39 protein-coding genes are annotated in these 54,497 nt (G+C 72.8%); 11 read left to right on the top strand and 28 right to left on the bottom strand.

The annotated features are described in order from the left end of the window. The first annotated feature begins 546 nt into the window (after positions 1-546). Complete coding sequence (locus ACFFIA_RS37450) at positions 547-1,272, top strand: hypothetical protein (protein ID WP_377260751.1); 726 nt, start codon at positions 547-549, stop codon at positions 1,270-1,272. A gap of 430 nt (positions 1,273-1,702) precedes the next feature. Continuing rightward, a complete protein-coding gene (locus tag ACFFIA_RS37445; RefSeq protein ID WP_377260748.1) occupies positions 1,703-3,343 on the top strand; it encodes a metallophosphoesterase in 1,641 nt (546 codons plus the stop codon). A gap of 54 nt (positions 3,344-3,397) precedes the next feature. Here ACFFIA_RS37445 and ACFFIA_RS37440 read toward each other — a convergent pair whose 3' ends face one another. The 6 genes from ACFFIA_RS37440 to ACFFIA_RS37415 all read right to left on the bottom strand — a co-directional run bounded on the left by ACFFIA_RS37440 (position 3,398) and on the right by ACFFIA_RS37415 (position 13,396). Then, positions 3,398-3,838, bottom strand: a complete 441-nt coding sequence (locus tag ACFFIA_RS37440; protein ID WP_377260745.1) for an argonaute/piwi family protein — start codon at positions 3,836-3,838, stop codon at positions 3,398-3,400. A 6-nt stretch (positions 3,839-3,844) separates the two neighbouring features. After that, complete coding sequence (locus tag ACFFIA_RS37435; protein ID WP_377260743.1) at positions 3,845-4,126, bottom strand: hypothetical protein; 282 nt, start codon at positions 4,124-4,126, stop codon at positions 3,845-3,847. Positions 4,127-4,854: 728 nt separating this feature from the next. Further along, entirely contained in the window at positions 4,855-7,248 is a 2,394-nt protein-coding gene (locus ACFFIA_RS37430; RefSeq protein ID WP_377260741.1) for an ATP-binding cassette domain-containing protein, read from the bottom strand. Between the two features lie 333 nt (positions 7,249-7,581). Further along, on the bottom strand, positions 7,582-10,866 hold the full coding sequence (locus ACFFIA_RS37425; RefSeq protein WP_377260738.1) for a TIR-like protein FxsC: 3,285 nt from the start codon (positions 10,864-10,866) through the stop codon (positions 7,582-7,584). After that, positions 10,863-11,936 carry an AAA family ATPase gene (locus ACFFIA_RS37420; protein ID WP_377260736.1) on the bottom strand — a complete coding sequence of 358 codons (1,074 nt, stop codon included), beginning with the start codon at positions 11,934-11,936 and terminating at the stop codon, positions 10,863-10,865. Before ACFFIA_RS37420 ends, ACFFIA_RS37425 begins: the two co-directional genes overlap by 4 nt. Then, positions 11,933-13,396, bottom strand: a complete 1,464-nt coding sequence (locus ACFFIA_RS37415) for a VMAP-C domain-containing protein (RefSeq protein ID WP_377260756.1) — start codon at positions 13,394-13,396, stop codon at positions 11,933-11,935. Before ACFFIA_RS37415 ends, ACFFIA_RS37420 begins: the two co-directional genes overlap by 4 nt. 246 nt (positions 13,397-13,642) lie before the next feature. Between ACFFIA_RS37415 and ACFFIA_RS37410 the strand changes: the two genes are divergently transcribed. The 3 genes from ACFFIA_RS37410 (at position 13,643) to katG (ending at position 17,322) form a co-directional block, all read left to right on the top strand. Beyond that, positions 13,643-14,527 (top strand): effector-associated domain 2-containing protein, encoded by an 885-nt coding sequence (locus ACFFIA_RS37410; protein WP_377260734.1) that lies wholly within the window; start codon positions 13,643-13,645, stop codon positions 14,525-14,527. A 125-nt stretch (positions 14,528-14,652) separates the two neighbouring features. Next, positions 14,653-15,057 carry a Fur family transcriptional regulator gene (locus tag ACFFIA_RS37405; protein WP_377260753.1) on the top strand — a complete coding sequence of 135 codons (405 nt, stop codon included), beginning with the start codon at positions 14,653-14,655 and terminating at the stop codon, positions 15,055-15,057. A gap of 69 nt (positions 15,058-15,126) precedes the next feature. Then, positions 15,127-17,322, top strand: a complete 2,196-nt coding sequence (katG, locus tag ACFFIA_RS37400; protein ID WP_377260732.1) for a catalase/peroxidase HPI — start codon at positions 15,127-15,129, stop codon at positions 17,320-17,322. A gap of 95 nt (positions 17,323-17,417) precedes the next feature. Here the strand turns inward: katG and ACFFIA_RS37395 are convergent, their stop codons facing one another. The 19 genes from ACFFIA_RS37395 to ACFFIA_RS37305 form a co-directional block, all read right to left on the bottom strand. Then, entirely contained in the window at positions 17,418-18,506 is a 1,089-nt protein-coding gene (locus tag ACFFIA_RS37395) for a cellulose binding domain-containing protein (protein ID WP_377260730.1), read from the bottom strand. A 143-nt stretch (positions 18,507-18,649) separates the two neighbouring features. Next, positions 18,650-25,552: a hypothetical protein gene (locus ACFFIA_RS37390; protein ID WP_377260728.1), complete on the bottom strand. Its 6,903-nt coding sequence runs from the start codon at positions 25,550-25,552 to the stop codon at positions 18,650-18,652. Continuing rightward, positions 25,549-28,833 (bottom strand): hypothetical protein, encoded by a 3,285-nt coding sequence (locus ACFFIA_RS37385; RefSeq protein ID WP_377260725.1) that lies wholly within the window; start codon positions 28,831-28,833, stop codon positions 25,549-25,551. Before ACFFIA_RS37385 ends, ACFFIA_RS37390 begins: the two co-directional genes overlap by 4 nt. A gap of 11 nt (positions 28,834-28,844) precedes the next feature. Next, entirely contained in the window at positions 28,845-30,638 is a 1,794-nt protein-coding gene (locus ACFFIA_RS37380) for a hypothetical protein (RefSeq protein WP_377260722.1), read from the bottom strand. Then, on the bottom strand, positions 30,635-31,174 hold the full coding sequence (locus ACFFIA_RS37375; RefSeq protein ID WP_377260719.1) for a hypothetical protein: 540 nt from the start codon (positions 31,172-31,174) through the stop codon (positions 30,635-30,637). The genes ACFFIA_RS37380 and ACFFIA_RS37375 overlap by 4 nt, the downstream gene beginning before the upstream one ends. Then, complete coding sequence (locus tag ACFFIA_RS37370) at positions 31,171-32,826, bottom strand: coiled-coil domain-containing protein (protein ID WP_377260717.1); 1,656 nt, start codon at positions 32,824-32,826, stop codon at positions 31,171-31,173. Before ACFFIA_RS37370 ends, ACFFIA_RS37375 begins: the two co-directional genes overlap by 4 nt. A gap of 9 nt (positions 32,827-32,835) precedes the next feature. Beyond that, positions 32,836-33,792, bottom strand: a complete 957-nt coding sequence (locus ACFFIA_RS37365; protein WP_377260716.1) for a hypothetical protein — start codon at positions 33,790-33,792, stop codon at positions 32,836-32,838. Positions 33,793-33,818: 26 nt separating this feature from the next. Continuing rightward, a complete protein-coding gene (locus ACFFIA_RS37360; RefSeq protein WP_377260714.1) occupies positions 33,819-34,349 on the bottom strand; it encodes a hypothetical protein in 531 nt (176 codons plus the stop codon). 3 nt (positions 34,350-34,352) lie between these two features. After that, positions 34,353-35,600, bottom strand: coding sequence for a hypothetical protein (locus ACFFIA_RS37355; RefSeq protein WP_377260711.1), 1,248 nt, complete (start codon positions 35,598-35,600; stop codon positions 34,353-34,355). Further along, positions 35,597-37,309: a baseplate J/gp47 family protein gene (locus tag ACFFIA_RS37350; protein WP_377260708.1), complete on the bottom strand. Its 1,713-nt coding sequence runs from the start codon at positions 37,307-37,309 to the stop codon at positions 35,597-35,599. The genes ACFFIA_RS37355 and ACFFIA_RS37350 overlap by 4 nt, the downstream gene beginning before the upstream one ends. After that, entirely contained in the window at positions 37,309-37,791 is a 483-nt protein-coding gene (locus tag ACFFIA_RS37345; protein ID WP_377260706.1) for a hypothetical protein, read from the bottom strand. The genes ACFFIA_RS37350 and ACFFIA_RS37345 overlap by 1 nt, the downstream gene beginning before the upstream one ends. After that, on the bottom strand, positions 37,788-38,189 hold the full coding sequence (locus ACFFIA_RS37340) for a PAAR domain-containing protein (protein WP_377260703.1): 402 nt from the start codon (positions 38,187-38,189) through the stop codon (positions 37,788-37,790). Before ACFFIA_RS37340 ends, ACFFIA_RS37345 begins: the two co-directional genes overlap by 4 nt. Position 38,190: 1 nt before the next feature. Beyond that, positions 38,191-38,868 carry a phage baseplate assembly protein V gene (locus tag ACFFIA_RS37335; RefSeq protein ID WP_377260700.1) on the bottom strand — a complete coding sequence of 226 codons (678 nt, stop codon included), beginning with the start codon at positions 38,866-38,868 and terminating at the stop codon, positions 38,191-38,193. Further along, positions 38,865-39,887, bottom strand: a complete 1,023-nt coding sequence (locus ACFFIA_RS37330) for a hypothetical protein (protein ID WP_377260697.1) — start codon at positions 39,885-39,887, stop codon at positions 38,865-38,867. The genes ACFFIA_RS37335 and ACFFIA_RS37330 overlap by 4 nt, the downstream gene beginning before the upstream one ends. Positions 39,888-39,926: 39 nt before the next feature. Further along, positions 39,927-40,616 (bottom strand): hypothetical protein, encoded by a 690-nt coding sequence (locus tag ACFFIA_RS37325; RefSeq protein WP_377260694.1) that lies wholly within the window; start codon positions 40,614-40,616, stop codon positions 39,927-39,929. Beyond that, a complete protein-coding gene (locus ACFFIA_RS37320) occupies positions 40,613-41,386 on the bottom strand; it encodes a hypothetical protein (RefSeq protein WP_377260692.1) in 774 nt (257 codons plus the stop codon). The genes ACFFIA_RS37325 and ACFFIA_RS37320 overlap by 4 nt, the downstream gene beginning before the upstream one ends. A gap of 3 nt (positions 41,387-41,389) precedes the next feature. Then, positions 41,390-41,926, bottom strand: a complete 537-nt coding sequence (locus tag ACFFIA_RS37315) for a hypothetical protein (protein WP_377260690.1) — start codon at positions 41,924-41,926, stop codon at positions 41,390-41,392. Further along, on the bottom strand, positions 41,923-42,315 hold the full coding sequence (locus ACFFIA_RS37310; RefSeq protein WP_377260688.1) for a hypothetical protein: 393 nt from the start codon (positions 42,313-42,315) through the stop codon (positions 41,923-41,925). Before ACFFIA_RS37310 ends, ACFFIA_RS37315 begins: the two co-directional genes overlap by 4 nt. 20 nt (positions 42,316-42,335) lie before the next feature. Next, positions 42,336-44,624 carry a phage tail sheath C-terminal domain-containing protein gene (locus tag ACFFIA_RS37305; RefSeq protein WP_377260686.1) on the bottom strand — a complete coding sequence of 763 codons (2,289 nt, stop codon included), beginning with the start codon at positions 44,622-44,624 and terminating at the stop codon, positions 42,336-42,338. Positions 44,625-44,953: 329 nt separating this feature from the next. On the opposite strand from ACFFIA_RS37305, the gene ACFFIA_RS37300 reads away from it, so the two are divergent. The 5 genes from ACFFIA_RS37300 to ACFFIA_RS37280 are packed head-to-tail and all read left to right on the top strand — an operon-like array spanning position 44,954 to position 47,918. Then, entirely contained in the window at positions 44,954-45,142 is a 189-nt protein-coding gene (locus ACFFIA_RS37300) for a hypothetical protein (protein WP_377260684.1), read from the top strand. Next, on the top strand, positions 45,139-45,600 hold the full coding sequence (locus ACFFIA_RS37295) for a type II CBASS E2 protein (protein ID WP_377260682.1): 462 nt from the start codon (positions 45,139-45,141) through the stop codon (positions 45,598-45,600). Before ACFFIA_RS37300 ends, ACFFIA_RS37295 begins: the two co-directional genes overlap by 4 nt. Further along, on the top strand, positions 45,590-46,438 hold the full coding sequence (locus ACFFIA_RS37290) for a ThiF family adenylyltransferase (protein ID WP_377260679.1): 849 nt from the start codon (positions 45,590-45,592) through the stop codon (positions 46,436-46,438). The genes ACFFIA_RS37295 and ACFFIA_RS37290 overlap by 11 nt, the downstream gene beginning before the upstream one ends. Further along, the gene (locus tag ACFFIA_RS37285; protein WP_377260677.1) at positions 46,435-47,445 is read left to right on the top strand and encodes a hypothetical protein; all 1,011 of its coding nucleotides are present in this window, start codon (positions 46,435-46,437) and stop codon (positions 47,443-47,445) included. The genes ACFFIA_RS37290 and ACFFIA_RS37285 overlap by 4 nt, the downstream gene beginning before the upstream one ends. Next, positions 47,442-47,918 (top strand): hypothetical protein, encoded by a 477-nt coding sequence (locus ACFFIA_RS37280; RefSeq protein ID WP_377260675.1) that lies wholly within the window; start codon positions 47,442-47,444, stop codon positions 47,916-47,918. Before ACFFIA_RS37285 ends, ACFFIA_RS37280 begins: the two co-directional genes overlap by 4 nt. A 10-nt stretch (positions 47,919-47,928) precedes the next feature. Here the strand turns inward: ACFFIA_RS37280 and ACFFIA_RS37275 are convergent, their stop codons facing one another. The 3 genes from ACFFIA_RS37275 to ACFFIA_RS37265 are packed head-to-tail and all read right to left on the bottom strand — an operon-like array spanning position 47,929 to position 51,678. Continuing rightward, positions 47,929-50,169, bottom strand: a complete 2,241-nt coding sequence (locus ACFFIA_RS37275; RefSeq protein WP_377260672.1) for a xanthine dehydrogenase family protein molybdopterin-binding subunit — start codon at positions 50,167-50,169, stop codon at positions 47,929-47,931. Further along, positions 50,166-51,143: an FAD binding domain-containing protein gene (locus ACFFIA_RS37270; protein ID WP_377260670.1), complete on the bottom strand. Its 978-nt coding sequence runs from the start codon at positions 51,141-51,143 to the stop codon at positions 50,166-50,168. Before ACFFIA_RS37270 ends, ACFFIA_RS37275 begins: the two co-directional genes overlap by 4 nt. After that, positions 51,130-51,678: a (2Fe-2S)-binding protein gene (locus tag ACFFIA_RS37265; RefSeq protein WP_377260668.1), complete on the bottom strand. Its 549-nt coding sequence runs from the start codon at positions 51,676-51,678 to the stop codon at positions 51,130-51,132. The genes ACFFIA_RS37270 and ACFFIA_RS37265 overlap by 14 nt, the downstream gene beginning before the upstream one ends. Before the next feature lie 93 nt (positions 51,679-51,771). On the opposite strand from ACFFIA_RS37265, the gene ACFFIA_RS37260 reads away from it, so the two are divergent. Continuing rightward, positions 51,772-54,447 carry an AAA family ATPase gene (locus ACFFIA_RS37260; protein WP_377260666.1) on the top strand — a complete coding sequence of 892 codons (2,676 nt, stop codon included), beginning with the start codon at positions 51,772-51,774 and terminating at the stop codon, positions 54,445-54,447. The last annotated feature ends 50 nt before the right edge of the window (positions 54,448-54,497 follow it).

Genomic DNA, 54,497 nt, shown 5'->3' with positions numbered 1-54,497 from the left:
GAGCGTGCCCGTGAGGTCCTTTCCGACATAGATCTTCCCGTTCGGATACGTGATCTTGTACACGACCTTCACGCGGACGACTATAGGCGCTCTCATACCGCATGAGCTACGGGATGAGACTTGCTACTACCTGACCAATTACGGGTCAGATAGTCTGATTCGCCACGTAAAGGTTGAATATCCGTTACGACCTGTGTCGCAGTAGGCGAATGTCGTCATGAAAGTTTTCATGAGCGCGCTGCGCTTGACTGCTACGATCCGTCGCGGTCCTTTGGCGGTATACGGGGCTAATGTGAGCGCAATTTTTCTTTCATAATGAAAGAAAGACAAGATCACAACTTCAAACACCCGCATCGGGCATACCGCTGGCTATGCCTTGACGGCGTTGGGCTCGCCTCTGCATCGCAGCTGCGGCGCAGTAGTTGCCTCTTCGCTCTTCGGTGTCTCGATCGTGGGCGACCGGTCCGAGAAGCGGCGCGGCTTGCGTGGTTTGAGGACCGGATAGAACGCCGTCATGACCTCAACCCCCACCTTTGAGGAGCCGATGTGACCATCCCTCCTGGTTCGAAGGCCACGCCATCGGTGTCTGCCGCTTTGGTTACGCAGACCGTCTATGGATGCAAGCTCGACGGAGCAGCGATCGGCAAGCTGGTGGCCGTCGCCGCGGAAGGCATAACGAATGCACGGATCGAGTACGCCACCAGTAGCGGTGGCACGCGAGTGCGCTCGGACTCCCTCGACGGTCTATGCCAGGTCGCAGACGTGTGCCTGCATCCGGCAGAACCGCGGCGTTTGGACACCCTTGACCTTCGGATCCACGCCGGCAGTCGATGCGTTGAGATCAGCATCGATGAACGGGCCGCATCCGTCGCTGTAGAAGACGACGAAGCTGCGTGGGCTATCGGAAGGGCTGAGCAACTTCGCAAGCTTCTCATCCGTGCTGATGGACACTCACGGTTCAGACGCTTGGACGTCGGTTGGGCGGCTCTGGCGGCCAGCGTGTTCACCACAGCAAGCATCATCATCTTCGTCGGAACGGGCAGGCTCGAAGCCACGAACAAGCTCCTTATGCTCGCTGGCCTGCTGGCCGCTCTCTCTGTCGCGGTGGTGGTCCTGGTTGGCCGTTGGCAGGCCCGACGCAACCAAACGCTGATCTGGGTCGCCGGTCCTCGACCTAGACGTGGTTGGGCTTCCTGGAACGTCAGCGAGCGCATGGCCGTCCTGACGCTCTTACTCGGACTTGGCAGTCTCTGCGTAACCGTTCTTCGCTGACCTCAGCCGGGTCGCGGCGATGACGTCGTCCACGTTCGCCGAAATGGTGACGGTCAGGGTGCTGGATGCCAGTTGGGTCTGCTGCACCGGTGGGTGACATTTGAGATGGCTTGTCCGGTGGGCGGGCTGGGAGGATGTCGCTGTGCCCAAGCCCTATCCCCGTGAGTTTCGCGACGACGTGGTCCGGGTCGCTCGTGAGGCACCCAGACCCGCACGTCCGGCCTCCCGTCTGGCGATCGGCCTGAACGGATGGGAAGCCGCGGGCCGCGAGGCCGTGGGAGCGGCGGCTTGGGGATTGACGGGCCGGGGAGGCGTTGGAGGGCGGCGTGTCCGACCGAGGATGATCATCCGGCCAGGGTCCGGCGTTCACCGGTCATTTGATCAAACTCGCCAGGGTGTGGCTACTCGTACCCTCAGTAAGGGAGCTGGCATGGCCAACCCCAGACCCAAGACCCGACACCTGCTGGCCCTAGCCGCCGCAGCGCTCGTCCTCCTGCCCACCGCGGCCGCGGAGGCCGGTGGCTCCGGGAACGCGCAGCCGGGCAACAAGACGCTCTGGCGCGGCGACTTCGACGGCGCCAGCGGTGCCTGGTCGGTGCAGACCGACGGCACGCCGGCTGGCTGGCGTGGCTGGACGTTCACTCAGCGGAACGACTGGTTCGCCGCCGCCGCACCCGCCGGCGTAGGCTGCAACCCGGAGACCGACCGGCCGCTGGACCAGCGCTGCTTCCTCGACGGGCGGCAGCAGTTCTCCCGCTCGCGTGGCGTGCTCGCGGTCGCCGACAACGGCATCGCGGCGGCCAAGGGCGCCACGGTCGACGGCAGCAACCCGGTCAACAGCACGCTGGTCAGCCCGGCCGTTCCGCTCAACAGCCGCAAGGCGATCGAGCTCGTCTTCTCCTCGCACTACCGGCAGGCGCACAAGGCTGTCGGCCGGGTGACGGTGGCGTTCGACGGCGGGGCGGAGCAGGAGATCCTGCGCTACTCGGCGGCTCGGGTCAGCGCGAACGGCGGCGGCGACGTCATCTCCGGCCAGGAGGTGATCCGGGTCAAGGTGCCGTCGGGCGCGCGCAACGCGGTGTTCCGCTTCGCGTACAGCGGCAATCGGCCGCAGATGTTCTGGGCGGTCGACGACGTGGTGGTCCGCACCCCGCTGCCGGCGCTGTCCAGCAACGCGAAGCCGGTGATGTTCCAGGTGCTCAGCGACATCCAGGTGGAGGGGCTGCCGTACACCGACAAGGCGCTCGACCTGCTGCGCCGCGAGGCGCCCGGCGCGAAGGGGTTCCTCTTCGCCGGTGACATCATCTCCGGGCCGCGCGAGGCGACCCAGGACCAGCAGGTCGCGGAGTACGCCCAGGTGAGCGCGGCGTTCGAAGGGCACAAGCTGCCGCCCGTGTACCCGGCGATCGGCAACCACGACGTGCGCAGCCGTGTGCTGACCATGGATCAGCAGATCAGCAACTACGTCACCTGGGCGAACCAGTGGGGCGCGAACATCACCAGGACGTACTACGAGAAGGTCGTCGGCGGTGTGCCGCTGATCGTGCTCGGCCCAGAGGCCGGCGTCGCCGAGGATGAGAAGAACGACATCAGCGACGCGCAGATGACGTTCCTGACCGAGCGCCTCGCCTACTGGTCCGGCAAGGGCAAGCAGGTGCTGGTGATGCGCCACTACCCGTTCGAGTGGACGGTCTCCGGCACGTACGGCAACTTCTACGGGAACGGCCCGCGCGAGTTCGACATCGAGAAGATCATCGGCAAGTACCCGAACGTGATCTACCTGAGCGGCCACACGCACTGGTCGCCGTACCGTCGCGACTGGGCCGCGCGGGTGGTCGTGGACGGCGGCAACAAGGACGGCTACACGGCGATCAACACGGGCGCGCTGGCGATGGAGTTCATGCCCAGCCCGGACGACCCGTGGGACGAGGACTCGGCCACCGACCGGCCCGAGTCGCCGGCCGTGCTGACCGTGGCCGTGTACGAGGACCGCACGGTGGTACGCGCCTTCGACGTGCTCACCGGCGAGCAGATCAACGAGTTCGAGGTAGCCAACCCAGCGACCCGCTGACCGTGGCAAGTCCGGCCCCGCCCGCCAGTACGTTCGGGCGGGGCCGGACCGTACTCACCACAGCCGCCGGCCACTGCCCCGGTCCCAGATGACATCCCGCCCTGCGAGGCGGCCGATCGCGAGCCGCCCTCGAGGCCCGGCTCGAGGGAGCCCGTCCCACGTGCTGCGCCGCATGATCTGCAGCGGTTGACGCAGGTGCAGCATGCGGGCCTTGAGCAGGTCGTCAAAATTCTCGATGCTCGGACCACGGTTACCGCCCTTCCCGGGACCGGGGCGTCTGCTGCCCGCGCGACCGGACCGCCGGGCTCGGGTATCCCGGAGCTGGTCGGGACGGGCGACGAGGATCAAGTCGACGCGGTTCTCCTCGGCAAGTGCGGCAATCTCGTCGGCGTACAGGTCGACAGCCTCGGTGACCGCGTCGGCACCGCTGCGGTTGGTCAGAGCCTGGAGCGGCCGGGCCGGCACCTGGCAGGTATTGCGGTCGGAGAAAACCAAGGGTCGTTAATAGGCCGCGCGGTCGATGTCGCAGCCGGGAAACGACGGGAACAGGTGCGGGTAGCGTTCATCCTTGACTGGAATCGGTTCCCGGCACCGTTCCAGCCAGCGGCGCAACCCATCGAGGTGGCCGGCTGGGCCCACCAGGCCGATGCGGATCGCGGACGGTGCGCTGGGGGCGTTGAGATCGGCCGGGCCGTACGCACTCAGTCCGAACAGTGGATCGATGTGGCGGCTTCCCCCACCGAACTCCAGCTGCGGCTCGTCGAGAACCTCCGCGTACATCATGATCCGCACCTCCGTCGGCCGGCCGCTCGTACCGTCGTCGTGCCCCGCCGATTCCGTCATGGCGGCTTCGCCGCTACCGTCGAGCTGTCTGTGGTGGGCGACTCGTCAACATCCGATCCGTCATCGTCGAGGGCGAACATCAGGATCCGCCAAACGTGTGCGCCGCGATGTCGCCGGCCGCTTCGTCACCTGGACGCATCGCCGCTCATTCGGGCCAACCCGGGCCGGGCAGACCCAGTGCCCAATGTCGCATCCCGAACAGACGAGGCGCCTACGAGCCGCCCGAGTCCATATAGGACGCTACGTCTCGCCCGGAAGAGAAAGAACCGCAGGTCAAGCCCTAGAGTGCGGAAATGGCCATCGATATTATCGACGCACACCTATGGATTAAAAGTCCTCAGCTCTGCCAATTGAGCTAGCGGCCCGCGATCAACAAGGTTACCGGAGTCCTCGATGCCATGGCCTGCGGCTTCCAGCCTGCGGATTGTGTCGCGGAGACGATTTGTGCTTCAGGTGACCGGGCACGGCGGGCGGAAGTGGATCGCTGGGGGCCGCCGCCCATCTGGTGGTGGGCGCCGTTGGGCCTGGAACCTTCCTCCTCGGCCGCGGCGAGCGGCCGCTGTAGCTCCCGTCTCAGACGGTCGGATTGATCAGATGAGGGCCTGCAACGGGCCTCGACGCCAACGAACCCCGTCCGGAGCGGTCGGGGTTCGTTGGTGTGCCGTTGGTCAGGAGCCGACGTACTCGGCGAGGTGTTTGCCGGTGAGCGTGGAGCGGACGGCGATGAGGTCGGCTGGCGTGCCCTCGTAGACGATCTGGCCGCCGTCGTGGCCGGCGCCGGGGCCGAGGTCGATGATCCAGTCGGCGTGTGCCATGACGGCCTGGTGGTGTTCGATGACGATGACGGATTTGCCGGCGTCGACGAGTCGGTCGAGGAGGCCGAGGAGTTGTTCGACGTCGGCGAGGTGGAGGCCGGTGGTGGGCTCGTCGAGGATGTAGGTGCCGCCCTTGTCGGCCATGTGCGTGGCCAGCTTGAGGCGTTGGCGTTCGCCGCCGGAGAGAGTGGTCAACGGTTGGCCGAGCGTGAGGTAGCCGAGTCCGACGTCGGCGAGTCGCTGGAGGATGGCGTGTGCGGCGGGGGTGCGGGCGTCGCCGGTGTCGAAGAATTCCTCGGCCTCGGCGACCGACATGGCGAGCACTTCGCTGATGTCGCGACCGCCGAGGCGGTATTCCAGCACTGACGCCTGGAATCGCTTGCCGTCGCATTCCTCGCAGGTGGTGGCGACGCCGGCCATCATGGCCAGGTCGGTGTAGATGACGCCGGCGCCGTTGCAGGTGGGGCAGGCGCCTTCGGAGTTGGCGCTGAAGAGGGCCGGCTTGACACCGTTGACCTTGGCAAATGCCTTGCGGATCGGGTCGAGCAGTCCGGTGTACGTGGCGGGGTTGCTCCGCCGCGAGCCGCGGATCGGGGTCTGGTCGACCGACACCACGCCCGCGCTCGCGGGGACCGACCCGTGCAGGAGTGAACTCTTGCCCGAGCCGGCTACGCCCGTCACCACGACCAGTACGCCGAGCGGGATGTCGACGTCGACGTCGCGGAGGTTGTTGGCCTTCGCGCCACGGATCTCCAGCGTGCCGGTGGGGGTACGCACCTTCTCCTTGAGGGCAGCCCGGTCATCGAGGTGGCGGCCGGTGACGGTGTCGCTGGCCCGCAGCCCCTCGATGGTGCCCTCGAAGCAGACCGCGCCGCCCGCCGTACCGGCGCCGGGGCCGAGGTCGACGACGTGGTCGGCGATCGCGATGACCTCCGGCTTGTGCTCCACGACCAGCACGGTGTTGCCCTTGTCGCGCAGGCGCAGCAGCAGGCCGTTCATCCGCTCGATGTCGTGGGGATGCAGGCCGGCGGTGGGCTCGTCGAAGACGTAGGTGACGTCGGTGAGCGACGACCCCAGGTGGCGGATCATCTTGGTGCGCTGCGCCTCGCCGCCCGACAGCGTGCCCGAGGGCCGGTCGAGCGAGAGGTAGCCCAGCCCGATCTCGACGAACGAGTCGAGGGTCTGCTGGAGCGAGGCGAGCAGCGGCGCCACCGAGGGCTCGTCGAGGCCGCGGACCCATTCGGCCAGGTCGCTGATCTGCATCGCGCAGGCGTCGGCGATGTTGACCTTCTTGATCTTCGACGACCGGGCGCCCTCGCTGAGTCGCGTGCCATCGCAGTCGGGGCAGGTGGTGAAGGTGACCGCCCGCTCCACGAACGCCCGGATGTGCGGCTGCATCGCCTCCTTGTCCTTGGACAGGAACGACTTCTGGATCTTGGGGATCAGCCCCTCGTAGGTGAGGTTTATGCCCTCGACCTTCACCTTGGTGGGCTCCTTGTAAAGGAAGTCCTGCATCTCCTTCTTGGTGAACTTGCGGATTGGCTTGTCCGGGTCGAGGAAGCCCGACTCGGCGTAGAGCCGCACGGTCCACCAGCTGTCCGACTTCCAGCCGGGGATGGTGAACGCGCCCTCGGCGATCGACTTGGAGTCGTCGTAGAGCTGTGTGAGGTCGATGTCGGAGACCTTGCCCCGGCCTTCGCACCGGGGACACATGCCGCCGGTACGGGAGAAGGTCTGCTTCACGGCCTTCTGGTTGGTGCCGCGCTCGACGGTGATCGCGCCGCTCGCCCGCACCGACGCGACGTTGAAGGCGAACGCGCTGGGCGGACCGATGTACGGCTTGCCGAGCCGGCTGAAGAGGATGCGCAGCATCGCGTTGGCGTCGGTGGCGGTGCCGACCGTCGAGCGGGGGTCGGCGCCCATCCGCTGCTGGTCGACGATGATCGCGGTCGTCAGCCCGTCGAGCACGTCGACCTCGGGCCGGGCCAGCGTCGGCATGAAGCCCTGCACGAAGGCGCTGTAGGTCTCGTTGATCAGCCGCTGCGACTCCGCCGCGATGGTGTCGAACACCAGCGAACTCTTGCCCGAGCCGGAGACACCGGTGAACACCGTCAGCCGGCGCTTCGGGATCTCGATGCTGACGTCCTTGAGGTTGTTGACCCGCGCGCCGTGCACGCGGATCATCTCGTGGCTGTCGGCAGCGTGCAGCGCAGGCGACTGCGTGTCCTTCTTCGTGGCCTTGCTCATCGTGTCTCCATCTGTCGGGCGGGGCCGCGGATCGGCGGTCTCCGTCGGGCGTCGCCTGGGTCGATCTAACCAGCCTCGTCCTGCGCCGCCGGGTCCCGCATCGTCGCGCAATCCCTGTCTACCTGACCGGCGGCGTCAGAGGGGGGCGCGGGAGCGGGTCGGCGCTCACCGGTCGGTCATTCTCGCTCCCGGGGTAGCAGTCGCGGACAATCCCGACAATGGTGATCTCCATGACAGTCACGCTACGTGAGGCTCGGTGACCGCGCTTCTCGATTCCTGACCAGTCTCGTCACACTTGGCGGGGAGGTCGCCGAGCGGGACGCCGGCCGCCTGCTACTCCGCGAAGACGTTGCGGAGGGTCTTCGTCTCGGCCACACCGGGCGCCACCCAGTACTCCCGGTGGAAGCTCACGATCCGCTGCGCCAGGCGCCACACGACCGCCTTGAAGTCGTCCTCCCGACCCAGGGCATAGAGGCCGTACAGGCCCTCCTCCATGTACAGCGATGTGACCTCATCGGGCAGGCCGGTCGGCCAGAATGACTGGATTTCCCGGACCACTCGCGGGAGGCGATCCTCCCGCGTCGGTGACCAGAGGACCGGCAGGATCCCTGTCTGCGCCACCGCATCGCCGCCGTCACGCGACAGGACAGAGCGGCGGGAGAAGGCGTGCCACTCCCGCCCGCACCACCTACTGGAGAGGTAGGGCCCCGAGATCAACGGCACGAAGACCTGGCAGGTGCCGACGGCGCGCAGGAGCTCTTGGCTCCACTGCTCACCGTCACTCGGCCACCGATCCATGAACCCGGGCTCCCAGCCCGGCCGCCGGCCCACGAGTTCGCCGAGGTACCGCGACAGCTCGTCGAAAAAGCGCATCACCAAGTCGTCGCGCGGGGCATCGGAGGGCCGGCGGGTCTGCACGTAGCTGAGAAAGAAGATCGGGGCGTCTGACTCGTCGCCACTGCCACCGGCCACTGCGGACTCGACTTCGGCGGGAGGCGGTTCGGCGACCGTGACGGACCACCCTGCCCGCCGCGGAGCGGCCTCCGCGAGAAGGTCCCGGAGGCGACCGAGAAACGCGGCGCTCGGCATGGCCCCATCGAAGACCTCGTCATGTGGCACGTTCGGAAGGGCGTCGGGCCACTCTGTACCGACCAGAAGTGGCAGCACGCGAGGGCTGTCCGCGGCCAGAGTCACTAGCTGAGGTAACAACCCCTTCTCCTCCGCCGTCGGGCCAACCACAACCACGGCCGCCGCTGTGGACTGATCGGCGATCGCGCGTAAAGAGTCGACGGTCAGCGGCTCGGGACGCGCTCGCCGGACGGGGATGCCCTCTCGCCGCAGGTACACCTCAAGTCGCTCGACGTACGGCAGGTGCCGGCGGCCAGACGTGAGAATGACGAACGGTGTGGACGAATCGGAGGCGGCACGGTTGGGGCCGAGAACGATCGGGCGCCCACTCGGTGCGGAGAGCACAGGGACCCCCTCCCAGCCTTGTTGCCTCGCCCGCCGCACGAGGCATTCGAAGACCCCTTCCACGGTCAGCTCCGCCGGCAGGTGTGGGTCGCCACCGGCCAGCACGCCGGAAAGCTCATCCAGAAAGCCGTCCTGGCCCGATGGTCCGTCACCGACGAGCATGTGCCACCGCGGCGGGACCAGCTCCGAGATCTCTCTTCGACTGTCGAATATCAGGAGCACCGGTGTGTCGCCAACCCGACCCTCGATGTCTCGGATCAGCCGCCGCAGCGGCAGAGCCTCCGGCACCGATCCGGTCGCCAGGAGGAGTTGTGGCTCGCCTGGCACGTCGATGAACGCGGCACCGGAGCAGCACACGATCAGCAGATCCCGGGCCTCGGTCGCAGCCGCCGCGACCGCTTCCCGCACCGCGTTGGCGGTTGTGGGACCGGTCACGACGCGGGGCATGACACGAAGTCCACAGCTCTCGACAAAAGCGTTGGCAAGGGTCCGCACCTGCTGGGACCTATCGCTGTCAGCAGCGAACAAACCACTGATGAGGACGGCTCGGGTCCCGGGACTGTCCAGCCGGATCGGGCCTAAAGGTGCTGGCTTCGCCGGCTCCGGGGCGGCGACCCCGGCCTCGGCGATGCGCCTTCGCACAGCGCGGCCGGCGGCCTCGTCGAGGCGGTCGGCCAGCAGGGCGTAGCGGGAGCCCATTCCGCGCAGGACGGTGGCGGCGATCCGTGCGACCGGCAGCGTGCCCGCGCTCAGCTCCGGCACGCGGCTGCCCTCGGGGTCGACCAGCAGGGCCGGGAAGTCCAGCGGCTGCCCGAGCCGGTCGCTGACGTACCGGGAGACCTCGGTGAGGACCCTCAGCACCTCGTACCGGTCGCCACCTTCGAGCAGGAGGTCGCGTACGCCGGGCAGGAAGTCGAACTCGGTCAGCTCGGCGTCGCCGGGACTCGCGGTGCGCTGGACGAGCATGCCGCTGACGAATACCTCGGCCAGGTGCGCTGTGGTCGACGTGGGGAGCATGACGTGCTGGATCAGCCGCATGATGGGGAGCGTGAGCGGGGCGGCCGCGAAGTAGCCGGCCAGCCGCTGCGCGGTGGGCGACGCGGCGTGGAAGAAGCGTTGGATCACCTCCTCGGCCTCCACCACGGGGGCGGTGGCGCCGGTGGGCGGCTGGAGCACCTCGGCGCTCGCGGCGCCGCCCGAGGCGACCGCCTGGGCCCGGCGGCTCAGTCCGTCCGGCGACAGCTCGACCACCGGCACCGCTACGCGCTGCCCGTATCGGTGCGGCGGCATCGGCCCGAAGGTGGTGCGCAGGCCCGTCCCGCGCCACAACCGCCGCGGCAGCACGTTGACGACCTGGAGGTGGTTGACCGCGGCCCACCGCTGCACCTGCCGGTCCATCCGGCCGTCGTGCCAGCCACGGCCGATCCCGTCGGTCACCACGAGGATCAGCAGACGCTGGGTCGGGTCCACGATGGTCGAGGGATCGAGGGTCGCGCCGGCCATCGGCCCCACCGGTTCGAGCTGGAGCGGCCGCCCGGGCTCCAGCCGCTCGCTGTCGAAGGCGTAGGTCGAGATGGTGCGGAAGGCGCCGACCTGTTGCAGCAGGAGCTGAAACTCGTCGACGGTACGGTCCCACACGAGCATCGACGGCGACCCGTCGGCGATCAGGGCGAGGTTGAAGCGCGGCTCGGGCACCGGCCGCCGCACCGGTACCCACAGCTTGTCGACCGCGATGCGCTCGGCGGTGGCCGCCTCGTCGACGGCCAGCGCGTGCCGGGACGGCACGCGCACGCGCAGCGGCCGCATCGCGCGGGCCAGCCGTAGCGCCGCCGGCAGCGCGGGGACCCGGGGCGCGCCGACCCGCAGGGCGTCGGTGACCTCGCTGTCGCCGTGGGCGGCCGTGTCCGGGTACATCTCGGCGACCGGCTCCGGGGTCGCGCCGTCGTCCGGGCCGGTGACCCGGGGCGGTACCGGCGTGCCCTGCTCGGGCGGCGGATCCGGTGCGAGCCCGGCGGTGTCCGGCTCGGCCGCCAGCGATGGCACGGCCCCCTTGGCGAACTGGGCCAGCCACACCGCCTCGGCGACCTCGAGGGCGGTCACGTCCGGCAGGGCTCGCGCCAGGGCAGCCACGAGCCGAGTGGTCACGGCACCGCCGCCGGCTTCTTCCCCGGGCCGGGATTGCTCAGATCGCCGAGGACCGCGCTCACGGTCTGGAGCATGGCGGCGTCGGCCTCCGCGTCGTTCCGGGCGAAGCGCAGGTACACCGCGCTGAGGATCTGATCGGTGGCGTAGACGCCGGAGCCGCCACGCTCCGCGACGAAGGCGTCGATCATCTCCCGGGCCCGGGCCGCGACGTCGGAGCCCAGGTGAGCCTCCACCATCGCCGCGATCTGGTCGGGCTCCGGTTCGGCGAGCACCAGGCGTACGCACCGGCGCAGGAACGCGTGCGGAAACTCCCGCTCGGCGTTGCTGGTCAGCACGATGAACGGGAACGCCCGGCAGCGTACGTGCCCGTTGGTGACCGGCGCCGAGATGCCCTCGTCGGCGGTGGCCACGTCGACCCGCACCGTGGTGGCGGCGATCCGGCGCAGCTCCGGTATCGCGTACTCGCCCTCCTCGAAGACGTGCAGCAGGTCGTTGGGCAGGTCGATGTCGCTCTTGTCGATCTCGTCGATGAGCAGCACGCGCGGCCGCTCGTACGGGAGCAGCGCCGTGCCGAGCGGCCCCAAAGTCAGGTAGCGCCCGATGCCGGCCTCGTCGAATCCGGACTCGCCCGCCGCCTCGCCACGGTCACCTCCCGCGTACAGGCGGCGCAGGTTCTCCTCGCGGAGGCGGCCGATCGGGTCGTAGTCGTACAGGCCGTCGGCGAGCGTGGAGCGGCTGGAGATCGGCCATGTCAGCACCGGTCCGAGCCCCAGCTCGTGCGCCACCGCGTAGGCGAGGGCCGACTTGCCGACGCCCGGCTTTCCGGTGACCAGCAGGGGGCGGCGCAGGTACAGGGCGGCGTTGACCATCTGTACCACGGTGGGGTCCATCCGGCCGGCCAGCGCGGGACGGCGGCTGCCGAGTCTTCGTGCCGTGCCGGGGTCGGCCTGGGCAGCCGGTATCGGGAGCGGCGGCCCGCCGGCGAAGGCCCGCCAGTTGGGCGGTGGCGGCAGGTGGCTGATGCCGTCGTGCCGCTCCCCCGTGCCACGGAAGATGAGCCAGTCGGTCATTTGAATACTCCTGCCGGTCGGGGCGCCACCAGCGTCAGGTCGTCGGGGGGCGTACGGGTCGGGTCGTCCCACAGCAGCACCAGGTCGCGGCGGATGTCGTCCTGGCCGGCCCAGCCCAGCTCGCGAAACCGCCACACGGCGTCCGGCAGCTCGTCGACCGGGCGGGCACTGCTCACGTCGGTCAGCACCTTGCGGCGGGCATCGCTGCCCCGCTCGCCCCGGACCCACACAGCCACCGGCGCTCCGGTGTCCACGACCGCCTCCACCGCCTCGGCGGCGAGCGCCACCATCGGGCAGGTGATGGCGAGCCAGGCCCAGTCGGCCTGCTCCAGCCGGTCGGTCTCCTCGCGCGCGTCGCCGCCGGTCGTGGACGCGAGCCACTCGGCCACCTCGGTAGCCGCGTGCCCGGTGGCGATCACCCTCGCGGTGATCTTCCGCCGGCGAGCGAGCCGCTCGCTGCCCTCGGGCGAGCGGCCGTCCGGGCGGACGCTGACCCGGTACAGGGCGCCGAGCCGGCGAAGGTTGCCGTCGCGGGTCAGCTCCCAGCGGTCGACGGGCTCGTTGAGGTGGCTTCGCGGCAGGACGAACTCGATGCGGGCGCGCCGCTCGGGCGCGAGCGTGGTCGTGGCGTATCGCTCCAGCAACCCCCGGAGCCAGGACTGGAGCTCCTCGCGCGTGACCGTCTCCTCCGGCCCGCAGTTGGGGGCCGCCTCGCCGGCCTCGGAGAGCCAGGCGGCGACACTGAACCGGTGCTCGTCGACCGGCTCCAGCCGGATCTCCAGGCACGGCTTGCCGCCCTCGGCCGGTGCGAGCTGCCGCCGCAGCCGCTCCCGCAGCGCGACAAGCTCGGCCCGGCGCCCCTCCGGCACCAGCCGCAGGTGCTCGTCGATCCACCGGCGCAGCCCGTCGGCCGCGTCCAGCTCGGTGGCGGACGCCGCGGCGAACTCCAGAAACCGGAACAGCGGCATCGAGCTGTGCCGCCCCTCCAGCCAGGTCACCGCCGCACGCAGCGTGCCGACCGCCGGGTATCCCCGGGTCGGGCTGGTCGCGTCGGCGAGGAGCGCGCTCACCGCACGGTTGAGGGTCAGCCCCGCCAGCTCGTCGAGGAGCGACAGGCGGTCGGCGTCGGGCATCCAGACCGGCTCCCGCCGGGCCAGCTCCTCACACACCTCGGTGAACGTCTGCGTCGCCGGCTGCCCCGGGGCGACCACCGCGACGGCCTGTGCCAGGAGGCGAAGCGTCCGCGGCCGGTTGAGGACGGCGGTGACGATCTCGACCAGGTGCGCGCGCTGGCTCGTCGGCCGCTTGGGATCGAGGCGGGCGTCCGGGTCGTCCACGCGCAGCCCCAGCCCGACCAGCTCGACGATCTGGTCCCTGGTGGCCGCGTCCTTGGTCTCGGCGATGTCTTCGAGCGCGGCGACCAGGCTCTCGACCACCTCGATGCCGGCCCAGGTCGGCATGGTCACGGGACGACCGCCAGCGCGTGCCGCACCGACCTTCTCACCCGTGTAGCCACGACCACCAATCCGCCGAAGTCCGGCGCCAGCGTACTGAGGACTCACACCGGTACGAAGGGTCCGACGGGATCGAACCATGTAGCGACTCGGGCGACCCGGAAAGTCGTACCGGACCGTTCCGCTATCGGACCTTCGTATCGACAATGGGCGACGGCGCCGATACGCAGAAGCGATCATGGAAGGGGCCCGATGAGTGACGCCGGCCGGTCCCGGCGGGTCTTCGTCTCGTACGCGCACGAGTCGCCCGCCCACATCGAGCAGGTGCGCCAGCTCTGGACCCTCCTGCTCGAAAACGGCGTGGACGCGCGCCTCGACCTGCCCGCGACGGCCGAGCGCCAGGACTGGCCGCTGTGGATGATGGAGCAGCTGCGCCACGCCGACTACGTCGTGGTCGTGGCCTCGCCCGCGTACCGGCGGCGCGCGGACGGCGAAGCCGCGGCCGACGAGGGGCGGGGCGTGCAGTTCGAGGGCGCGCTGCTGCGCGAGCAGTTGTACGCCGACCGCCCCACCTGGACCAGGAAGATCCTGCCGGTGATCCTCCCCGGCCAGAGCGAGGACGGCATCCCGATCTTCCTCGGCCCGGCCACCGGCACCAGCTACCCGGTGAAGGAGCTGTCGGCGACCGGCCTCGAAGAGCTGGTTCGCGTGATCACCGGCCAGCCGGCGGTGGTGGCGCCGCCCCTCGCCCCGCCGCCCGCGCTGCCGCCCGCACCGCCACTGCCCGCACCGCCCGCGCCGCCACCGCCCGCGCCGCCACCGGCAGCGGCTCCCACGGCCGGCAGCCCGCTCGACGAGCTGTCCGCCATCGCCGACGCCTTCGGTGAGCTCCCGGAGTTTGGCAGCGCGCAGGGGCGGCACCAGATACTCCTGCTCCTGCCGCCACAGATCCGCGGCGCGATCAACGACATGCCCAACGCGCGCATGCACACCATCTCGATCGTCCAGACCTGTGCCCGGTTTGGCCCCGCCGGGCAGGCCGCCCTGCTCGCCATCCTCCGCGCCGCCCTCCCGGCCGGCGACCCGGCAGTCCAGCGCGCGACCGATCTGATCACGGCGGCGACGCTCTTCGACTGAGTCCAAGGAGTGGGATCCGCCCGACCCGACACCGTGTGTTTGGTAACTGTACGGCGTTTTTCTTGACTCAATCCAGAAAAGTGATCCAGAATCGTCGGGTGCGTGCCACGTTCGACGCCGAGCCTATGCTTCGCGGGGCCTCAGTGCGGGTCACCCGGCCCCGCGTGGCTGTGCTGACCGCGGTGCACGAGCATCCCCACGCCGATACGGAGTCGATCATCCGGGTCGTTCGCGGGGATCTTGGCGAGGTCTCCACGCAGGCGGTCTACGACGTGCTGCGGGCCCTGACCGCGGCGGGCCTGGTGCGGCGCATCGAGCCGGCGGGCTCGGTGGCCCGCTACGAGGCACGAGTCGGTGACAACCACCACCACGTCGTCTGCCGGTCGTGCGGTGACATCGCCGACGTCGACTGCGCGGTCGGCGAGGCGCCCTGCCTGACCGCCTCTGACGATCACGGCTACGTGATCGACGAGGCGGAGATCGTCTACTGGGGGTTGTGCCCCGCCTGCTCCACCAGAACCGATTCCTGATCTGACTGATCCGTCGGTCTCAGACCTGTCTGTGGCCGGCAACACAAACCCGATCCCGAGGAGAGCAACGTGGAAAGCGAGAACAAGGGCCTCATCTCGAGTGAGTCCCCCGTGCGTCCCCCCCGGGCACGGTCCAACCGGGACTGGTGGCCCAACCAGCTCGAGCTGGGCGTACTGCACCAGAACCCGCCCGCCGGCGACCCGATGGGCAAGGGGTTCGACTACGCCAAGGAGTTCAAGACGCTCGACCTCCAGGCCGTGAAGGCGGACATCAACGAGGTCATGACCACGTCGCAGGACTGGTGGCCGGCTGACTACGGCCACTACGGCCCGCTCTTCATCCGGATGGCCTGGCACAGCGCCGGCACCTACCGGATCACCGACGGCCGCGGCGGCGCCGGCTCGGGCGACCAGCGCTTCGCCCCCCTGAACAGCTGGCCGGACAACGCCAGCCTGGACAAGGCGCGCCGGCTGCTGTGGCCGGTCAAGAAGAAGTACGGCAAGAAGCTCTCGTGGGCCGACCTGATGGTGCTCGCGGGCAACTGCGCCCTGGAGTCGATGGGCTTCAAGACCTTCGGCTTCGCCGGCGGCCGTGCGGACGTCTGGGAGCCCGAGGAGATCAACTGGGGCACCGAGGACACCTGGCTCGGCGACAAGCGCTACAGCGGTGACCGTGACCTCGCCAAGCCGTACGGCGCGGTGCAGATGGGCCTGATCTACGTCAACCCGGAGGGGCCAAACGGCAACCCGGACGCGCTCGCCGCCGCCCGGGACATCCGGGAGACGTTCGGCCGGATGGCGATGAACGACGAGGAGACCGTCGCCCTCATCGCCGGTGGCCACACGTTCGGCAAGGCGCACGGCGCCGCCAACCCGGACCGCAACGTCGGTCCGGAGCCGGAGGCCGCCCCGATCGAGGAGATGGGTCTCGGCTGGAAGAACGCCCACGGCTCCGGCAAGGGCGGCGACACCATCACGAGCGGCCTCGAGGGCGCGTGGACGCCCACGCCGACCGCGTGGGACAACAGCTTCTTCGAGACGCTCTTCAGCTTCGAGTGGGAGCAGACCACGAGCCCGGCGGGCGCGAAGCAGTGGAAGCCGACCGACGCGGCGGCGGCCGACCTCGTGCCGGACGCCCACGACCCGTCGAAGCGGCACGCGCCGATGATGCTCACCACCGACCTCGCCCTGCGGGTCGACCCGATCTACGAGCCGATCGCGCGCCGCTTCTACGAAAACCCGCAGGAGTTCGCCGACGCGTTCGCCAAGGCGTGGTTCAAGCTCACTCACCGCGACATGGGTCCGATCGCGCGCTACCTCGGCCCGCTGGTCCCGGCTGAGCAGCAGATCTGGCAGGACCCGGTCCCGCCGGTCACGCACGAGCTGGTCGGCGCCGACGACATCGCCGCGCTCAAGGAGACCGTCCTCGCCTCCGGGCTGTCCGTCTCCGAGCTGGTCGCGACCGCCTGGGCCTCGGCCTCGACGTTCCGCGGCACCGACAAGCGCGGTGGCGCCAACGGCGCGCGCATCCGCCTGGCCCCGCAGAACGGCTGGGAGGTCAACGACCCGGCCCAGCTCGCCCGGGTCCTGGGCACGCTGGAGCGGATCCAGCAGGAGTTCAACGCCGCGCAGTCCGGTGGCAAGCAGATCTCGCTGGCCGACCTGATCGTGCTCGCCGGTTCCGCCGCGGTCGAGCGGGCCGCCAAGGACGGCGGTGTCGACGTCGTGGTCCCCTTCACGCCGGGGCGCACCGACGCGTCGCAGGAGCAGACCGACGCGGAGTCCTTCGCGGTGCTGGAGCCGACGACCGACGGCTTCCGCAACCACCTCGGCAAGGGCAACGTCAAGCCGACCGAGCAGCTGCTCGTCGACCGGGCCCAGCTGCTGACGCTGAGCGCGCCGGAGATGACCGTCCTGGTGGGCGGCCTGCGCGTGCTGAACGCGAACACGCAGCAGTCGCGGCACGGCGTGTTCACCGACCGGCCGGGCGTGCTGACCACCGACTTCTTCGTCAACCTGCTCGACTTCGGCACCACGTGGACGCCGACCACGGACGAGGAGGAGCTGTTCGAGGGTCGCGACGACAGCACGGGCGAGGTGAAGTGGACCGCCACTCGCGTCGACCTGGTCTTCGGTTCGAACTCGATCCTGCGGGCGCTGGCCGAGGTGTACGGCAGCGACGACGCCAAGGAGAAGTTCGTGGCTGACTTCGTGGCCGCCTGGGTCAAGGTCATGGAACTCGACCGGTTCGACATCGCCGCCTGACAGCGGCAACGGTCCCTGGCGGACCGGCACACCTGAGGCACCGTGCGAGCTGGGCAATCTCCGGCTCGCACGGTGCCTCGACTGTGCGGCGTCGGTCAGCTGAACGAGACCGAGTAGGCGTTGGTGGTGAAGTTGAGGCCGCCGGCGGACGAGGTGATCTCGTACCCGAGCTGCACGTCGCCGACCGTGACGTCGCCGTACCAGCCCTGGTTGCGGATCCAGTTCATGATCGCCAGTACGTCCACGCTGCCCGAGTTGGTGTTGCCGCTGCGGATGAACGAGAAGACCTCGTTCGCGCCGTTGGAGCCGCGGTAGACCTGCCAGGTGTGGCCGCCGACCGTCGCCGTCGTCTGGAGCGAGCCGAGCGGGCCGACCGGGCCGGTCTTGTTCAGCCACAGCATGATCTCGTACGCGTGGTTGTTGGCCCAGATGTCGTACGCGGTCGCGTAGGCGCCACTGCTCGGCACCGTCACGTTGAAGGTGCTGGTGAGCGTACGGAGCGAACTGAGCGTCCGGTTGACCGCGCGCGTGGCGTTGGGGTACGACTTCACGCCGCCGGTGTTCGGATGGTTCGCGGTGACGCCCCAGTTACTGTACGAGTTGGCCCAGATGGTCTGCGAGCCCGCGCCGCTACCCCAGATGTTGTTGTAGAGCGTGTAGCCGCCATTGGTCCAGGTGCCCCACTGGTCGGACGACCTCCAGGCGACCCCACCGGGCGGCGGCGTGGTGGGCGCAGCTGAGGTGGGCGGCGCGCCGGTCGTCGGGCCGGGGCCGGGGTTGGTCGAGCCGGTGCACGCCACGCCGTTGAGCGTGAACGCGGTGGGCGCGGAGTTCGTACCGTTCCAGGTGCCGTTGAAGCCCGGCGTGACCGTCGCGTTGGTGCCGAGCCCGCCGTTGTAGGTCTGGTTGGAAACGGTGACCCGCGAGCCGCTCTGGCTGAACACGCCGTTCCAGCCCTGGCTGACGGTCTGCCCGTTGGCGAAGCTCCACTCCAGCCGCCAGCCGTTGAGCGGGTCGCCGAGGTTGGTGATCGCGACGTTGGCGGTGAAGCCGCCGGGCCACTGGTTGACGGTGTAGTCGACCCGGCAGCCGGTGGCCGCGCTCGCCTGGGTCGCCGCCACGACCGCCATGCCGATGCCCAACGTCAGCACGGCTGCCAGCGCCGAGCCGGTGCGTGGTCTCATGCCGACCCTCCCAAGATAGTTTGACGTCTATACAAACTTTTCCCACATCTTGCCAGCCTCGGGGGACCACGACAACCATCAATATCCGGGCAGCGCCGAGCGCCCGTCCGGCCGCGCTCGGACGGGCGTACCAGCTCGGAGGCTCAGGCGACCCGCATCGTCCGCCGCGCCGGCTGCCCCTGCCACTGCGCCTGCACCACGAAGACCGTCCCCGGCACCGCGGTCGCCGCGGCGACCACGTCGAGCCCGCCGGCCGCGTTCACCGTGACCGTGATCCCGGCCGCGGGGGCACCGCCGCCCGCCGGGACGGCGACGTCCGCCGGTACGAGCGGGGAGCCGTCCGACGGCACGACGTTGAGCACCACGGTCGCGCCCGGGGCGACCGTGGCCGGGCCGTTGAGCGTCGCGGCGGGCCGTACGGCGAACGGGGCGACCACGTCGATCGTCGCGCCCGCGCCTGCCGGATGCGGGTCGGCGAAGCGGAACGTGACCTCCACCGTGACCGGGTCCTCGGGCGGCTGCGCGCCGACCGCGATGTCGTACCGGTGCAGCGCGCCCGCCGCGATCGGCCCGGCGACCACCGGCAGCGGCGGCGCGACGGCCGGCACCGGGTTGAACGCGACCGCCGGGGTCACCGCCGTGGTCACCGGCAGCAGCGCCGAGACGGTGGTGCCGGGCAGCACCGGCGCGGCGACGTTCACCACCGGCGAGGTCGCGTCGGGCCCGTTCCGCAGCGTGACCGTCGAGTCCACGGTGACGCCGAAGCGGCGTACCGGGATGGCGATGTCGTGCGCGAGGTAGGTGCCGAAGCGGGTGAAGTACGGGTCGGCCGGCGAGTAGACGCGGACCACCTCGACCACCTCGGTCGTGAGCGTGGTCAGCCGGGCCTGGAGGCTCAGCCCCGGGCCGGCCGGCTGCCAGACGATCTGGCCGCTCGCCGGGTCGAGCAGCCGCAGCCGGTACGTACCGCCGTTGCCGCCGCTGACGTCGATCGTCTGCGCCTGCGTCACGAAGAGCGTCAGCGCCGCCGCCGCGCCCGGTGCCTGCCAGGGCAGGTCGACGCCGGACGCCCGCACGGTCAGCGCCCCCACCTGGACGGTCCGCGTGTGGTACTGCTCGCCGTCGGCCTGCGCCTGCTGGTCGTTGACGAACGGGTTGGGCACACCGACCTGCCACGCGCCGGCCTGCGTGGCGGCGAAGTAGACCCCGCTGTTGCGGGACACGTCGCGCCGCGTGGGGATCTGCAGCAGCGGCGACGGACGGAAGGCCCCGCCGGCGACCTGCTGGGCCAGCTCGGCCGGGTACTCCAGCCCGGCGACGAGGCCGGCCGGTGGGGTGAACCGCCACCGGTCGTCCCACGGTGTGACGAGCGCGAGCGCGCTGATCAGCGCCGGATTCTGGGCGGGCACGCGAGTGCCGGCGGCGACCGTGCCGGCCGCCGTCTCCTGGCTGCCGAAGACGTCGTTCCAGCTCCACTGATCCCAGGTCCACATGCGCAGCAGCTCGCCCTCGAAGATGCCGTACGAGCCGGGCGAGTCGCCGTGCCCGCCCTCGGAGGCGGCGAAGCGCGGGTCGCCGGAGCGCGTGATGGTCGTGTAGAGTTCGCCGCCGTTCCAGGACGCCGACTGCTCCAGCCCGCTGAGGTGGTCCTGGCTGAAGACGCTCGTCCACCACACGTAGCCGAACAGCGGTGTCCAGGTGCGGTTGGAGAAGGCGTACCGCAGGCCGCGAGTGATCCAGGCCAGCACCGTCTTGAACGTCGAGCCGTCGGCCGGGCGGACGAAGTCGGTGTTCAGGGTCAGCGCCCGCCAGGGGTCGAAGAGGTACTGCGTGACCCGGCGGAACCGGAACGGCGTCTCGTAGAAGTTGGTGTCGAACCAGAACGTGGCCGGGTCGTCGTCGTTGCCCAGCCGCGAGACCCGCAGCGTGTCCGGGTCGGCGCCGTCGAGGGCGATCGGGTCCTGGAGCTGGTATCGCGGCGGGGTGCCGCCGACCACCGCCGTGACCCGCGTGCGCGTCGAGTGCGCCTGCCCGCCCGCGCCGACCCACTTCACCTCCAGCAGGTCCATGACACCGAAGGCGGGCGGCGCGGTGCCGGCCATAGAGATGACGTTGGGAGTGCCCTCGACCAGGCTCGCCGGACGGTACTTGCGGATGTCCCAGAACGTGTCCGGGTCGGTGCCCTGCCCTCGGTAGATCCGCACCTTGGCACCGGCGGGATAGCGCGGTACGGCGTCCCGCACGGTCACGTCGGCGCCGGACATCGCGGTCACCACCGTGCGGTACGAGTCGTCGCGCGCCTCGTCGCTGTCGACGATCACGTCGGCGCCCACGCCCAGCCGCAGCTTCTCCAGCGCGGCGGGGTCGGCGGCGCGCAGCGTGACCCGGGCCGGGTCGTCGGTGACGGTGACCTCGGCCTTGTCGGGGCGGAATAAGAGCGTGCGGCCGACCCGCCAGAAGAGCCCGATCAGCCCCTCCCAGATCAGGCCGGTGGTGAACTCCATGATGTGCGCGTTGGAGAGCAGGTCGAGCAGGCGGAAGACCTTCAGCCAGCCGTCGGCCTCGGTGGTCTCGTGGTGCACGGTACGGGCCCGTAGCCCGCCGTCGCCGAGCCCTTCCGGCGGCAGGTTCTGCACCCAGAAGAGTGCTCCCCCGGCCGCCTCGCCGTCGATCGCGGTGATCACCGTGCGCCAGGCCCGGCCGCTGGCGTCGAACTCGACCACCTCGCCCGGCGCCAGCCGGAAGTTGCCGGTCGGCGCGGTCAGCCGGAAGCCCGCGGGGCGGGGCCGCGAGCCGGACGTCTCCTCCGGCACGGCCACCACCGTCTCGTAGGGCGAGACGGTGAACGCGCCGCTCCCACCGCGCACGTCCCACAGCGCGTCCCCGGCCACGCCGAGCGGCAGCCCCAGAAATAACGGTCCCCAGTGCGACGCCTGGATCGTGTGCCGCAGCTCGTGCTCGCGCAGCGCCTCCCGGGCCGTGAAGATCCACTGCGCGTTTTCAGGGTCGGCCGGCAGCATGAGCGCCTGCGGCTTCGGGGTGACCGCCGTCTCGCTCACCGGTCCGAGCGCGTCGAGCACCGTCACCGCGCCTGCGGGCGTCGCCGCGAGCTGGTCGTTGATCCGGATCTCGTCGCCGAGCGGCTGCCAGCGCGCCGATATCCGGTCGGTGTTCGCGGCGCGGGCCAGGAACGCGTAGCCGGTCAGCGGGCCGGCCGGCAGCGGCGAGGTGCGCACCGACATCTCGTCGACGGTGACCACCTGGGCGACCCGCACGGTACCGCCGATGTCGATGCCGACGGCGGTACCGACCGCCACGGCGCCGACGGCGGTGACCCAGCGGTGCCGCGAGGTCCCGCCGGCGGCGAGCGGGAGCACCTCCGAGGTACGCGCGGCGTCGGTCTGGCGCACCGCGAGCGGGGGCCACGTCGGTGCGAGCCGCTGCACCGTCGCCGCGTCGCCGACCGCGCCGGGCAGTGCCGCCGGCCCGCCACCGGCCGCCGGTGGGCCGTCCCGCAGCGGCAGGCGCCCGCCGTCGAGGTCGGCGGAGAGTACCCACTCCTGCGCCGGGTTGCCGGCCACCGTGATCCGGACGATGTCGCCGGCGACCCATCCGGGCAGCAGCGCGGGCCCGCCACCGGCCACGGCGCCGGTCAGCCGGATGCCGCCGCCGTCGACCCGGACGGCGGCGTACGTGCGCTCGCCGGCGGCCAGCCCGCACACGCGCTCGACCGGCGTCCCCGGCGCGCCGACCACGCGGTCCAGCGTGACGCCGAGCGCCAGGTCGGCCACCGACACGACCGCGGTGGCCGCACCGGCGACGGCGACCAGGCCACCGGCGCGCAGCGTGGCGTCGCCGGCCGGGCGGACGAACTCGCGGTCGGCGACCCGTACCAGCCCGGCCACCGCCGGCACCGGAGCCGGTATCGCCACCGCGCGCAGCCGCAGCAGGGCGTCCGGCGGGATCGTGGTGGCCGCGTCCCCCGCGTCGAACGCCACCGTCTCCAATGGACCGGAGAGGTCGCCGTCGTGCGTCCGGGCGCCGGCCGGGAAGGTGAACCGCTCGACGTTCCAGGGTCCGGGGCCGGGTACGGGGTTGTTCGGGGCGAGGTGGATCGCCCGCGTCTCGGCGCCGGTGACGGTCGCCAGCGCGCCGGACACGTCGATACCGGTGACGTTGGCGCCGAGCGCGGAGTTGACCGAGAGCAGCGTGACCGCGCTGCCCGGCCCGGCCGGCACCGCCGTCGCCAGCGGCCCGCGCGGCGGCTGCACGGCGAGCACCTCGACCGCCGGGTCGCCGGCGCCCGGCAGGCCCAGCGCGGCCGGCGTCGCGTCGAGCGTGAGCAGGTCCTGGTTGTTGGGTACGTCGTCGGTCACCGTGACCACTCGGGCCAGCCGGCTGTCGCCGCCCCGGGTCAGCCGCAGCACCGCCCCCTGGGCCACGGCGCCGTCGGCGACCCGCAGCCGCTCGTCCGGCTCCAGGGTCGCGGGCACCGGTACGCCCGCGCCGAGCGGCAGCACGGCGCCGCCGAGGGGCAGGGGCGCCTGGGCGCGTACCGGCAGGTGGCTCTCCACCCGGTCGACCGGGGTTACCGCGACCCCGTTGATCCGGGCGATGCTGGTCGGCGTCCAGCCCACCACCGTGTCCACGAGCTGGAGCAGGTCCGGGCCGGCGGGATGGGCGTTGAGTGCCTGCGGCCCGGCCGGGTCGAGGGTCGCCCACTCCGCCCGGTACCGGCCGGGGTTGGGAAGGGTCAGCCCCGCGTTGCCCGCCTGCACCGACAGCTCTGTGGTGGGGTTGGTGCCGGCGCGCGGCTGCACCGCCGTGACCATCGCCAGTACGCCGCCCAGCCGGATCACGTCGCCGTCCACGGTGAGCGGGTCGGTGCCGCCGTACGTGAAGATGCGGCCCGCGGTGCGGACGGTCACCTGCGCGCACGCCACTCCCGGTGCGCACTCCTGCAACGCGGTCGCCTGGGAGTGCATGCCGATCGGGGCCCGCGCCGGGGCGGCCGGGTCGGTGGTGGGCACGTCGACGCCGACGCTGAGGATCTGGCGCAGCATGTGCAGGTTGCCCTCGGTCATCAGCCGCTCGCGGCTGTTGCCGAGCACCGGCGCGTGTGCCGTGCCGCCCGCGATGGAAAACTGCCTCGTCGCCGCCGCCTGCGTGTCGATGCCGTCGGCCACCATCGTCCAGCTGTCGACCACGTCGGCGTTGCGGCTGTCGCCCCGCGTGATCCGCATGAGCGAGCCGAAGCGCTGCTGCTGGAAGGGCGTGCCCGGCTCGAAGCTGGCGGTGCCGTCGAGCGGGTCCCACGTCTTGCGGCGGCCCCAGATCGCGTTCTGGAAGGTGAACGTGCGGTTCGACGACATCCAGCCGGCCATCAGCATCGAGGCGACGTCCTGCCGGCTGGACTCCTCGCCGCTGTAGTTCCCCGGGTTCCAGAACTCCTTCCACGAGTCGAACGCGCCACGCGGGTCGAAGCCGGCCGCCGGCAGCCAGGCCAGGATCGTGGCGAAGCTGAAGTTGACGAAGGGATGGATCCACAGCCAGTTGATGATGTGTGCGGGCAGGTGCCAGGTGAGGCCGCCGAAGATCTGCCACAGCACGGTGCCGGCGGAGACCGCGCCGTTGGGGTCGACCCGGCGCACGGGGTCGAAGCCGCAGATCGCGTACGGGTTGGTGCGGCGGTCCCGCTCCGTCGACAGTGGACCGGAGAGCCCGAGCAGCAGGCGGCGTCGGTCGGCGTCGTCGCCCCGGTACGGGTCGGGCGAGAGAAACTGCCAGGTGGCCGGGTCGGCGTCGCGCTGCACAACGTGCACGTAGCCGGTCAGCTCGTCGGCGAAGTGAAACCACAGCGCGGGATGCCCGGCCGGGCGCTGCTCCCCGTACGGCGTGGCCGGCAGCTCGTGCACTCGCCCGCCCGCGTCCACGAAGCCCACCGGGATCCCGCTCGGCGCGGTGACGTAGAGGGCGGCGGGGCGGTCGCCGGCGGGGCCGTCGAAGGCGGCGAGGCACCGGTGGCGGTCCCACAGCCAGGTGCGCAGTGGCCGCCCGTGCGGGTCGGTGACCGCCCACAGCCGGCCCTGGAGGTCGCGGTGCTCGACGGTCGTCTCACCGGGCCGGCCGGGGCGCTCGACGGTACGCGCCACGCGCCGCCCGAAGCCGTCGTACGCGTAGCCGACGGTGGCCCCGGGGGTCTGCACGCGCACCAGCCGGTCGAGGTCGTCCCAGGCCAGGTGGCGCGTACCGGCCGGGCCGGCCTCGCGGATGCGGCGGCCCCACTCGTCGTAGCCGTACGTGGTGCGCCCGGCGTGGTCGCGCCGACTGCGGACCCGCCCGTCGGTGCCGTGGTGCAGCGCGACCGGTCCCTCCGGCGTGTCGACCTCGGCGAGCAGGTCGCCGGCGAAGCGGTACCGGGTCGGGCCCAGCTCCGGATGCTCGTGCCCGACCACGCGGCCCCGCTCGTCGAAGGCGTACCGGTCGCGGCCGAGCGCGCTGGCGTCCGCCGCCTCGGTGACCGGCCACTCGCGGCGCGTCCCTGCGACATCCTCGTTCGTGACTGCGGGGCTCCGCTTCGCTACGCTCCTCGCACTCGCTCCCGCCACCGCGAACAGCCCGTTCGCGCCGTCGCCCAGCTCACCCCGGCCGGCGTCACCGGTGGCCCAGCGCAGCACGCGTGTGCCCGGTCCGTCCGCGCGGCGGGCGACCGCCCGGCCGCCGACCCGCACCTCGCTCAGCTCGCCGCTCGGGTCGCGGACCAGCAGCACCGGCTCCGGCGTACCGGGGACGATCCACTCTTCGGCGGCGCCCCGCCGCCGGCGGGCCAGCAGGTGGCCGTCGCGCAGCAGCTCGGTGCGATCTTCGTCCTGGCGCAGGCTGGTGGCGCCGGCCGGATCGTCCACAGTGGTCCAGCCCGGGTCGCCGTCGCGCCGGTGGTGCGCGACCCCCTCGCCGGTCAGCGCGGTCACCTCGCCCCGCGCGTCGCGGGTCAGCCGCAGCCCGCCGGGGTCCACACCGGAGAGTCGATCCGCCGTCACGCTCATCGCACCGACACCTCCACGTCGACGCTGACCGACAGGTTGGCGTCCGACCCGAGCGAACGCAGCAGGTCGGCGAGGGCGGCGAGGACGACCTCCACCGCCGCGCCGAGGTCGACCAGCACGTCCGCGGCCGCCTCGGTGATCACACGTACGCTCGCCTCGACGTCGAGCGCGGCGAGTTGCTCGCCCAGCTCACCGAGCTGTTCGGCGAGCGGGCCCAGCAGGCGCCCCGGGGCGAGCGCCGCGACCCGCTCGGCCAGACCGTCCAGATCGGACAGATCGCCGAGCAGCGCGGCGGGGTCGAGCGCCCGCATCGCCGAGGCGACGACGCCGAGCACCTCCGCGACCCGTCCGGCGAGGGCGACCGGCGACCACGCCTCGATCCGGGAGCGTACGGCGAGGAAGACCGGGCGCAGGTCACGCGCGATCTCCGCCGGATGCATCCGGTCCAGCTCCTGGCGGAGCAGCAGGATCAGCCGGGCCAGCCGTTCCATGATCGCGGCCGGCCCCAGCTCGCGCAGCCGCGCCTCGACGTCCGCGCGCAGCCCGTCCAGCGCCTCGGCCAGCGCCTCGCCGACGGCGAGCAGCCGCTGCGCCGCCTCCTGCGCGAGCGCGTCGAGCGCCGCCGCGACCGGCTCCGGGTCGAGCTGCGCCAGGAACGCGTCGATCGGCCCCCGGCCGGTCACCTCGCCGGCCAGCGCACCGGGCACCGCGCCGCGCACGCCCGCGCAGAACGCCGACAGCGCCCCGCCCACCGCCGCCAGGTCGGCCGCACAGGCCGCGGCCCGCGCGGCGAGCGCGTCCACCGCCGGCGTCCGCGCCTGGAACGCCACCGCCGGCGACATCGCCACGTCGAGGTCGTGCCGCGCGGCCGCGCGATCCCACGCGAGCCGCAACCGCAGCGCCGAAGGCAGGGCGGCGTCGAAGCGCAGCGGGGCCAGCGCGGCGCCGGTCGCGGCCCGCACACGACGATCCAGATCCTCTGGTACGACCCGCGCCGCCAGCCCCGAGGTCAGCGCGTGCAGCTCGCGGAAGGCCGGCACGAGCACCGCGTCGTCGAGCGGCTGGAGCGCCACGCGGACCCGGTCGAGCACCGCACCGAGCGCCCGGATCCCGTCTCCCGGGCGGAAGAGCGGCGCCGGCCGGTCGGCGGGGGGCGCGGGCTCCGGCGGCAGGGCGGGCGGCGGGGTACCACCGGCCGGCGGGGTACGCGACTCGGTGCCCAGCCGCCGCGCCGCCGTCGACACCACCTCCTGCAACGGCGCGCCGGCCGCCTCGAATCCGGCGAGCAGTCGGTCGCCGACGCCTTGCAGGTCGACGCCTTCGAGCACGCCGAGCAGCTGGTCGTACACGCCGGCGACCGGGGCGAGCAGCCGCGTGGGGTCGAGCCGGTCGAGCTGGCTCAGCACCTCGCGGAAGATCTCCTCGGCCGGCGCCACGTACGGCCGCGGGTCGAGCGACTCCACCGTCCGGGCCGCCTCGTCGATCGTCCCGGAGAGCCCGGTGAGCAGCGCGGTCGGGTCGAACTCCGCCAGCGCCTGGGACACCTGGAGCACCGGCGCGTCCAGCTCGGCGACCAGCGCCGTCGGTATCGCGTCCCGGAGCAGCGCGGCGACGTCGGTGAGCAGCTCGGCGACCTCCTCGGGCAGCTCGACCTGAAGCTCCGCCACCGCTTCGGCGGCCGGCGCGGCGATCATGCCGGAGAGGTCGAGCCCTTCGAGGGCGCCGGCCGCCTGCTCCAGTACGGGGCGCAGCGCGTCCGGCACGAGGCCACCGCCGAGCAGCTCGGTCACCGCGTCGGTCAGCTCGGTCACCGCGTCGACGCTGCGCTGGGCCGCGCCGGTCAGGTCGATCTCGGCGCGCAGCCGGACGACCTCGTCGATCTCGCCCTGGAAACCGGTGAGTGCCGCCTGTACGCGGGCGAGCACGGGCGTCACCTCGCCGACCGCCGTGTCGAGCCGGGTCGTCACCTCGCCGAGAAGCCCTTCGAGGGTCTCGACCGCCTCCTGTACCTCGCCGATCACGGAACCCACAGCGGCCTGGACGCGGCCGACCACATCGCCCTCGACGACGGCGCGGAGGTCGGCCACCGCGCCCTCGACGGCGCGCGGCACCGCGTCGATCCCCAGCCCGTCGATCCTGTCCACGAGATCGTCGACGGCCTGCACGAGCTGTGCCCGGAATACCCGGGTCGGCAGGTGCGACAGCACCTCGGCGGCGCGCGCCTCGACCGCGTCCAGCAGCGCGGGGATGCCCCCGAGGCTCCCCTCCACGAACGCGTGCGCCTGCGCGCTGAACCGCCCGACCCCGGCCAGGATCGCCGCGTCACCGGCGGCGGCCACCAGCCCGCGGACCCGGCCGATCTCGGTCGCCAGGTCGCGGGTGAGCGCGTCCAGCCGGACCGACGGTATCGGCGGCAGCAGGTCGAGCTGGCGGCGCAGCTCGGCCGTCCAGGTGCCGCAGCCGAGCGCGTCGAGCCCCTGGCCGGCGGCGGCCACCGCCGCGTCGAGCGCGGTCGTGGCCGAGGTACGCGCGACGGCCAGCGCGGCGAGTGCCGGCGCGTCGGGCACGTCGAGCGCGGCGACCGCGTCCAGCGCGACCGCCCACCGGTCCAGAGCCAGCGCCAGCGGTGCCTGGTCGGGCAGCCGGTCCAGCCGCGCGTCGAGGAGGTCGAAGTGCGCCCGGAGCTGCCGCAGCGCGGGCAGCGGCAGGGGTACCAGCAGCGGGCCGAGCGCCCCCAGCACGGCGGTCGCGTCACCGGTCAGCGCGAGCCCGTCGATCGCGGCGACCGCGGACCGCAACTGCTCGACCGGGGCGAGCCGGCTCGGCAGCTCCACATGGTCGAGTACGAGGTTGACGACGTCGCCGAGCGAGCCGCCGGTCAGGGCGCCCAGGCCACCGCCGTCGGCGCTGACCCGGCCGAGGTCCAGCGGCGCGATCTGCGGCGACGCCAGCGCGACCAGCCGCTCGGCTATCCGCCCGGCCGTCGCCAGCGTGTCGAGCAGGTCGCCGAGCTGCCCGAGCGGGCCGAGGTCCAGCTCGCCGGCGAGCCGCCGCAGCGCCTGCTCCAGCGGCGCGAGCAGCGTCTCGGGGGATGCCAGGGCGCCACTGGCCAGCCCGGACAGTGCGGCGCCGAGGTCGCCGGTGGCCACCGTGGCGGCGTCGCCCGCGAGGAGCGCGCGCAGCACGGCGTCGGTCTCCAGGTGGAGCACCAGCGCCCCGCGCGCCTCCCCCACCGGCGTGCTCAGGTCCAGTGACGTCCGGACGTCGACCGCGAGACTCATCCCGGCCTCCCTCAGGCCCTGGCCAGCGAGAGCGCGGCGGGCCAGGCCACGCTCAGGTCGGCGACCTCAAGCTGGAGGTCGCGCGCGCAGTCGAGGAGGGCTTCGGGGGCGGTCACCACCGTGTCCCGCAGCCCGGGCGGCCACTCCGCGACGAGGTCGAATGCCGGTTCGGCGGCGTCGAGCAGCGTGCCGGTGGCGGCACCGATCCGGGCCACCAGCGGTGCGGTACCGCCCGGGTCGTCCACGAAGAGGGCGAGAGCCGGCGGCTCTCCGGTCACCGGACGCCAGGTGGCGCCGGCGTCGTCGCTGGTCATCGCGGCCCCGGTGGGCGGGCCGTCGGCCCAGAGCAGCCGGCCCCGGTTGGTCCGCGCGACGATCCAGAAGCCGGCCGGCGGCACCGCGGCGGGGTCGAGCGGCGGGATGTCCACTGTGTACCAGGCCGGTGTGCCACGGGTCGCGAGCGCCGCCACGCCGCCGGGCGCGAGCACCGGGCCCGGGCCGCCGGCCTCCGCGCGCAGCTCGACCACCAGCTCGCCGGCGACGGTGGCGGCGAGCAGGCCGACCCGGACCAGCGGGCGGCCCTCCAGCGCGGCGGCGGTCACCTGGCGCGCGGCGTACCGGCTGTCGGTCACCACCGCGCCGCGGTGCGCCGCGCTCGCGAGCGGGGAGGGCGAGGCCGCCGTACGCCGTACCGGCCCGAAGCTGCCGGTCAACCGGGCGGTCACCGCGGCGGGCGGCGGGTCGCCGGGGACGCCTGCGGCGAGTACCGCCCCGGTGCCGGCGAGCGGGACCCTGGCCGGCTCGTCCGCGTGCCGGTGGCGCACCGTACGCGGCGGCACGGTGGTCAGCCGCAGCCGGACCCGCGACTCGGCCTGGCAGGCGAGCCGGGCCTCGACGGTGACAGTGCCGCTCCCGCCCGGGTCGGCGAGGAGCGCGGTGAGTACGGGCACCAGCTCAACGTCCACAGTGGTCGCCAGCGCGGGCTCGTGCTCCCACGCGAGTACCGGCGCGTCGGCCGGCCCCACCTCAAGGCGCAGTCCCCGGGGCGGCGCGGCGTGCACCACCTCCGCCGCCGCCGCGAACGTCACGGGATGCAGGTCGAGCGGCCCGCTCGGCTCGCCGGGCGGCGCACCGGGGCCGGTGACGAAGCGCAGCTCGACCCGCCCCGCGCGTACCGGCGCACCGCAGCCGAGCTGGAGCCGGGCCGGTGTGCCGCTGACCGATCCGCTCGGCAACTGGTCGCCGTACAGTCCCTGCGAGTCCGGCGGGCCGAAGCCCGGGAAGCCGCGCACCGGCAGCCGGGCCGGCGTGCCCCGGGGCGCGGCGGAGAGGATCGCCCGCACCGGGCTGTACGTGGGCGCCGGTGGCGGCTCGGCGTCGGGGTCCACCTCCGGCGGCGGCGTGGCGACCCGGACACCGCCCCGGTCGTGTACGTAGTACGTCTCCCCGGCCTGGGGCAGCGCGAGGTCGAGCACCGTGACCCGGCGCACCTCGTGGTCGGCGTCGAGATCGGCGACGAGCTGGGTCGTGGTCGAGCGCGGGACCGGCACGGTGACCTCGTGGTCGAGCGGCTCCACGGCCAGCGACACCGAGCCGAGGTCGACGCCGAGCCGGGTCTCGCCAGCCGGGGCGTCCGCCAGCGCCGGCGCGGTGAGGCGGAGGACCAGTGGCACGGTCCCGCCGCCGGCCGGAAAGTCCACGTCGACCGGCTCCCCACGGACGGCCCCGGGGGCCAGCCTCGCCTCGCGCCCGGCGACCACCGCGGGCGCGGTCGCCTCCGCCACGCTCTGCCCGGCCATTGTCATGGCGTCGCCACCTCGACCGGATCGGTGAGCCGGACCAGCGCCTGGGCGATCTCCGTACCGGCCTCGCCGGGCAGCTCCCGGGGCCAGAAGAGCGCGTCGACCTCGAGGCTGATCCGGTGCCGGGGCGGGGCCTCGGGCGCGTCCGGCGTGGTCCAGCCGACCGGCCGTACGCCCAGCACGCGGTAGCCCTCGGCGAGGTCGGCCGCGGGAAAGCCGGTACCGGTGGCGACCGGCGCGTCCTCGCAGCGCCACCACAGCCCAGCGGCTATCCCCAGCGCCTCGCCGCGCCCGTCCGCCCCGCTCGCCGGCCCGACCGTCAGTACGGCGCGCAGCGTCACGCAGCTCACGCGGCGCAACTGGCGGTGGGTCAGCTCGACCGGGAGGCGAGTGGCGAGCGCCTCGCGTGGCGCCACCTCCTCCACAGCGACGGCGGCGGTCGTCGCGGTGCCGCCGGTGGCCGCGACCCCGGTGCCGACCGTGAGGTCCGAAGTGGACAACAGCTCGGCGAGGCGGCTCTCGATCCGCTCGACGCTCATCCGCCACCTCCGGAGCCGAGGAACGGCCGCCCGGGATCCAGCACCTGCTGGCCCGGCCGGACCGGTGCGCCGACCCGCCGGTCCAGGTCGCCGAGGCGCGCGTCGACGCCGCGCAGCGCGCCCTGCAACGCGTTGACGTCGGCCTCCACCGCCGCGACCGCGTCCATCGCGACCACGCGCAGCCGCGACTCCAGCTCGCTGCCGATGCTCGCGGTACGGGCCTGGATGGCGGCGGTCACGGCGGCGTCGCGCTCGGCCCGCAGTGCGCGGGCGGTGGCATCCAGCTCGCCGCGAAGCTCACCGGCGACCCGCTGGGCGGCGGCGTCGATCGCGCCGGCCCGTTCGATCCCCTCCCGCCGGATCGCCTGATCCAGCAGGCTCTCGTGGCGCCGGTTGTCCTGAGCGGCGGCGTCGGCGCGCTCGCGGCGCAGCGTCGACGCCAGCTCCGCCTGCCCGCGCTGCGTACCGTCGACCCGGGCGGCCAGCTCGTCGTGGCGCCGGCCGAGATCGGCGCGGATCGCGGTGTCGAGTGTGGACAGATCTGCCCTGGTCGCGGCGGAGCGGTCCAGTTCGTCGACCCGCGCGAGCAGGCGCGCCTCCAGGGCGAGCAGGTCGTCGGCGAGCAGGCCCTTGGGGCGCTTGTCGAGGCGCTCGTCGATGATGCGGATCAACTCCTCGCGCAGCTCCTCGCGAAACCGGACGAGCCGCTCATCGAGCACCTTGCCGGCCAGCTCACCGAGCTTCTCCGTGAGCTGCCCGATCGACGTACCGACCGCCCGGTCGATCTCGCTCTCGACGTCGGCGCGCAGCGCGCTCAATGCCTCGTTGAACCGCCGCTGCTGGTCCGCCCGCAGCTCCTCCTTGGCCGCGACGACCTCGACCCGAAGGTCGTTGGTGACGGCGGTACGGATCGGGCCGGTGTCGACGACCACGTCCCGGAACCGGGAGTCGAGGATCACCCGCAGCTCCTCGTCGTCGATCGCCCGATCCTCCGCCTCGGCGATCCGCCGGCTGAACGCGGCGAACGTCACCACGTTGCCCTGCGCGTCGCGCCAGGCGTCCCGGAAGCCCGACAGCTCGGTCACGCGGTCGCGCAGTCCGGGCAGGTCGATGCCGCCGATCTCGTCGCGAAGGGCGAGCACGTCGGCGACGTCCGTACGCACCGAGCCGAGCAGCGTACGCAGGTCGCCGACCTCGCCCTTGAGTCCCAGTGCGCCGGCCACGCGCTGGTCCACCAGTCGCAGGTCGTTGCCCTGGCGGGAGAGGCCGGTCTCGGCCCGGTTGACCGTGGAGAGCAGCGCGTCGATCCGGGTCTCCACCGCGCCCAGCCGGTCGCCCAACGCGCCGAGCCGCCGGTCCAGCTCGCGCTGGGCGCTCAACTGGCGCGGGTCGGCGAAGGGTCCGGAGCGCAGCAGTTGCTGCACGTCCACGCCCAGCTCCTCGAAGCCCACCGAGCCGGGCGGCAGCTCCCCACTCGCCGCCGCGTCCCCGCCGGTGCCGATCGCGGGCAGCCGGGCGACCCGGCCGACGGCGTCGACGAGCGCGTTCCAGTCGTCCGAGCGCAGGCGGCTACCAGGTGGGCGGTTGCCCAGGGCGGTGAGCGCGTCGATGACGGCGGCGATCTCGGCGGCCCGTTCCTCTTCGCTTGCCATGCCCGGCCCCTAGCCCTTGAAGGCGCGGTACCACAGCGCCCCGGCGGTCTTCGCGTTGACCCGTTCGTACTGGTCGATCTCTCCGGTCACCGTGCGCGGCGCGGCCGTCGACGCCTCCTCGGTCGCGACCGTGAGCGTGCGCTGGAACTCCTCGCTCTCCTCCAGCTCGGTCGGGTCCGGCTGGGCGTCGCGCAGGTCTCCCATCGCCTGGAGGATCGAGGCGTACGCGCTCTTCTTGCGGGCGCCCCACACCACGGTGTCGGAGTCGGAGTGGCGCTTGAGGAGGTCGACCGACTCGGCCACCTTCACGCGCACGCCGTTCGGTACGACACCGGCCCGCCCGATCGTCTCCTCGACCTCGCGCTCGATCGCGAGCGTCTGGAGGGTCCGCTGGATGCGCGCGAGCTGGCGGCCGAACTGGTCGCCGAAGCGGCGTACGTTGCCGTTGACCTCGTCGATCTTCTCCTCCAGCTCCGGATGGTCGTGGCCCTGCGGTGCGACCAGCCGGGTCAGCTCGGCGACCGCGTTGGCGAGGTCGGTGAGGCCGCCGACGACCGCGTTCCAGTCCTCGCTGCGGATCGGGTCGCCCGGCTGCTTGCCACCGGTCGAGGCCACCGCGTCGCGGGCGGCGACGGCGGCGTCGTGTACCGGCGTGAGGTTGGCGTCCTCGGTCTCCCGTACCGGCGTGTCCCGAAACAGCTCCTCGGGCAGGGGCAGCCGGAGCCGGGTCGGCAGCCCTTCGAAGAGGCGTACCCGGCGCAGGTCGACCAGCTCGCCGACCGCGTTGGGATGGAGCACGCGCACCTGGTACGCGCCGGGCGACAGCCCGCGGACCATCGCCGACCCGTCGAGGAACGGCGTCACCGTCCGTTTCTCGCCGGTGGTCTCACTGATGATCTCCAGCGTCACGTCGCGCCGCGCGGGCGCGTGGCCGCTCAACTGGATGCTGAAAGCGCCGTTCGCCATGGCGTCCTCCTCGGGCGGTTCTGGGCTCAGTCGGGGTCGCCGAACGGGAAGGCCACTTCCCAGTACAGGGAAAGCTCCTGCTCGGCCCGCTTCGTGACGGGTTCGAAGGTGACGCGGTTGTAGAGGCGCCGGCTGCCGTCTCCGGCCTGGTGCAGCAGCGCCGCCTCGGCCACCGGCCCGCGCAGCGCGGTGGCGTCTCCGGCGGGCAGCACCAGCCGTGCGGTGACCAGGACGCGGCGGCGCTCCGGCTCCAGCGTCACCGCGAAGGCGCCGGGCGCGATCGGTACGTCGCGCGGGCCGGCGAGCTCGCCGGTGTCCGGTGACGACGCGGACAGCTCGGTGGTGGCGAACGGCGGCACCTCCGGCGCCGGGTTGGCTCCCACCGACATCCGGTTGACCGGTCCGGCGCCGTCGGTGCCACGGAAGAGGTCGGCGATGAGCTGCGCGCCGCCGGCGAGGACCGCGTTGTGCGCGCGGCGGTACGCGAGCACCGTGCCGTCGCCGCGGCGCAGCTCGACGGTGAGCCAGGCGCCGGTACGGGGTGTGGTCGGTCTCATCCCTCACTCCAGTCGCGAGTGGTCCAGCGAGGTGCTGTCGAGCAGCGCCCCGAACTGCGGTGCCGGGCTCGGTGCCGGCGGCGCCCCGTCGGCGAGCGGGATACCCGCGCCCGGCAGCGCGCGGTCGCGCAGCGGCATCGACTCCCGCAGTGGTACGAGCAGCGTGGTGGCGCGCACGCCGGCCGCCCGCAGCTCGTCGACGCCCTGCGCGGCGAGGAGGCCGACCCGTTCCCGGGCCTGTTCCCGCTCCGGCCACAGTGGAGCGTCGGCGGCCAGTACGCCCCCGGGCACGCGTACCTCGAAGCTGGCCGGCGCGGGCGAGGTCCAGAAGAACTCGGCCCACAGCGGCGGCGGCTGGTACATCAGCGCGTCGTCCCAGCGGTCGGCGTCGAACCGGCCCTGGCGCAGCGAATCGCGGGCCACCGCGAACATCACCGCGTCCAGCTCCGGCCGGTCGAAGAGGCCGGCGGTCACGTACCAGAGGCGCGTGGTGCCGGGCGGCAGCATGAGCGGCTGCGCCGGCCGGATCAGCTGGGCGGCGGTGAGCGACCGGCCCGGCTCGGCGTCGGCGACGCTGAAGAGCAGGTCGGTACGGTCGTCCCCGTCGAGGTCGGCGCGAAGCTCGGCGCCGGTCCAGCGCAGGTGCAGCCGCGCGCCCGGCGGGATCACGCCGGCCCAGCCGAGCAGGAAGCCGGTGCCCGGCACCACCAGCACCGGCGTGGCGGCCCTCGTGCCGGGCAGGCCGACCAGGTTGGCCTCCAGCACGGCCGGGTCGAGCCCGTCGTTGGTGACCTCGACGTGGTCGAGCGGGGTCAGCGCGCCGGCCACGGTCCGGCCGGTGAGCGGCGGGTTCTCCACGATGGACACTCGCGCCTCCGGGGCGGCCGCCGCCGCGAGGTCCAGCCCGAGCCGGGAGTGCGCGGCCCGCAGGAGGTCTTCGACGTACCCGAGGATGGGACCGCACGCGACGGCGCCTTCCAGGCGGGCACGGGCGATGGCGATCACGCGGTCGCGGAAGAGGTCGGTGTCCTCCCAGTCCTCCAGCCGGCGGTCGAGCAGCGCGCCCAGCCGGGCCACGTCGGTGCGGTCGAGCGCGGTCGACATCCAGTGCGCGCGCTGCACGCGTACCCGCTCCTCGTCCACCACCTCGACCGGGAGCGCGAGGTGGTCGAGCAGCCCGGACAGCAGCGTTCCGGGCCGCGTGTCGTACACCGGGGGCAGCCTGCCCGCCATCGCGTCGGCCCGGGTCATGACTGCTCCTCCAGGTCGACGCCGGCCACCTCGGGCGTCTCGTCGGCCGCCACCGGACGCGGCGCCGAGCCGAGGACGAGCTGCTCGAAGCGGCCCTCGCGCTCCAGCACGAGCGCGACCTCCTCCAGCACCAGCGCGTACACCGCGTCGTCCCGTACCGCCGCCGCGAACGAGGACAGGTCGAGCACCGTGGAGGCGGCGAGCCACGCCTGGGTACGGGCGCGGACCGACTCGGTGACCGCGGCGAGCGTCGCGGAGCCGAAGATCTGTACCGGGCCGACGACGCGTACCTGGAGGCGGGTCTGCGGTCCCGGCGCGGCCGCCTCGGTGTACACCGGGGGCGGCAGGACGATCGGCGTCACCGGGCGGGCCGACTTCGACGGCGGCAGCGCCACCTCGGCCCGGCCGCTCTCTCCGTCCACTGTGAACGTGAGGTCGAGGTCGCTGATCCGCTCGTCCGCGAGGGCGAGCGCGGCGGCGCGGGCCGCGGCCAGCCGGCCGCCCGGCGGGAGCGCCTGGAGCGCGCCGGCCAGCCGGTCGGTGAGCCCGGCGCGGATGTCGTCGAGTTCGGCGACCGGGCGGCTGCGGCCGGTCAGCACCAGGCGGGTCACGTCGACCACGACGTCGACCTGCGCGGCGGCCCGCCACGCGACGCGGATGCCGGCCGGGCGGAGCCGCTCGATCGTGTCCCGCACCAGCGCGACGTGATCGGCGTTGTCCGGCTGTACGAGGGCGACGTCGAGATCCACCGTGCCGGCCCGCCCTTCCGGGAACTCGGTGACCCGCACGCCGGTCACCACGCCGTCGAGCCCGCCGAGGCCGTGCACCAGCGCGTCCAGGGTCCCCACGCCCACGCCGTGGAACGCCCGCCGGGCCCGCGCCCGCAGCGCCTCGTCCTCCTCTGGGCCGGCGGGCTGGAACGTGGCGGCGTCGTTGGCGACCCGGTCGACGCCGGCGATCGACACCGCGGGCCGGTCCAGCTCTCCCGCGGCCACCACCGGTGTCGCGCGGCTCTCCCCCGCGATCGGTACCTCGACCGAGGTCTCGCCGGGCTGTAGCGTCGCCTCCCGCGTGGTGCGGTAGCGGGCGCCCTCGACCGACATGACGACCGTGCCGACCGGCACGGTGACCAGCCCGGCGGCGCCCGGCAGGCGCTGGAAGCGGACCTTGCCCACGGGCACGTCGGCGCCGCGCCGCTCGATGCCCAGCAGCGCCACGACCCGGTCGAGCGCCCGGCCGGTCGCGGTGTCCACGAACGCGGACTCGTAGACGACCTGGAGCTGTGCCTCGGCGTCGGCGACCTCGCGGGCCAGCGTCTCCAGCAGCGTACGGGTCACCGACCCCACGCCGAGGTCGGTCAGCGGCACCGGTGGCACGTCGCGCGGCCAGTAGCTGACCCGCAGCAGCGAACCGCCGGCGGGGCGGGCCCGGCGCGGGCGGAAGCGCAGCGCGTCCGCCTCGTCCGGCCGCCCGGTCGAGGAGACCAGCTCCCAGTCGGCGTCGGTGAAGCGCCACGGGGTACGCGTACCGTCCGCCCCCTCGACCTCGCCGGCCACCAGCGAGACCCGGCGCACCGGCCGCGAGGTGAGGAAGAGCAGGTGCCCCTCGGGGAGTACGCCGGGGACGGTGAGGGTCTCGCCGACCACGCCCTGCGTGACGGCGACGAGGATGTCGGCCACGATGTCCGGGTACCGGCGCGCGGTGAACATCACAGCTCCACGCCGACGGAGAGGCCGATCGGGTCGCCGCCGGTGACCGGGCGCACCACGAGCGTGAAGCCGACCGTGTCCGGGCGCTCCCCCGCGGGATCGTCGAAGACCAGGTCGACCACCTCGGCGCGGGCCTCCTGGGCGACCGCCTCCAGCACGTACCGGCGGGCGAGGAAGCGCGCGGTCGGGTCGTTCGCCCGGCCGACCAGCTCGCCGAGGCGCGACCCGTAGGCGGGATGCCCCAGGTCGGCGAGCGCGCCGAGCGGGGTGAGCAGGCGCAGGATCAGTGCCTGGGCGAGGTTCTGCCGGCCGGTGAGCGTGGCGAGGTCGGTGGCGTCCGAAGTGGACGGAACGGTGGCCGCGACGACCCGCCGCCCGCGCCGGGACGGCTCGGCGGTGAGGTCGTGGGCGCCCCACTCGTCGGCCACGAAGAGCCGCGTGAGGGCCAGGTCGGTGCCGAGGCGCTGTTCGGCGGTGGTCATCCGATCATCACCGTCCCTCCGGCGACGACGGTGCCGGCCGGCAGGTCGGCCGGGTCGTTGCAGGTCATCGCGGTATCGCCGGTGCGCGCGGCGGACTTGCCGCCGATCTTGACGGTGGCCGACCCGACCTGCACGGTCCCCTTGTCCGACGGGGTTCGTTGAAACGAGACACCGGGCGGCGTGGGCAGGTGCGCGGGCGAGTTGGTGGCGGTGGAACCGACCACGGCGGCCGGCTGCCCGCCGATCTTCACGGTGCTGACCAGGCCGCCGTCCAGTCGCCCGGAGAAGGCGTGCGGCAGCGGCACCGGCGTGGAGCCGGACGGCGACGGTACGAGGACGATGTGCGTGTCGACGGCCACGACCTGGTGGTCCTGGGCGGCGGCGGGCTGTGTGGCCATGTCAGTTCAGCTCCACGGTCTGGCCTTTGACGGTCACCGACGTGTCGGCCGCGACCTCCACCGCGCGGCCCTTGAGCTTGAGCGTCCCGGAGGCCGCGACGGTCACGTCGCCGTTGCCGTCCAGGTCGACCTGGCAGTCCTTGACCTTGAGCGTGGCCCGCCCCGACGACCCGCCCGGCTGGCGGATGCTGAGCTTGGCGTCGCCCACGGTGACCACCACCTCGGCCGGCGCGATCCGCACCTCGACCGCCGCCTCTCCGTCCAGCCCGACGGTGAGCAGCCGGTCGCCGGCGGAGGGCGCGGCCACCACCACGTCGAGCCGAGCCGCCGAATCGGCCTCCCCGGCCGGCAGCCGGAGCACGCTCTGCTCGGCGGTGTGCTCGGGCGGTTCGAGGCCGTCGTGGTACAGCCGGCCGACGATGATCGGGGCGTGCAGGTCGCCGCCCGCGAAGAGCACCGCGACAAGGTCACCGACCGCGGGCAGCGAGGCCGCGCCGGTGATGCCGACCGCCACCGGTACGCGGGGCAGAACGAGCCCGGTGTCCCGCAGCTCGACGGCGCAGGCGTGGTCGCGTTCCGCGCTCGGGTACACCGACCGCACCACGCCCAGCTCGCAGACGCGCAGCCGGGCCACCTCGTGCCGGGCGAGCGTCGAGATCGCTTCGGCCAGGCGGGTCACAGCAGACCTCCCACCGCGCCGGCGAGCGCGCCCGCGGCACCGGCGAGCAGGCCGCCCAACTGGCCGAGCAGGTCGGCGTCGGCACCGGCCCGGGCCACCACACGGCTCCGACCGCCGGCCGCGTCGACCCGGTGCTCCACGCGGCGCACCTGGAGCAGCGGTACCGGTACCGGCGCGTCCTGTATCTCCAGCACGTCGCCGGGGCCGAGCGCAGGCAGCAGGAACGTCTCCAACTCGACCGGGCGGCGCCGGGTCGCCTCCCGCGTGACCCACGCGGTGCTCGCGTCCGCCGCCACGTCACTGGCCCGCAGCCCGGGCCGGTAGCGCACCGCCGCCGGTGGAGCGGGCGGCGCCCCGCCGGTCGTGAACCGGAACGCGCCTGGACGGTCGTCGGCGGGCCCCGGTCCCTCGCCGGCCAGCGCGACGGCCGAGGCCGGCACGCCCGCCTCGGTCGCGCGCACCGCGAGTACCTCGCGCCCCCAGCGCAGCGCCACGTCGGCGGCGACCGGCTCGCGCCCGACCGAGGTGACCTTGCCATCCGCGGTGACGAACGCGTCGGCCCCGGCCCAGGCGGCGAGGCGGGCCACGTGCTCCCAGCCCGTCGCGGCCCCGTCGGCCAGGTACGCCGGCAGCGTCGGGCCGTCGTCCAGCGCACCGACCGAGGCACCAGCGTCGCCGGCGAGCGCCCGCACCACCGCGCCGGCGGTCTGCCCCTCGTACGTCGTGGCCGGCCGCAACTGGGCCAGCGCCCACGACGCGTCCCCGGCGAGCACGTCGACCCCGCCCGGCGTGTGCCGCAGGCCGATCACCTGGCCGGTGAAGACGGTGGCGGCCGACTCGCCGCTGTCCAGGTCGAGCCGTACGTCGTCGCCGACCGCGGCGGGCAGGTCGCCGACGAACGGCAGCCGCGCGCGCAGCCGCCCCACGCCCGGAGCTACCGACCGCTCGACGCGCAGCCGCACCACATGGGACGTGTACTCCCGGTCGCCCATGACGAGGGTATGGCCAAGGGTCAGCATGCCCGGCGTCTCCTTCCGTCCCTTGTGGAGTGCGTGCGGTCAGTCCTCGAAGAAGGCGGTCACCACGGCGGTGACGGCGCCCTGCGCGCGGTCGGCGAGCTGGCCGAGGCGGCCGATCTCGTCGGCGAGCGGCTGCACGGGGTTGCCGACGGAGAGCCCACCGGCCGCCGCCACCAGCCCCTGGAGCTGGTCGACCGCGTCCAGCGCCGCGTCGACCGCGCCGGCCACGTCGCCCGCCAGGTCCGCGATGTCGTCGAGTACCGACAGGTCGATGCCGAGGTCGGGCAGGCTCAGGTCGGGCAGGCCGAGGTCGCCGAAGCCCAGGTCGCCGAAGCCGAGGCCGCCACCGGTCGGGGCCGGCTCGGGCAGTTCGGGCGACTCCACGAGCCGGATGCGGTACGCGAAGTGGTTGGCGTAGCCGGCGATCTCCCCTGCCACGAACCGCTCGATCACCACGTGGTGCAGGTCGAGCGCCGCGGCGATGTCGGCCGAGAAGACCTGCTCCTCGCCGCCGACCGCGAGCTCCTGGAGGGTACGCAGGTCGTCGAGCGCGCTCTCGCCGTAGAGCACGCCTTCCAGCTCGATGACGTGCGAGCCCCGGCCGTGGCGCTGTACCAGGCGTCCGGGCAGCCCTTCGACCGGCAGCAGCGCGAAGCCGCCGTCGACCTCGTGGCGTACCCGCTGCACGGCCTGGAGCGCCACGTCGCCGATCATCGGTATCGGCCTCATGGCTCGAGGTCCAGCACGCCGAGCAGGAGCGCGTCCTCCTCCAGGACGCCGGCGAGCAGGTCGGCGAGGTCGCCGGCCCGGTCGTGGTCACCGGCGCCGTCCGGCACGGCGTCCACTGTGGATGCGATGCGGGCGGGGTCGCCGAGCGCCGCGTGGACCGGGGCGGCGGCCGGCAGCAGCGGCGTGAGCGCGGAGTCGATGGCCGCCGCGGCGAACGGCACCGGATCCCGCCGCTCCTCCGGCCAGGTGGGCTCGGCGAGCGGCCCGGCGGCCCGGCCGGGCGGCGGCGCGCCGGACGGCGTGTCGGGGGCACCGGCGACGCGCGGGATGGTTCGCGGGACGCGCGTCGCCGGTGTGCTCGGGCCAGCCTTCGCCTCGACCCGCGCGGCGTTCGCGGTAACGGGCGTCGCGGTCGCGGCGGGCGGCATCGCGCTCGTGGCGGGCGGCATTGTCTTCGGCGCGTGCGGATAGAGCGGCGCGGTCGGGGCGCCCGGCACCGGGGCCGTCGCCGAGGCGGGCGAGCCGGCCCGAGCTACCGGCGAATCCGGCGCCGGACCGGGCGGTGGCGCCACGATGAAGGCAGGCGTGGACGCGGGCGCCAGTCGCTCCACGGTGGACGGCTCAGAAGGGCCGAGCGGTGACGCGGAAGGCCATCCGCCCGGCGCGGCGGCGGACACCGGCTCCCCCATGGCAGCCGGCGACGCCGCGAGCGGCGCGGCGAGGGCGCGCAGCCACGACCAGACCTCGGTGCGGGCGGCCTCGACGTCCACGGCTCAGTCCTCCAGTCGGAACACGCGGTACGACTCGTCCTCGCCGGCCGGCGCGGTCGCGGGCTCAGGACCGGGCTCGGGCACCTGCTCGGCGCGCACCGCGTGGTACCAGCGGTCCACGTCGGCGGCGGCCGAGGCGTCGATCTCCGCCGGCCCCCAGCCGGTCGCCTTCGCCAGCCGCACCATCTGCGTGGCCGCGTCGACGCCGGGCACCGGTGCGGGCGTGCGGGCACCGGCGGTGGCGCACCAGGCGAGCGCGGCCAGCCCGACCACCTCGCGGTCCGTGCTCCGCGCCGGCACCGGCTCCACCAGCAGCTCGATCGCACTCTCCACGAGCGACCCCACGTCGAGCGTGACGCCGTCGTGGTGGGCGGCGAGCAGGCGCCGCCGTTCCCCGAAGGTCCACGGCCGCAGCCGGTAGTCGGCGCCGCCCCAGGTGACTCCGGCGGCTCCGCTCGTCGCGTCGACCCGCAGGGGCACGACCTCCGCGCCGAGGCGGAGCCGGCCCGGCTCGACGGCGATCGTGGCGAACGGGGTCATGCCGGCACGTCCTCTTCACGTACCCGTGTGGCGGAGAACTGGTAGACGGTCTCCTGGTGGCCGCCGTCCCCGAGCTCGACCTGCTTGGACTCCATCCAGCACTCGTCGAACGCGACGGTGCGCTGGTTGGCCCCGTGCCGCAGCGTCGCCACGACCTGGAACTCGGCCGGCCCGGTCAGCAGGCCGTCGAGCACCTTGGCGGTGGACGCCACGCGCAGGCGTCCGGTGACGCTGCGGGCGCCGTAATACACGGCGATCCGCTCGTCCGTGCCGATCGCGGTGACCTCGCGCCGTTCCCGCGCCGACCGGTACTCGATCGCGCGGACCCCTTCGAGGAGTTCGTTTCCGACGCGGACCTCGGAGTCCCGAGCGGAGAAGACTAGTGGCATGTCCGTCCCTTCCTTCGACCTCAGAGGGCCTTGACGCGAAGCGTGGCGTAGACGTAGTCGATGGCCCGAACGGGACGGATCGCGATGTCGATGCGCACGATGCCCTGGGCGAAGTCCAGCGGCGTCGCGTAGACCCGGCTCTGGAACGCGGGATCCTCCCCGTCGGCGCTCGGCACGATCGCGCCGTCCCGCTCCAACCGCAGCAGGAACGCGGTGACCTGCTGCCCGAGCGCGGTGCGGTTGGCCTCGTCGTTGAGTTCGCCGATGAAGCCCTCGGCGATCCGCTTGATCTCCCGCACCGCCTGGTCGGCCGTGCGGGTCACGTTGATCTGCCAGCCGTTCGTCGCGATGCCCTTGACCACGATGACGCCCCGGCTGCGTTGCTGCTGGACGACGAGGATGTTTCCGGTCACCGGGTCGACGAGGCGGCGCAGCTCCGACTCGCGGAAGCGGCCGGGCGCGCCGCGCAGCGTCGGTACCCCCTTGAAGGTGGGCGACCGGAAGACGTCGAGGCGGCCGACGACCCCGGCGACCGCCGCGTGTGTCCCATGTGGAGCGCAGAGCACGAAGCGGGACGAGCGGACGCTGTTGGCGTGGTCGAGGATCTCGCTCACGTCGTCCTCGTCCGGCCCCACCGAGCCGAACGCGATGGCCGGCGCGCCCCGGTCGGCGGCCCCGTCGGCGAAGGCGCGCAGGGCGCTGTGCACCTGTACGACGTCGAGCGCCTCGTTCCCGTACACCTGGACCGACGCGGCCACGAGGTCGATCCGCTCGTCGGCGGCGAGTGCGTCGACGGCGGCCAGGTACGCGGCCGTGGGCGGCGGTGCGCTCGCGCTGAGCCGGCGCCGGCCACCGGTCGCCGCGGGCAGCTCGCTCACGCCCGCCCGCGTGTAGAGGTCGTACGCGCGCAGGCGCGTGGACTCGGCCGCCAGCACGGCGGTGAGGTAGCGGTCGCTGTCCGGGTCCATGGTGAGGTTCTCGTGCCGTTCCAGCGTGTTGCCGCCGGCGTCATCGAGCGTCAGGCGGAAGCCGCCGGAGGTGGTCGTCAGGCGCAGTACCCAGCCGGTCGGGTCGTTGTCCGGGGCGGCGCCGACCTCGGCCACCTCGCCACCGCTCGCGACGAGGCGGATGACGGGCTCGCGGCCGCGGCCGCCGGCGAGGAATCCGGAGTTGGCGGCCGCCGTGTCCAGCGCGGCCGTTGTGGGCGCCTCGACGGCGAGGTCGACGAAGAGGTTGCCGGCGAACGAGGCGACCACCTCGTCCACGGAGCGGCGGTCTTCGGCGACGATGTCGTCGGCGCCGGCGGGACGCACCACGACCGTGCGGCTCTCGCCGAGCTGCGTGGTGGCCACGGCGGGCAGGCCACCGCCATCGATCGCCTCGGCGCGCACGATCTGCGAGTTGGCCAGCGCGGCGACCACCGCACCGGCGGAGGCCAGGTCGGTGAACTGCTCGTCCTCCACACCGCGTACCACGGTCACGCTGACCGTGCCGGCGACGGAGCCTGCGGCGACGGCCACCGTGATCGGTGTCGGGGCGGTGTCCCGCGCGGTGACCCGCAGCGCCGGGCGGCTCGCTCCGTCGTTGAGGATCCCGACCCGGCGGCCGGCGGTCACCTGTACGGAGATCTGGTTGCCCCGCTCGCCCGCGTTCTTCGCGGTGACCCGCAGCGCGTTCACGCCGCCGGCTTGGAGCACGCGCTGGGCCCGGGTCGGCTGCCGGTTGACGAAGGCGCCGGCGTCGCTCACGCTGGTCGGCTCGGCGTCGAGGAGCGCGGCGTCCAGAGCGACCAGCACCGTCGAGTCACGGTTGACCACCTGGAAGAGGTCGCGCTCCGGCGTGCGCGGATCGATGATCAGGTTGCGGTGCACCTCGGCCAGGACCCCGCCGATGTAGACGGACAGGTCGACCGCCCGCACGCTGCGGCCGTCGGCGCTGATCACCTCGTCGACCCGCACCTCCACGTCGTCGGCCCACGGGCCGGCGGCACGGGCGCGAAGCTCGACCACGGCGTCACCGTCGCGGTCGCTGAGCCGGATCGTCCCGGTGCCCGCGGCTCCCGCGTCGACCGCCGAGACGACCACCTCGGACGCGCCGTTACGCAGGGCGTCGGCGAGCTCGGGCATCGAGTGGAGCGTGCCGGGGCCGAGCAGCGGGGCGATCTCGGCGGTCGAGGTGAGCCCCACCAGCCCGCTCGCGGCCCGGTCGACGACACCGACAAGCCCCAGGATTCCCGAGGGCGACGGCGGCGGTGGCACCACGTCGAACCGAGCCTCGACGCGGACTCCGGGGACAACCAGAGCGGTCATGGACGCCTCCTCGCCTGGCAGACGGACTTACCCGGTATGAGCGACGGCACCGGGCGCCACGTACGTCAGCTACCCGACAGATCCACCAGGTACGAATTGATCTCGCCGGGAAAACCAGCGGTGAAAAGCCACACGACCACCTGAACATGAACGGGTTATCGCCGTCACCCGTTCAGACGATGCGTCGCGCCCGAGGCGTTTCCTAACCTTCTCGCGGGCGAGTCGATCGACCGCCATGAGGGTCCTGTCAGATGTTGGACACTCGCCGAGAATGTCTATCTCGTCTTGCGCAGTTCAGGCGCGTGGGGCTCTATGGAGGTTTCGGTCGGATGACTTCACGGGAAGAGGCCGAGCGACTCCTGAAGTCGATCGGCGAAGACGACATCGTGGAGATCGACGAGGAAGGCCGACCGCGCCAGACCGGCACATCCATGGCCGCGCCGAGAGAAAAGCCCGTTGCTGGCATTTCTGATTCAAAAGGTGAATACAGCCGCCTCTTCCCCGGTTGGTCGGCATGACGATCAAGGTGCCGCGTGGCATGCTGGCCACCACCGTCTCCGGCAATCAGCGATTCCAGGAAGAGGTCGCGACCCTGGGTCGTTACTTTCCTGGCTTCACGCTGCGGCGGAGCCAAGGAGACATCTGGGCCGATGCGGCCGGCACGCTGCGCACGTTCGCCGACAAGAGATACCAGATACGCATCATCCTGGGCAGCAACTTCCCGCACACCGTGCCTGATATCGAGCCGGTCGGATGGCGCCCGAAGTCCAATCCACACATGTATCCCAGTGGAAACCTCTGCGTCATGCGCAGCAGCCAATGGAGCAGCTTCATGACGACCGCGGTCATGGTGGCCAAGGCGGCGATCTGGCTGAACAAATACGAGGTGTGGCTCGACAAGCGCTACTGGCCGGGCAGCGAGCAGCACGACCACAATATGATCTACAACCTACGGAAGTGGTGGCATGAGCTCTGAAGCCACCTTGGACACTTCCAGGATCGACTACCTCATCGCGCAGAGCGACGTGGCGTCCCTCCGGGTCGTGGTCGTGGGGGTCGGCAGCGGCGGCGCTGTCGTGGTCGAACGCCTGGCCATGTGCGGGATCAGGTCGTGGGCGCTGTTCGACCCGGATCTGCTCGAGCCGGTCAACCTCGTCAAGCATCCGGCTCGGCGTTCCGACCTGTTCCGCCCCAAGGTCGAGATCACGGCGGAGTGGTTGAGAGACCGCAACCCGCGCGCCGACGTGCGCGCCTATCAGGCGGATGTGGTCGGCCTCCAGACGTTCGACGACGAGATCGCCAATGCCGACCTGGTGGTCTGCGCGGTAGACAACGCCGCCGCACGTAGCTACATCAACCACCTTTGCGTCGCGGCCCGGCTGCCCTGCGTCTTCGGATCGGTCTTCCGCACCGGCCTGGGCGGCGAGGTCTACGCCTACCTGCCCGGCGAGACCGGCTGTCACGACTGCAAGCTGCGGTACGTCGCCGAGCAGGGCACCGACCTCGACAACCTGCTCGAGCTCACGCAGGAGGAGACGCATCACATCTACGGGCTGGGCGAGGGCGACTTCGCCGCGTCCGGCCTGGCCGTCGACATCGGCATCGTCGCCACCATGCACGCCCACTACATCATGTCGCTCTTCGGCGCCAAGGGATCGGCCTACCTCACCGCGCCCAGCTTCAACTGGCTGACGATCGGCCTGCGCGACGTGCCTGACCTTTTCAGCGTCTACCAGTGCTTCCGGATGAAACTGCGCGGGCGGCACGACTGCCTGCACGAGTGCGGAGCCGGTTACCGGAAGGGGGCGGGATGAACCCTCGGCTTCCCCGGGTGACGATCGACATGGCCGTTGCCGCTCGATTCGCGGAGGAGATCCACCGAAATCCGGACATCGAGGTGGGCGGAAAGTACATCGGTTTCGTACACGGCCCGGCCCGGCTGCCGACGCTCGGCGCGCGGCACGAGGTGATGTCGTCCCTGGCGTTCGAGGTGGTCGACTACATCGATGCCGGCCCGGGGGCGAGCAGATCGGACGCACACCACTATCCCGACCGCGACTACCAGTTGCGACGCTTCCGCGAGATCGAGCGGATGATGCCGGCGATAGAACACCTCGGGAGCTGGCACAGTCACCATCCCAACGGGGTCAGAAACCTCAGTGACCGCGACCTCGACGGTTACTTCTGGACGGTAAACAACCAAGATCACAACCACGATTTCTTCCTGGCCAGCCTCGCCGTCGACGAGACCGGCTTCAACCACGCTCGGCACTTCCTGTTCGTCCGAGGTGACCAGCACTACTACGAGATCCCGCTGGCCAATATCGAGCTGGTGTCGGACGCCAGCTCGTCCCGGCGCACTCCGCCCCAGGCGGAGGAGACGACGCTCGACGTGCCGGGCTGGACCGACAACGCCATCGGTCGCAGCCAGTTGGCACGAGACCGCGAGTTCGTGTTTCGACGGCTCACCGCGCTGAAGTACGGCATCACCTCGGGTCGGGTCACTCTGACCGGCACGGTGCATGCCGCCAGCGGCGTCGACATCGAGGTGAAGATGGTCTACCCCTCGCGAGTCGGCGGAGACGACGGCTTACTCAAGATCCGCACACTGAACCCGCCTTCCATCGAGTTCATCCTCGAAGACAAATACGCGGTCAACGCACGCTCCGTGCAGGGCGCGATCGTCGCCGTGGACCTGTGGAACTGGCGGGCCACGCGCGCGGCGTATGTCGTCGCGTTTCAGGCGATGAACGGGATGCAACGATGGCTCGGACTGGGCCGAAACGACCGGGACCACTCAGCGCCGAAGGACATCTCATGACCGGATCTGTCGGCGCCGGTAATTCCCAGGTGTGCCACCGGCCCGATTCCTTCACGTGCGGTCAGCATCTCACCCCGGCCGCCGACGCCATCGGCCGTAAGTTCGGCAAGAACGGTGTGGTCGAGTTCTCGCCGCGTGCCGCCGCTGAGCTGAAGAGCTGCCACGCCAGCTACCTGGCGGCCGTCGGTGCCGACGCGATCGACCTGGCCAAGAAGCAGGGCTTGGACGTGGTCTCGGCAGAGCACGTCCGGACCGCTCGCCGGATGCAGCTGAGCAAGGACGACGGCGCGGGCCGGAAGAACGCGACCAACGTGGTCGGCGGCGTGGTGCTGGGCGCCGCCGTCCCGCAGGTGGTGCAGTTCGCGATCGCCGACGAACCGATAGGCAGGCCGGCGGTCCTGATCACCGTGGGCCTCTTCGTGGTCGGCCTGCTGCTGTTGTTCTACGGCCTCTCCCCGGGACGCCGCGCCTAGGGTCTGGCGGCTACGGCGGGTCCATGACCAGCTCGGCGGTCATCGGCAGCGCGTGCATCCGCCGGCCGGTCGCGTGGTACACCGCGTTGGCGATGGCCGCGGCGACGCCGACCTGGCCGATCTCGCCGACGCCCTTGGCGCCGAGCGGGCCGACCACCTCGTCGTGTACCTCGATCAGGTCGATCGTCACGTCGGGCGCGTCCGCGTTGACCGGCACGAGGTAGTCGCCGAGGCTGGTGGCGCTCCACCGGCCGAAGCGGGGGTCCATCCGGTTGCCTTCGAGCAGCGCCTGCCCGAGCCCCCACAGCATCCCGCCCATGAGCTGGCTGCGGGCGGTCTTGGGATTGAGGACCCGGCCGGGCGCGAACGCTCCGGCGAGCCGGCGTACCCGTACGAGGCCCAGCTCCGGATCGACCGCGACCTCGGCGAACTGGGCACCGAAGGTGAGCAGCCCGTGCGGCGTGTCCGGCGGTGGCGGGGTCCAGCTGCCCAGCGCCTCCGCGTCCTCCAGGTGGTGACGGGTCATGGCCTCGCCGTACGTCTCACCGACCTCGGGACGCCCGCGCAGGACCATCCGTCCATCGTGGACCTCGACCTGTGCCGGGTCGGCGCCGTGCAGGGGCGAGCCCTCGTCCGCGACCGCCATGGCGATGAGCTGGTCGCGGAGGGCGGTGGCGGCGTTGTGTACGGCGGCGCTGACCATCATCGCCCCGGACGAGCCGACCGCCGCCGATGTGTTGGGCAGGTCGGTGTCGCCCGCCTCGAAGCGCACCGTGTCCATCGGCAGCCCCAGCCCGTCGGCGGCGACCTGCGTCATCACCGTGGTCACGCCGGTGCCGAACTCCTGCGTACCGGTCTGCACCACCGCGTCGCCACCGGCGTAGATCCGGGCCCGGGCCCGCTGCGTGGGCATGAGGAACGCGACCGGGTACGCGGCCGCCGCCATCCCGGTGCCGATCAGCCAGTCTCCGTCGCGGCGCATCCGGGGTCGCGGGTCGCGCCCGGCCCAGCCGAACGACGACGCCGCTGTACGCAGGCACTCCGCCAGGCCGTCGCTGGACCACGGGTTGCCCCGAGGGTCGGTCTCGGCGTGGCAGTGCAGCCGGAGGGCGAGCGGGTCGACCCCGAGCGTGTACGCCAGCTCGTCCATCGCGGTCTCCAGCACGAACACGCCGACCGTCTCGCCCGGCCCCCGGGTGAACGTAGGCGTCATCGTGTTTCCCCTGACCAGCTGGTGCACCCCCTCGGCGTTGGGCGTGGCGTACACCTGCGTGGTCGTACCGGTCGCCGGCTCGGCCCAGTCGTCGAACGGCGAGGTGATCGAGAGCTTGTGGTGCCGGATCGCGGTCAGCGTGCCGTCCCGCTTGGCACCGAGCGAGATCGCCTGCTCCTGCTCCTCCCGGTGCCCGGTGGCGGTGAACGCCTGCGTACGGGTCAGCATCAGCCGCACCGGATGCCGTACGTGCCGGGCCGCCATCGCCGCCAGCGTCACGTGCGGCCAGGTCATCGCCTTGCCGCCGAAGCCGCCGCCGACGAAGTGTGTGATCACGCGGACGTCGGAGGCTGGCAGCCCGAGCAGTTGGGCGACGGTGAGCTGGCTGGCCCGGATGCCCATGGTCGAGTCGTAAAGCGTGAGCCGGTCCTCCTCCCACACCGCGGTCGTCGCCGAGGTCTCGATGGCGTTGTGGTGGTTGGCCGCGAACCGGTACATCACGTCCACGCGCACGTCCGCCTCGGCGAGCCCGGCGTCCACGTCTCCATACGCCATCCGCGCCGGCATGAGCCCGCCGAAGAGCGTCTGCGGCTCGTACGCCAAACTGCGACCCTCGCCGAGCGTGGTGACCGACGGGGCACGCTCGTAGTCGATGTGGACCAGGGACGCGGCGTACTGGGCGCGCTCGTGGCTGTCCGCCACCACGAGTGCGACCGGCTGGCCGGCGTAGTGCACCTGGTCGTCCTGCATCGGAAAAAAGCTCTCGCCGGGCGCGGCCGCTCCGACCAGCGAGGGCAGCAGGCGCGGTGCCGCGGCGACCTTCGGCAGGTTCTCGTGGGTCAGGACCGCGAGTACCCCGCCCGCGGCGAGCGCCGCGCTGCTGTCGATCGCGCGTATCCGTCCACTGGGGATGGTCGCGCCGACGAGGGCCGCGTGCGCGAGGTCGGGAAGCACGATCTCGGCCGTGTACCGCGCCGCGCCGGTGACCTTTGCCCGCCCGTCGACCCGGTCGACGGCGCTGCCGACCGCGGGGCTCACGCCGCGCCCGCCAGCACTCGGGCGATCGTCCGCTCCGCCAGCGGCACCTTGAACGCGTTGTCCGGGCGTACGTCGGCGCCGGCCAGCTCGGAGACGGCCGCCGCCGCGTACGACTCCCGGGTCGCCGGCGCCCCGATCAGCTCCGCCTCGGCGATCCGGGCCCGCCACGGCTTCGTACCGACCCCGCCGAGCGCCAGCCGCACGTCCCGTACCACGCCTTCCGAGACCGCGATCGCCGCCGCGACCGAGACGAGGGCGAACTCGTACGACTGGCGGTCGCGGATCTTCGCGTACGTCGAGCGGACCGCGATCACGTCGCCGGGCAGGTCGACCGCCACGATCAGCTCCCCCTGGGCGAGCGAATGCTCCCGGTCCGGCGTGTCGCCGGGCAGCAGGTAGAAGTCGTCGATCGGGATCGAGCGCGAGCCGTTCGGGCCGATCACGTGCACCACCGCGTCGAAGGCGACCAACGCCACCGCCAGGTCGGACGGATGCGTGGCGATGCAGCTCGGGCTGCCGCCGAGGATGGCGTGGCTGCGGTTGACGCCGTCCAGCGCGGCGCAACCGGTGCCCGGCTCGCGCTTGTTGCAGGGCGAGACGCCGTCCCGGAAGTAGGCGCAGCGTACACGCTGGCAGAGGTTGCCGCCGATCGAGGCCATGTTGCGCAGTTGCTCCGAGGCGCCGAGCAGCAGCGCCTGTGACACTGCGGGGTAGCGGGCGACGATACGCGGGTCGCGGGCCACATCGCTCATCCGGGCCAGCGCGCCCAGCCGCAGGCCGCCACCGGGCAGCTCCTCGACGTCGCGGTACGGCAGCTCGTTGATGTCGACAAGTACGTCGTGCGGGACGATGCCCAGCCGGAGCAGGTCGACCTCGGTGGTACCGCCGGCCAGGAACGCCGCCGTCGGGGTCCGCTCGACCAGCGCTATGGCGGTCGCCGCGTCGTGCGGCCGGGCGTAGCTAAGCGGCCGCATGTCCGCTCTCCTCCCGCCCGTCCCGGACATCCCTGATCGCCGCGCGGATGTTGGGGTACGCCGCGCAACGACAGATGTTGCCGCTCATGTACTCGGCGATGTCGGTGTCGGTGCTCGCGTTCCCTTCCGCCAGCAGCGCGACCGCCGACATGATCTGTCCGGGTGTGCAGTACCCGCACTGGAACGCGTCCCGCGCGATGAACGCCTTCTGCATGGGGTGCAGCTCGTCGCCGTCGGCCAGCCCCTCGATCGTGGTGACCTCGTACCCCTCGCAGGAGAGGGCGAGTGTGAGGCAGGAGAGTACGCGCCGCCCCTCCACCCACACCGTGCACGCGCCGCACGTGCCCTGGTCGCAGCCCTTCTTGGTACCGGTGAGGTCGAGGTGTACGCGCAGCGCGTCGAGCAGGCTGACCCGTGGCTCGACGCCGACGAGGTACGTGGTGCCGTTGACGGTGAGCCCGGTGGGCGCGCTGCCCGGTCCACGCGTGGCCGCGCGCGGATCGGCGGTGACGGCGACGGAGATCTCCAGATCCATCGGTCGAGTGTCGAACCCGGGCGCTTCTCCGGACTTCCGTCAGATGACCGTCGGCGTGACTTAAATTGGCAGTCGGTGGCACGGGGGATCCGAGTGGCTGCCGCCTTGGTGGGACGCGATGACGAGCTCGACGCCATCGCCCGTGTCCTGCCCGGTGGCGCGCTCCTGCTGACGGGCGTGACCGGCATCGGCCGATCCACGCTCCTGGACGCGGCGGCCGACCGGGCGGCGACGACCGGTGGCCTGGTGCTGCGCGGTTCCGGCACGCCGTTCGAGGCCGACCTGCCGTACGCCGGGCTGCACCAGTTGCTGTGGCCGCTGCGCGCCGAGGTCGGCGGGCTCGATCCGGCACACCGCGACGCCCTGCGCGCCGCGCTGGGTCTCGACGCCGGGCCGTGTGCCGACCGGCTGGTGGTCGCCACGGCGTCCCTGACGCTGCTCACCCGCGCGGCGCCGGTACTCCTGATCGTGGACGACCTGCACCGGCTCGACCCGGCGAGCGCGGCGGTGGTGGGCTTCGTCGCCCGGCGGCTCGGCGACAGCGGCGCGGCGCTGCTGGCGGCCACCGACGCCGCCGGCGACCCCACCGGGATCGGCGTCCTGGAGGTGGGGCCGCTCCGCGAGCGCGCGGCGTCGGCGCTGGTGGCCGAGCACTTCCCCGACCTGGCCGAGCCGGCCCGCCGGCGCGTGCTCGCCACCGCCCGGGGCAATCCGCTGGCACTGCGCGAGCTGCCGGCCGCCCTCACCTCGGCACAGCGCAGTGGTGCCCAGGCGCTGCCCGACCCACTGCCGCTCGGCCCGCGCCTCGCCGCGTCGTACGGCGCCCGGCTCGACCGGCTGCCCCCGCCGACCCGCCGCCTGCTGCTGCTCGTCGCGCTCGACGGTCCGGGCGCGCTCGCGTACGCCGGCGACCTCGCCGACCTGCTGCCCGCCGAGCGCGCCGGGCTGGTGACCGTGGACGGCTGCCGGGTCCGGTTCCGTGACCCGCTGGCCCGTTCCGCCGTGGTGGCGCTCGCCCCGCCCGGCGAGCGGCGGGCGGCGTACCGCGTGCTGGCGGAAAGGGACGACCGGCCGGAACGCCGGGCGTGGCACCTCGCCAAGGCGACGCTCGGCCCGGACGAGCGAGTGGCCGGGCTGCTCATGAAGGCCGCGCACGCGCACCGCCGGCGGGGCGACGCGGCCGGCGCGTACGCGGCGATGGTGCGGGCGGCCGACCTCAGCCCGCGCGGCGCGGACCGCAGCCGGCGGCTCGCCGAGGCGGCGTCGGTACGGGCCGACGTCGACCTGCACGGCGTCTCCCGGCTGCTCGGCGACGCCCGGCAGGCCGACCCGGGGCGCCGCGGCTCGCTGCCGGCCGCTGTGGCGTCCGCCCTGCTCGTACTCAACGGCGACGGCGATGTCGACGCGGCGCACCGGCTCCTGGTCAACGCGCTGGACGACCGCGACCCGGCACAGGTCGACGCGCTGCACGCGCTGCTGGCGGTGTGCGCGCTCGGCGGGCGGGACGAGCTGTGGGCGCCGTTCCACGCGGCGGTCGCGCGGCTGCGCCCGGGGCCGCCGCCCCTGCTGGCGCTCGGCGCGTCGCTCGTCGCCGACCCCGCCCGCGCCACGCCCACCGACCTCGCGCTCCTCGACGACATGATCGGGCGGCTGCACGACGAGCCCGACCCGTCCCGCGTCGCCGCGGTCGGCCGGGCCGCGCTCTTCACCGACCGGATGTCCGCCTGCCGTGAGGCGCACCGCCGGGTCGTACGCGAAGGGCAGCGCGGCGGCGCCGCCGTCGCGGTGATCCGCGCGCTGGTCAACCTCTCCGTCGACGGCGTGCGCACCGGGCGCTGGGCGGAGGCGATGCGGCTGGCGGCGGAGGGGCGTGCGCTCTGCGCCGCGCACGGCTACCGGATCCTACGCTGGCCGCTCGCGTTCGGCGAGGCGTTGGTCGCGGCGGGGCGGGGCGACGACGAGGCGACCCGCGCCATCACCGCTCGGATGCTGCGCTGGGCGGCCCGGCACGGTGCCCGCTCGGTGACCCGTTCCGCGCACCACGCGCTGGCGGTCGCGGCGCTCGGCCAGGGCGACGCCGAGGAGGCGTACCGGCACGCCACGCAGGTGAGCCCGCCGGGCGTCCTGGCCGCCAACGCACCGCTGGCGCTCTGGTCCGCGATCGACCTGGTCGAGTCGGCGGCATGTACCGGCCGGCGGGCCGAGGCGGTCGCGCACGCCGCCGCCCTGGGACGCGTGGCGCTCCTCTCGCCACGGCTGGCGCTCGCCTCCGCAACGGCGACCGCGACCGTGGACCCGTCGGACGACCGCTTCACCGCCGCCCTCGCGGTGCCGGGCGGCGAGCGATGGCCCTTCGACCTGGCCCGGCTCCGGCTCGCGTACGGCGAGTGGCTGCGCCGGCGGCACGCCACGACGCCGGCCCGGGAGCAGCTCGGCGCGGCGGCACGCGCATTCGAGCGGCTGGGCGCGGCACCGTGGGCGGCCCGGGCGCGGGCCGAGCTGCGCGCCGCCGGTACGAGCGGGTCGGCTGGCGCCGCAGCGCTGACGCCGCAGGAACGGGAGATCGCGCTGCTCGCCGCGACCGGCTTGACCAACAAGGAGATCGGGCAGCGGCTGCACCTGTCGCACCGCACGGTCGGCGCGCACCTGTACCGCGTCTTTCCCAAGCTCGGCATCGGGTCGCGCGCCGCCCTGCGGGATGCCCTGACGCTCGGCGGCCCGGCCGGAACCGTATCCGGCCGGGCCGCCTCTCGAAATCAGCTTCCGTAGACCTCGAAGGTGAACAGCGAGTAGCCGTACGCCGTGGCACGCGCCGTGCC

Origin of the sequence: Phytohabitans kaempferiae (assembly GCF_042433955.1) — a bacterium.
In the GTDB taxonomy this organism is placed as follows: Bacteria; Actinomycetota; Actinomycetes; order Mycobacteriales; family Micromonosporaceae; genus Phytohabitans; species Phytohabitans kaempferiae.
Note: the sequence above shows the minus strand (reverse complement) of the source record. Positions and strands in the feature narration are given on the sequence as shown.

Excerpts from the sequence above, each read along its gene's own strand:
- ACFFIA_RS37350 (WP_377260708.1), bottom strand. The coding sequence starts at position 37,309 with ATGTTCACCGCGCGCCGGTACCCGGACATCGTGGCCGACATCCTCGTC.
- ACFFIA_RS37290 (WP_377260679.1), top strand. The coding sequence starts at position 45,590 with ATGAGCTCTGAAGCCACCTTGGACACTTCCAGGATCGACTACCTCATC.
- ACFFIA_RS37310 (WP_377260688.1), bottom strand. The coding sequence starts at position 42,315 with ATGCCACTAGTCTTCTCCGCTCGGGACTCCGAGGTCCGCGTCGGAAAC.
- ACFFIA_RS37410 (WP_377260734.1), top strand. The coding sequence starts at position 13,643 with ATGAGTGACGCCGGCCGGTCCCGGCGGGTCTTCGTCTCGTACGCGCAC.
- ACFFIA_RS37270 (WP_377260670.1), bottom strand. The coding sequence starts at position 51,143 with ATGCGGCCGCTTAGCTACGCCCGGCCGCACGACGCGGCGACCGCCATA.
- ACFFIA_RS37355 (WP_377260711.1), bottom strand. The coding sequence starts at position 35,600 with ATGACCCGGGCCGACGCGATGGCGGGCAGGCTGCCCCCGGTGTACGAC.
- ACFFIA_RS37300 (WP_377260684.1), top strand. The coding sequence starts at position 44,954 with ATGACTTCACGGGAAGAGGCCGAGCGACTCCTGAAGTCGATCGGCGAA.
- ACFFIA_RS37435 (WP_377260743.1), bottom strand. The coding sequence starts at position 4,126 with ATGATGTACGCGGAGGTTCTCGACGAGCCGCAGCTGGAGTTCGGTGGG.
- ACFFIA_RS37265 (WP_377260668.1), bottom strand. The coding sequence starts at position 51,678 with ATGGATCTGGAGATCTCCGTCGCCGTCACCGCCGATCCGCGCGCGGCC.
- ACFFIA_RS37405 (WP_377260753.1), top strand. The coding sequence starts at position 14,653 with ATGCTTCGCGGGGCCTCAGTGCGGGTCACCCGGCCCCGCGTGGCTGTG.
- ACFFIA_RS37430 (WP_377260741.1), bottom strand. The coding sequence starts at position 7,248 with ATGAGCAAGGCCACGAAGAAGGACACGCAGTCGCCTGCGCTGCACGCT.
- ACFFIA_RS37295 (WP_377260682.1), top strand. The coding sequence starts at position 45,139 with ATGACGATCAAGGTGCCGCGTGGCATGCTGGCCACCACCGTCTCCGGC.
- ACFFIA_RS37370 (WP_377260717.1), bottom strand. The coding sequence starts at position 32,826 with ATGGCAAGCGAAGAGGAACGGGCCGCCGAGATCGCCGCCGTCATCGAC.
- ACFFIA_RS37415 (WP_377260756.1), bottom strand. The coding sequence starts at position 13,396 with ATGCCGACCTGGGCCGGCATCGAGGTGGTCGAGAGCCTGGTCGCCGCG.
- ACFFIA_RS37380 (WP_377260722.1), bottom strand. The coding sequence starts at position 30,638 with ATGACAATGGCCGGGCAGAGCGTGGCGGAGGCGACCGCGCCCGCGGTG.
- ACFFIA_RS37375 (WP_377260719.1), bottom strand. The coding sequence starts at position 31,174 with ATGAGCGTCGAGCGGATCGAGAGCCGCCTCGCCGAGCTGTTGTCCACT.
- ACFFIA_RS37420 (WP_377260736.1), bottom strand. The coding sequence starts at position 11,936 with ATGACCGACTGGCTCATCTTCCGTGGCACGGGGGAGCGGCACGACGGC.
- ACFFIA_RS37330 (WP_377260697.1), bottom strand. The coding sequence starts at position 39,887 with ATGCTGACCCTTGGCCATACCCTCGTCATGGGCGACCGGGAGTACACG.
- ACFFIA_RS37360 (WP_377260714.1), bottom strand. The coding sequence starts at position 34,349 with ATGAGACCGACCACACCCCGTACCGGCGCCTGGCTCACCGTCGAGCTG.
- ACFFIA_RS37385 (WP_377260725.1), bottom strand. The coding sequence starts at position 28,833 with ATGAGTCTCGCGGTCGACGTCCGGACGTCACTGGACCTGAGCACGCCG.
- ACFFIA_RS37285 (WP_377260677.1), top strand. The coding sequence starts at position 46,435 with ATGAACCCTCGGCTTCCCCGGGTGACGATCGACATGGCCGTTGCCGCT.
- ACFFIA_RS37305 (WP_377260686.1), bottom strand. The coding sequence starts at position 44,624 with ATGACCGCTCTGGTTGTCCCCGGAGTCCGCGTCGAGGCTCGGTTCGAC.
- ACFFIA_RS37315 (WP_377260690.1), bottom strand. The coding sequence starts at position 41,926 with ATGACCCCGTTCGCCACGATCGCCGTCGAGCCGGGCCGGCTCCGCCTC.
- ACFFIA_RS37345 (WP_377260706.1), bottom strand. The coding sequence starts at position 37,791 with ATGACCACCGCCGAACAGCGCCTCGGCACCGACCTGGCCCTCACGCGG.
- ACFFIA_RS37340 (WP_377260703.1), bottom strand. The coding sequence starts at position 38,189 with ATGGCCACACAGCCCGCCGCCGCCCAGGACCACCAGGTCGTGGCCGTC.
- ACFFIA_RS37390 (WP_377260728.1), bottom strand. The coding sequence starts at position 25,552 with ATGAGCGTGACGGCGGATCGACTCTCCGGTGTGGACCCCGGCGGGCTG.
- ACFFIA_RS37365 (WP_377260716.1), bottom strand. The coding sequence starts at position 33,792 with ATGGCGAACGGCGCTTTCAGCATCCAGTTGAGCGGCCACGCGCCCGCG.
- ACFFIA_RS37280 (WP_377260675.1), top strand. The coding sequence starts at position 47,442 with ATGACCGGATCTGTCGGCGCCGGTAATTCCCAGGTGTGCCACCGGCCC.
- ACFFIA_RS37325 (WP_377260694.1), bottom strand. The coding sequence starts at position 40,616 with ATGAGGCCGATACCGATGATCGGCGACGTGGCGCTCCAGGCCGTGCAG.
- ACFFIA_RS37395 (WP_377260730.1), bottom strand. The coding sequence starts at position 18,506 with ATGAGACCACGCACCGGCTCGGCGCTGGCAGCCGTGCTGACGTTGGGC.
- ACFFIA_RS37445 (WP_377260748.1), top strand. The coding sequence starts at position 1,703 with ATGGCCAACCCCAGACCCAAGACCCGACACCTGCTGGCCCTAGCCGCC.